Source organism: Nonomuraea sp. NPDC003754, from assembly GCF_053605785.1.
Map to the genome: position 1 here is coordinate 1 of NZ_JBSGJX010000052.1, position 56,524 is coordinate 56,524.

Annotated in this window: 53 protein-coding genes and 3 pseudogenes (1 of these 56 cut by a window edge); 34 read left to right on the forward strand and 22 right to left on the reverse strand. The window is 70.4% G+C overall.

The features are described from left to right. Positions 1–520: 520 nt before the first annotated feature. Positions 521–844 carry a divalent-cation tolerance protein CutA gene (cutA, locus tag ACWEVS_RS39995; RefSeq protein WP_452555994.1) on the reverse strand — a complete coding sequence of 108 codons (324 nt, stop codon included), beginning with the start codon at positions 842–844 and terminating at the stop codon, positions 521–523. Positions 845–950: 106 nt separating this feature from the next. Next, a complete protein-coding gene (locus ACWEVS_RS40000) occupies positions 951–1,298 on the reverse strand; it encodes a TrmH family RNA methyltransferase (RefSeq protein WP_452555996.1) in 348 nt (115 codons plus the stop codon). 451 nt (positions 1,299–1,749) lie between these two features. Between ACWEVS_RS40000 and ACWEVS_RS40005 the strand changes: the two genes are divergently transcribed. Next, complete coding sequence (locus tag ACWEVS_RS40005) at positions 1,750–2,190, forward strand: hypothetical protein (protein ID WP_449929844.1); 441 nt, start codon at positions 1,750–1,752, stop codon at positions 2,188–2,190. Positions 2,191–2,271: 81 nt separating this feature from the next. Here the strand turns inward: ACWEVS_RS40005 and ACWEVS_RS40010 are convergent, their stop codons facing one another. Then, the gene (locus tag ACWEVS_RS40010; RefSeq protein WP_452555998.1) at positions 2,272–2,442 is read right to left on the reverse strand and encodes a hypothetical protein; all 171 of its coding nucleotides are present in this window, start codon (positions 2,440–2,442) and stop codon (positions 2,272–2,274) included. A 322-nt stretch (positions 2,443–2,764) separates the two neighbouring features. Then, positions 2,765–3,697, reverse strand: a complete 933-nt coding sequence (locus tag ACWEVS_RS40015) for an AraC family transcriptional regulator (protein WP_449929840.1) — start codon at positions 3,695–3,697, stop codon at positions 2,765–2,767. Between the two features lie 90 nt (positions 3,698–3,787). On the opposite strand from ACWEVS_RS40015, the gene ACWEVS_RS40020 reads away from it, so the two are divergent. From ACWEVS_RS40020 to ACWEVS_RS40030, 3 genes are all read left to right on the forward strand, one after another. Further along, positions 3,788–5,407 (forward strand): alcohol dehydrogenase catalytic domain-containing protein, encoded by a 1,620-nt coding sequence (locus tag ACWEVS_RS40020; protein WP_449929838.1) that lies wholly within the window; start codon positions 3,788–3,790, stop codon positions 5,405–5,407. Then, on the forward strand, positions 5,404–5,961 hold the full coding sequence (locus tag ACWEVS_RS40025) for an NADPH-dependent FMN reductase (protein WP_449929836.1): 558 nt from the start codon (positions 5,404–5,406) through the stop codon (positions 5,959–5,961). Before ACWEVS_RS40020 ends, ACWEVS_RS40025 begins: the two co-directional genes overlap by 4 nt. A 327-nt stretch (positions 5,962–6,288) precedes the next feature. Next, positions 6,289–6,465, forward strand: coding sequence for a hypothetical protein (locus ACWEVS_RS40030; RefSeq protein WP_452556001.1), 177 nt, complete (start codon positions 6,289–6,291; stop codon positions 6,463–6,465). Positions 6,466–6,716: 251 nt separating this feature from the next. Here ACWEVS_RS40030 and ACWEVS_RS40035 read toward each other — a convergent pair whose 3' ends face one another. Then, on the reverse strand, positions 6,717–7,337 hold the full coding sequence (locus ACWEVS_RS40035) for a transposase (RefSeq protein WP_452556003.1): 621 nt from the start codon (positions 7,335–7,337) through the stop codon (positions 6,717–6,719). Positions 7,338–7,476: 139 nt separating this feature from the next. Continuing rightward, positions 7,477–8,166, reverse strand: a complete 690-nt coding sequence (locus ACWEVS_RS40040; protein WP_452556005.1) for a TetR/AcrR family transcriptional regulator C-terminal domain-containing protein — start codon at positions 8,164–8,166, stop codon at positions 7,477–7,479. A 135-nt stretch (positions 8,167–8,301) separates the two neighbouring features. On the opposite strand from ACWEVS_RS40040, the pseudogene ACWEVS_RS40045 reads away from it, so the two are divergent. From ACWEVS_RS40045 to ACWEVS_RS40055, 3 genes and pseudogenes are all read left to right on the forward strand, one after another. After that, positions 8,302–8,688 (forward strand): annotated as a pseudogene (locus ACWEVS_RS40045) (alcohol dehydrogenase catalytic domain-containing protein); the annotation flags it as partial. Positions 8,689–9,067: 379 nt separating this feature from the next. Continuing rightward, the gene (locus ACWEVS_RS40050; RefSeq protein ID WP_452556007.1) at positions 9,068–9,556 is read left to right on the forward strand and encodes a DUF6326 family protein; all 489 of its coding nucleotides are present in this window, start codon (positions 9,068–9,070) and stop codon (positions 9,554–9,556) included. Between the two features lie 446 nt (positions 9,557–10,002). Further along, a complete protein-coding gene (locus tag ACWEVS_RS40055) occupies positions 10,003–10,206 on the forward strand; it encodes a hypothetical protein (protein WP_354911487.1) in 204 nt (67 codons plus the stop codon). Between the two features lie 30 nt (positions 10,207–10,236). On the opposite strand, the gene ACWEVS_RS40060 is transcribed toward ACWEVS_RS40055, so the two are convergent. Then, positions 10,237–13,587, reverse strand: coding sequence for a S8 family serine peptidase (locus ACWEVS_RS40060; protein WP_452556009.1), 3,351 nt, complete (start codon positions 13,585–13,587; stop codon positions 10,237–10,239). A 475-nt stretch (positions 13,588–14,062) separates the two neighbouring features. On the opposite strand from ACWEVS_RS40060, the gene ACWEVS_RS40065 reads away from it, so the two are divergent. Continuing rightward, positions 14,063–15,034: an Acg family FMN-binding oxidoreductase gene (locus ACWEVS_RS40065; RefSeq protein ID WP_452556011.1), complete on the forward strand. Its 972-nt coding sequence runs from the start codon at positions 14,063–14,065 to the stop codon at positions 15,032–15,034. A 231-nt stretch (positions 15,035–15,265) separates the two neighbouring features. After that, the gene (locus ACWEVS_RS40070) at positions 15,266–15,676 is read left to right on the forward strand and encodes a hemerythrin domain-containing protein (protein WP_452419586.1); all 411 of its coding nucleotides are present in this window, start codon (positions 15,266–15,268) and stop codon (positions 15,674–15,676) included. Positions 15,677–15,719: 43 nt separating this feature from the next. On the opposite strand, the gene ACWEVS_RS40075 is transcribed toward ACWEVS_RS40070, so the two are convergent. Both ACWEVS_RS40075 and ACWEVS_RS40080 read right to left on the reverse strand, forming a co-directional pair. After that, on the reverse strand, positions 15,720–16,916 hold the full coding sequence (locus ACWEVS_RS40075) for an MFS transporter (protein WP_452556013.1): 1,197 nt from the start codon (positions 16,914–16,916) through the stop codon (positions 15,720–15,722). Beyond that, positions 16,913–17,419, reverse strand: a complete 507-nt coding sequence (locus tag ACWEVS_RS40080; RefSeq protein ID WP_449929814.1) for a hemerythrin domain-containing protein — start codon at positions 17,417–17,419, stop codon at positions 16,913–16,915. The genes ACWEVS_RS40075 and ACWEVS_RS40080 overlap by 4 nt, the downstream gene beginning before the upstream one ends. 389 nt (positions 17,420–17,808) lie before the next feature. On the opposite strand from ACWEVS_RS40080, the gene ACWEVS_RS40085 reads away from it, so the two are divergent. From ACWEVS_RS40085 to narI, 5 genes are all read left to right on the forward strand, one after another. Beyond that, the gene (locus ACWEVS_RS40085; RefSeq protein WP_452556016.1) at positions 17,809–20,439 is read left to right on the forward strand and encodes a multicopper oxidase domain-containing protein; all 2,631 of its coding nucleotides are present in this window, start codon (positions 17,809–17,811) and stop codon (positions 20,437–20,439) included. Positions 20,440–20,675: 236 nt separating this feature from the next. Continuing rightward, a complete protein-coding gene (locus ACWEVS_RS40090) occupies positions 20,676–24,305 on the forward strand; it encodes a nitrate reductase subunit alpha (protein WP_452419582.1) in 3,630 nt (1,209 codons plus the stop codon). Continuing rightward, positions 24,305–25,852, forward strand: coding sequence for a nitrate reductase subunit beta (narH, locus tag ACWEVS_RS40095; RefSeq protein ID WP_452556018.1), 1,548 nt, complete (start codon positions 24,305–24,307; stop codon positions 25,850–25,852). The genes ACWEVS_RS40090 and narH overlap by 1 nt, the downstream gene beginning before the upstream one ends. Continuing rightward, on the forward strand, positions 25,849–26,511 hold the full coding sequence (gene narJ, locus ACWEVS_RS40100; RefSeq protein ID WP_452556020.1) for a nitrate reductase molybdenum cofactor assembly chaperone: 663 nt from the start codon (positions 25,849–25,851) through the stop codon (positions 26,509–26,511). Before narH ends, narJ begins: the two co-directional genes overlap by 4 nt. Further along, a complete protein-coding gene (gene narI / locus ACWEVS_RS40105; RefSeq protein ID WP_452556022.1) occupies positions 26,508–27,197 on the forward strand; it encodes a respiratory nitrate reductase subunit gamma in 690 nt (229 codons plus the stop codon). The genes narJ and narI overlap by 4 nt, the downstream gene beginning before the upstream one ends. A gap of 340 nt (positions 27,198–27,537) precedes the next feature. Here narI and ACWEVS_RS40110 read toward each other — a convergent pair whose 3' ends face one another. The 3 genes from ACWEVS_RS40110 to ACWEVS_RS40120 form a co-directional block, all read right to left on the reverse strand. Next, positions 27,538–27,807, reverse strand: a complete 270-nt coding sequence (locus ACWEVS_RS40110) for a hypothetical protein (RefSeq protein WP_452556024.1) — start codon at positions 27,805–27,807, stop codon at positions 27,538–27,540. A gap of 280 nt (positions 27,808–28,087) precedes the next feature. Continuing rightward, on the reverse strand, positions 28,088–29,506 hold the full coding sequence (locus ACWEVS_RS40115; RefSeq protein WP_452419579.1) for a nitronate monooxygenase: 1,419 nt from the start codon (positions 29,504–29,506) through the stop codon (positions 28,088–28,090). Further along, positions 29,499–29,984 carry a hemerythrin domain-containing protein gene (locus ACWEVS_RS40120; protein WP_354911511.1) on the reverse strand — a complete coding sequence of 162 codons (486 nt, stop codon included), beginning with the start codon at positions 29,982–29,984 and terminating at the stop codon, positions 29,499–29,501. The genes ACWEVS_RS40115 and ACWEVS_RS40120 overlap by 8 nt, the downstream gene beginning before the upstream one ends. A 229-nt stretch (positions 29,985–30,213) precedes the next feature. Between ACWEVS_RS40120 and ACWEVS_RS40125 the strand changes: the two genes are divergently transcribed. The 4 genes from ACWEVS_RS40125 (at position 30,214) to ACWEVS_RS40140 (ending at position 32,205) form a co-directional block, all read left to right on the forward strand. Next, positions 30,214–30,537, forward strand: coding sequence for a helix-turn-helix transcriptional regulator (locus tag ACWEVS_RS40125; protein WP_452556026.1), 324 nt, complete (start codon positions 30,214–30,216; stop codon positions 30,535–30,537). 1 nt (position 30,538) lies between these two features. After that, the gene (locus ACWEVS_RS40130; RefSeq protein WP_452556028.1) at positions 30,539–31,048 is read left to right on the forward strand and encodes a hypothetical protein; all 510 of its coding nucleotides are present in this window, start codon (positions 30,539–30,541) and stop codon (positions 31,046–31,048) included. Between the two features lie 116 nt (positions 31,049–31,164). Then, positions 31,165–31,581: a TetR family transcriptional regulator C-terminal domain-containing protein gene (locus ACWEVS_RS40135; protein ID WP_449929796.1), complete on the forward strand. Its 417-nt coding sequence runs from the start codon at positions 31,165–31,167 to the stop codon at positions 31,579–31,581. A 147-nt stretch (positions 31,582–31,728) separates the two neighbouring features. After that, complete coding sequence (locus ACWEVS_RS40140; RefSeq protein ID WP_354911522.1) at positions 31,729–32,205, forward strand: COG4315 family predicted lipoprotein; 477 nt, start codon at positions 31,729–31,731, stop codon at positions 32,203–32,205. Between the two features lie 525 nt (positions 32,206–32,730). On the opposite strand, the gene ACWEVS_RS40145 is transcribed toward ACWEVS_RS40140, so the two are convergent. Continuing rightward, complete coding sequence (locus tag ACWEVS_RS40145; protein WP_452419573.1) at positions 32,731–33,384, reverse strand: hypothetical protein; 654 nt, start codon at positions 33,382–33,384, stop codon at positions 32,731–32,733. A 176-nt stretch (positions 33,385–33,560) separates the two neighbouring features. On the opposite strand from ACWEVS_RS40145, the gene ACWEVS_RS40150 reads away from it, so the two are divergent. The 6 genes from ACWEVS_RS40150 to ACWEVS_RS40175 all read left to right on the forward strand — a co-directional run bounded on the left by ACWEVS_RS40150 (position 33,561) and on the right by ACWEVS_RS40175 (position 38,693). Beyond that, positions 33,561–33,944 carry a hypothetical protein gene (locus tag ACWEVS_RS40150; RefSeq protein WP_449929793.1) on the forward strand — a complete coding sequence of 128 codons (384 nt, stop codon included), beginning with the start codon at positions 33,561–33,563 and terminating at the stop codon, positions 33,942–33,944. Continuing rightward, on the forward strand, positions 33,941–34,870 hold the full coding sequence (locus ACWEVS_RS40155) for an NAD-dependent epimerase/dehydratase family protein (protein WP_449929791.1): 930 nt from the start codon (positions 33,941–33,943) through the stop codon (positions 34,868–34,870). Before ACWEVS_RS40150 ends, ACWEVS_RS40155 begins: the two co-directional genes overlap by 4 nt. A gap of 112 nt (positions 34,871–34,982) precedes the next feature. After that, positions 34,983–35,573 (forward strand): hypothetical protein, encoded by a 591-nt coding sequence (locus ACWEVS_RS40160; RefSeq protein ID WP_452556031.1) that lies wholly within the window; start codon positions 34,983–34,985, stop codon positions 35,571–35,573. A 42-nt stretch (positions 35,574–35,615) separates the two neighbouring features. Further along, complete coding sequence (locus ACWEVS_RS40165) at positions 35,616–36,605, forward strand: GlxA family transcriptional regulator (protein WP_452556033.1); 990 nt, start codon at positions 35,616–35,618, stop codon at positions 36,603–36,605. A 541-nt stretch (positions 36,606–37,146) separates the two neighbouring features. Then, positions 37,147–37,899 (forward strand): hypothetical protein, encoded by a 753-nt coding sequence (locus ACWEVS_RS40170; RefSeq protein ID WP_452556035.1) that lies wholly within the window; start codon positions 37,147–37,149, stop codon positions 37,897–37,899. Positions 37,900–38,249: 350 nt separating this feature from the next. Then, the gene (locus ACWEVS_RS40175; protein WP_452419570.1) at positions 38,250–38,693 is read left to right on the forward strand and encodes a hypothetical protein; all 444 of its coding nucleotides are present in this window, start codon (positions 38,250–38,252) and stop codon (positions 38,691–38,693) included. Between the two features lie 330 nt (positions 38,694–39,023). On the opposite strand, the gene ACWEVS_RS40180 is transcribed toward ACWEVS_RS40175, so the two are convergent. From ACWEVS_RS40180 to ACWEVS_RS40205, 6 genes and pseudogenes are all read right to left on the reverse strand, one after another. Beyond that, the gene (locus ACWEVS_RS40180) at positions 39,024–39,632 is read right to left on the reverse strand and encodes a hypothetical protein (RefSeq protein WP_449929779.1); all 609 of its coding nucleotides are present in this window, start codon (positions 39,630–39,632) and stop codon (positions 39,024–39,026) included. A gap of 114 nt (positions 39,633–39,746) precedes the next feature. Further along, complete coding sequence (locus ACWEVS_RS40185; RefSeq protein WP_452556037.1) at positions 39,747–40,919, reverse strand: hypothetical protein; 1,173 nt, start codon at positions 40,917–40,919, stop codon at positions 39,747–39,749. Between the two features lie 54 nt (positions 40,920–40,973). Then, positions 40,974–41,932 (reverse strand): annotated as a pseudogene (locus ACWEVS_RS40190) (Tn3 family transposase). Further along, complete coding sequence (locus tag ACWEVS_RS40195) at positions 41,913–42,044, reverse strand: hypothetical protein (RefSeq protein ID WP_452556039.1); 132 nt, start codon at positions 42,042–42,044, stop codon at positions 41,913–41,915. The pseudogene ACWEVS_RS40190 and the gene ACWEVS_RS40195 overlap by 20 nt, the downstream one beginning before the upstream one ends. Before the next feature lie 714 nt (positions 42,045–42,758). Continuing rightward, positions 42,759–43,892 (reverse strand): sensor histidine kinase, encoded by a 1,134-nt coding sequence (locus ACWEVS_RS40200; RefSeq protein ID WP_452556041.1) that lies wholly within the window; start codon positions 43,890–43,892, stop codon positions 42,759–42,761. A gap of 11 nt (positions 43,893–43,903) precedes the next feature. After that, positions 43,904–44,578, reverse strand: a pseudogene (locus ACWEVS_RS40205) (response regulator transcription factor). 156 nt (positions 44,579–44,734) lie between these two features. Here ACWEVS_RS40205 and ACWEVS_RS40210 point away from each other — a divergent pair. Together ACWEVS_RS40210 and ACWEVS_RS40215 are read left to right on the forward strand one after the other, a co-directional pair. Continuing rightward, positions 44,735–46,600, forward strand: a complete 1,866-nt coding sequence (locus ACWEVS_RS40210) for an alpha/beta hydrolase (RefSeq protein WP_452556043.1) — start codon at positions 44,735–44,737, stop codon at positions 46,598–46,600. Between the two features lie 49 nt (positions 46,601–46,649). Continuing rightward, positions 46,650–47,630 (forward strand): tyrosine-type recombinase/integrase, encoded by a 981-nt coding sequence (locus ACWEVS_RS40215; RefSeq protein ID WP_452556045.1) that lies wholly within the window; start codon positions 46,650–46,652, stop codon positions 47,628–47,630. Positions 47,631–48,081: 451 nt separating this feature from the next. Here ACWEVS_RS40215 and ACWEVS_RS40220 read toward each other — a convergent pair whose 3' ends face one another. The 3 genes from ACWEVS_RS40220 to ACWEVS_RS40230 are packed head-to-tail and all read right to left on the reverse strand — an operon-like array spanning position 48,082 to position 49,617. Beyond that, complete coding sequence (locus tag ACWEVS_RS40220) at positions 48,082–48,900, reverse strand: CPBP family intramembrane glutamic endopeptidase (RefSeq protein WP_452556047.1); 819 nt, start codon at positions 48,898–48,900, stop codon at positions 48,082–48,084. A gap of 30 nt (positions 48,901–48,930) precedes the next feature. Beyond that, a complete protein-coding gene (locus ACWEVS_RS40225) occupies positions 48,931–49,350 on the reverse strand; it encodes a serine hydrolase domain-containing protein (RefSeq protein WP_452556049.1) in 420 nt (139 codons plus the stop codon). A gap of 42 nt (positions 49,351–49,392) precedes the next feature. Further along, positions 49,393–49,617: a response regulator transcription factor gene (locus ACWEVS_RS40230; protein ID WP_452556051.1), complete on the reverse strand. Its 225-nt coding sequence runs from the start codon at positions 49,615–49,617 to the stop codon at positions 49,393–49,395. 109 nt (positions 49,618–49,726) lie between these two features. Between ACWEVS_RS40230 and ACWEVS_RS40235 the strand changes: the two genes are divergently transcribed. The 8 genes from ACWEVS_RS40235 to ACWEVS_RS40270 form a co-directional block, all read left to right on the forward strand. Next, the gene (locus ACWEVS_RS40235; protein WP_452556053.1) at positions 49,727–51,859 is read left to right on the forward strand and encodes a peptidase domain-containing ABC transporter; all 2,133 of its coding nucleotides are present in this window, start codon (positions 49,727–49,729) and stop codon (positions 51,857–51,859) included. Between the two features lie 53 nt (positions 51,860–51,912). Beyond that, complete coding sequence (locus tag ACWEVS_RS40240; RefSeq protein ID WP_449931738.1) at positions 51,913–52,074, forward strand: hypothetical protein; 162 nt, start codon at positions 51,913–51,915, stop codon at positions 52,072–52,074. Positions 52,075–52,087: 13 nt separating this feature from the next. After that, entirely contained in the window at positions 52,088–52,246 is a 159-nt protein-coding gene (locus ACWEVS_RS40245) for a hypothetical protein (RefSeq protein WP_354911575.1), read from the forward strand. 79 nt (positions 52,247–52,325) lie between these two features. Further along, positions 52,326–53,309 carry an MvdC/MvdD family ATP grasp protein gene (locus ACWEVS_RS40250; protein ID WP_452556055.1) on the forward strand — a complete coding sequence of 328 codons (984 nt, stop codon included), beginning with the start codon at positions 52,326–52,328 and terminating at the stop codon, positions 53,307–53,309. After that, positions 53,306–54,418 carry a TIGR04500 family putative peptide maturation system protein gene (locus ACWEVS_RS40255; RefSeq protein ID WP_449931743.1) on the forward strand — a complete coding sequence of 371 codons (1,113 nt, stop codon included), beginning with the start codon at positions 53,306–53,308 and terminating at the stop codon, positions 54,416–54,418. The genes ACWEVS_RS40250 and ACWEVS_RS40255 overlap by 4 nt, the downstream gene beginning before the upstream one ends. Positions 54,419–54,725: 307 nt before the next feature. Further along, positions 54,726–55,481, forward strand: coding sequence for a hypothetical protein (locus ACWEVS_RS40260; protein ID WP_452556058.1), 756 nt, complete (start codon positions 54,726–54,728; stop codon positions 55,479–55,481). Positions 55,482–55,652: 171 nt separating this feature from the next. Then, a complete protein-coding gene (locus ACWEVS_RS40265) occupies positions 55,653–56,003 on the forward strand; it encodes a DUF1330 domain-containing protein (protein ID WP_452556060.1) in 351 nt (116 codons plus the stop codon). Positions 56,004–56,195: 192 nt separating this feature from the next. Continuing rightward, on the forward strand, positions 56,196–56,524 hold the 5' portion of the coding sequence (locus ACWEVS_RS40270; RefSeq protein ID WP_452556062.1) for a hypothetical protein. Its footprint extends 133 nt past the window's final position; only the first 329 of its 462 coding nucleotides appear in the window; it begins with the start codon at positions 56,196–56,198; the stop codon falls past the right edge of the window.

Consider the following 56,524-nt stretch of genomic DNA (forward strand, 5'->3'; position numbering starts at 1 on the left):
GTCCAACGCTGTGCTCCCCGCGCACGCGGGGATGGTCCCGTCACGAGAGGTAGGACACCATGTCCAACGCTGTGCTCCCCGCGCACGCGGGGATGGTCCCGGCCCCAGGCTCCCCGCGCGGGAGGTGGCGCGGTGCTCCCCGCGCACGCGGGGATGGTCCCGGCTCGGCGCGCTCGACCGAGGTCAGCTCGACGTGCTCCCCGCGCACGCGGGGATGGTCCCAGCTCTACCTCGCCGCCGCGCGTATCGCTCCTGTGCTCCCCGCGCACGCGGGGATGGTCCTGGCGATCCTCGACCAAGTGCACGCCTTCCAGCCGTGCTCCTCACGCAGCGGGGAAAGACTCGGACCTGGGCCGTACCTGTATTCCACGGACGGGTGCACTCTGTGCACGCGAGGACGGTCTCCGGTTCGTCACGATCGCCGCCGTACGAGGGCGGTGCTTGTCCCGGACGCGGAATCGCCCCAGAGCGCTGGACGGGCGTTGTTCGCCCGCGCATAACGCATTCCTCGACGTGCTGATCATGGTGGAGCGTCGGTACTTCGTGTCTCCTCGCTGATCCAGCGCAAGTATTCGGCACTGCCGGCGACGACCTCTGTCGCGATGATCTCGGGCGTCACATAGGAATGGTTCGCCTTGATGTGCCTCTCCACCTCAGCGAATAGAGCCGTGGTGGTCTTCACCAGGAGCTGCCATTCCTCGGCCTCGTGCATGGACCCCTGCCACCAGTACACCGATCTGATCGGGCCCAGGATCTGCACGCCAGCAGCGAGGCGCTCGACTGTAAGGCCACGCGCCAGCGCCAGCGCCTCCTCTGGTCGCGAGACGGTGGTCAGAACCTGCACGTGCCCCATCACACGAACCTCCCCAAACGCCCATGTCCCGCACTAGCGGCTTACGTGCCGCCGCTCACGACAGGGATGATCACATACCTCTATATACAGGGCGTAGCTACGGCTGCTGCCGACCTGGACGGATGGAGGTGCCGCGCATGAGGCCGTGGCAGGCGATCGCGGCGGCGGCCACCACGTTGAGCGAGTCCACCCCCGCCTCCATCGCGGCCGGGCTCATCGGGATGCACACCTGCTCGTCGGCCTCCCGCAACCAGCGCGAGGACAGCCCGTCCCCCTCCGACCCGAGCAGCAGCGCCACCCGATCACCCATCTCGACAGTATCTATAGGCGTGACGCTCTGATCAGGGGTCAACGCCAGCATCTGGTACCCCGCCGCGCGGATCTCCTCCAACCCCTCGTACCAGTTGTCCATCCGCGCGTAGGGGATCGCGAAGACGGCGCCCATCGACACCTTGACCGGCCTTCTCTATAGAGGGTCAGCACAACGGGGCGAGGGGATGATCGCGTCTATCCCCAGAGCAGCGGCGCACCGGAAGATGGCCCGACGTTTCCATGATCACCAAATCTTCCAGGACCAGGATGCGGGACGGGTGTTGTTTGGAGACCTCGACGTTTGGCATGCGGCGACCAGGTCGACATCGGGCCGGCTGCCGCGCCTCGCTGCACGACCGGCCGCCGCGCGCCTCGCTCCACGACACCCAAGGCGATCGGACCAGGAAGCGGGGGCGCCCCAGTCGAGGTCACGCTGCCGCATGGCAGCATTCTTATGAAGATCGGCATTCCTGTTACTCGCGGTGGGCGCCGCCGTGGAGCAGGCTGGCGGCAGCGCCTGACCCCGATGGCGAGGGTCCATGTCCGACGAACGAAGAGGAAGGACCCTCATGCCTTTCGCGCCCGTGCGTACACGTGCCGCTGTCTGCGTTCTGCTGCTGATGCTCTCGCTGAGCTCCTGCCGGGAAGAACCTGAGCGGCGGACCGCGCCGGCCTCCCCCACCACCGACCTCGCCGTCTCCACGTCGCCGGCACCCAGGAAGAGCGTGCCGGAGCGCGGGCCCGTGCTGGCGGGGCCGGGCACCGTGTGCGGTGAGATCCAGCCGCCCAACGGCGGCCCGATGGCCGCGGTCGCGATTCTCGAAGGACGCGCCGACTGCCGGGCGGCCGTTCGGACCTTCCGTTCCTATTACCAAGCCGACACTCCCAAGCAGGGCAGTGCGGGGGTGGCGACCGTCGGCGGGTGGCGTTGCGCCAGCAACTCCGCCGCCCAGGCGAACACCACCGGGCGGCTTTCCTCCTGCCGGAAGGCCGCCGCCACCATCGTGGCGGACGTCATCCCCTGACCGCCGCAGGTCCACGATCCGCCGATCATCCTGACAGGGCTGTCCCGGGCGGGCCACGGCCGGCGGCCCGCCGTACGGGGGCTACGGTTCGCCCTGTGGCGGAGCCGCCCTGGGTGGCCGCTCCGGGCCCTGTTCCGGCGTGGACGTTGCGCGGAAGCCGAAGACGGCCGCCTCCAGCGCGGCCATGGCCAGCAGGAAGGCCAGGCCCCCGACCGGGAGCGCCACCAGGATGACGAACGCCATGGTGAGCATGCGCCCATCCCCCTCAGGCCTGCCTCTCCGCAGTCGTCGCTCTACCCGAACAAATCCGCATCAAAGGGACATCTATGTAGATAACCCCTCTTGTTCGCGGAGATATCTGCGGAGGAGCGCCCAGCAGCAGACAGGGCGGCCGACGTCAGCCGCCGGCGAGCGGGTCGCGAGCCCGTCGCCGACGAGCGGGCGGCCGGGCGGACGGCCCCCAAGGCCGCCCTCCTGCGGCCGTGGCCGTAGGAGGGTGGAAGGGCAGGTCGACCGGCTCCCGCGGCCACGCTGGGCGTCTCGCCGAGCGGCGGCTTCGTCAGGGCATCCGGGGTTACGCCGCCGGGCAGCCCTGGCGGCGGTATTTGCCTGGGGCCGTGCCGTACTCGCGTTTGAAGGCGTTGGCGAAGGCGAACTCCGAGCCGTAGCCGACCGTGGCGGCGATCTCGCTCAGCGCGGCGTCGGAGTCGCGGAGCATGCGCGCGGCCGTGCCCAGCCGCCACCAGGTCAGGTAGGTCAGCGGCGGCTGCCCGACGAGCTGGGTGAACCGGCGGGAGAACGCCGCGCGGGACAGCCCGGCACGGCGGCCCAGCGACTCGACCGTCCAGGGGTGGGCGGGGTCGCGGTGGATGCCGTCGAGTGCGGTGCTGATGGCGGGGTCGGCCAGCGCGGCGGCCCAGCTGTCGACCTTGCAGTGCTCCGTCGAGGCGTCGAGCCAGGCGCGCAGGATGTACAGCAGCAGCATGTCCAGCAGTGCCGACACCACCGTGTCCGCGCCGGGCCGCGGGTCGTCGATCTCCTTGCCGAGCAGTTCGACGGCGGCGCGCAGCTCGGTGTTGTGCCCCACCCTGGCAGGCAGGTGGATCATCTCGGGCAGCCCTCTGAGCAGCGGATGCGCGCGGCTGGAATCGAGCTGGTAGCCGCCGCAGAGCGTGACGGTGACGGGCCCCGTGCCCTCCATGGAGGCGGACGCGAACAGCTCGGCCTCCCCGTACGGGTCGCAGTCGGGTTCGGCGATCGGGCTGGTGGGCGAGTCGGCCAGCGCGTAGCCGTGCCCGTGCGGGAAGAACAGCACGTCGCCCGTGCCCACGGGGATCGGTTCGTCCTCAGGCGGGACGGCCCAGCACGACCCCTGCAGCACCACCTGGAAGCCCGCCGAGCCCGGGGCTGACGGGAACCGGAGACCCCAGGGCGCCGACCATTCGACCCGGGCCGATCGCGGCCGGCCCATCCGCATCGAGGCGATCACGTCGCTCAGCACGTCCACGGAACGAAGTCTAGCTAGGAAGACGATGGCGTATGAATCGGAGATGGAAACGTATTGGCTGTCTTCCACCGGCCTCCTACGGTTGACGGCATGACAAGAGTCCTGGTCAGCGGGGCGACCGGCACGATCGGCCGCCCGCTGGTGACCCAACTGGAACACGCGGGCGCCGACGTCCGCACGGTGACGAGGCAGTTGACCGACCCGGCCGCGCTCCGGGCGGCTCTCGACGGCGTGGACGCGGTCTTCCTGCTGTGGCCGTTCGCCTCGGCCGAGGGCGCCCGCGAGGTGCTGGAGCTGATCGGGGCCCGGCGGGTGGTCTACCTGTCCTCGGCCGCCGCCCGCCCGCACGAGGTCGAGATCGAGCGCCTGATCGCCGGGACGGCGCGGGAGTGGACGGTGCTGCGCCCCCACGCGTTCGCGGCCAACACCCTGCGGTGGGCCGAGCAGGTCCGCGCGGGCGTCGTGCGGCAGCCGTACGGCGAGGCGACCCTTGCCCCGATCCACGAGCGGGACGTCGCTGCCGTCGCGGTGCGCGCGCTGCTCGATCAGGGGCACCACGGCGCGGTCTACACGCTGACCGGACCCAGGCCGCTGACCCGGCGCGAGCAGGCGAGCACGATCGGCGCGGCGATCGGCCGGCCGCTGCGCTGGGAGGAGGAGCCTCCGGAGGAGTCCAGGCAGCGGCTGCTCGGCCTGGGCCTGCCGCCGGCGGCCGTGGACGAGATGCTGCGCGGTCTGGCCGAGCCTGGCCCGACCACCAGGACCTTCCAGGAGATCACCGGAGCGCCCGCGAGCACGTTCGAGGCGTGGGCGAGCGAGCACGCCGCCGGCTTCCTCGGCACCATGCGGGCCGCCCGCATCCACGAGTACGGCGACGCCTCGGTGATCTCGCTGGACGAGGTGCCGGTGCCGAGGCCCGGGCCGGACGAGGTGCTCATCAGGGTGGCCGCGACCTCGTTCAACCCGTCGGAGGTCGGCCTGCGCATGGGCCTGTTGCGGGGCGTGTTCCCCGTCACGCTGCCGTACACGCTCGGCTTGGACGTCGCGGGCACCGTGGTCACCGGGGCGGGTGACTTCGCGCCCGGCGATCGGGTGATCGGGCTCATCGACGGGGCGGCGGCGGAGTACGCGGTCGCGCCGGCCGGCCTGCTGGCCAGAGCGCCGGAGCGGATTCCGCTGGCGGACGCGGCGGCCGTCCCGGTGGCCGGGCTCACCGCGTGGCAGGCGGTCTTCGAGCACGCCCGCATCGGTCCCGGCAGCCGGGTGCTGATCAACGGGGCCGGTGGCGGTGTCGGGTTGTTCGCGGTCCAGCTGGCCAAGCACGCGGGGGCGCACGTGGTGGCGACGGCGAGCCCGCGCAGCGCCGCGGCCGTACGCGCGCTGGGCGCCGACGAGGTCGTCGACTACACCAGCACCGGCCTGCCGGGCGGCAGCGACGTGCTGATCAACCTGGTGCCGGGGGTGCCCGCGTCGGTGACCGGGCTGGCCAGGCGGTTCGTCTCGATCACCGAGCCGATCGAGCATCCGCGTGCCGTCCGGTTCGTGGCCCGCAACGACCCGGGCCAGCTGGCCGAGCTGGTGGCGCTGATCGACAAGGGCGTGGTGAAGGTCGAGGCGGACGCGCGCCCGCTGGAGTCCCTGCCGGACGTGCACCGTGCCGCCGAGCGCGGCGCTGTTCGCGGAAAAGTCATCCTGAAGGTAGAGAAATGATCAGAATTGGCATCATTGTCGGCAGCACGCGGCCGGGACGCAACGGCGAGGCCGTCGCCCGATGGGTCCACGACCACGCGGTCAGGCGCGGCGACGCGCACTACGAGCTGGTCGACCTGAAGGACTACGACCTGCCCCACCTCGACGAGCCGCTCGCCGCTGCCACCGGTGTCTACGAGCACCCGCACACCAAGGCCTGGTCCGGCACCATCGCCGGCCTCGACGGCTTCGTCTTCGTGACACCCGAGTACAACCACTCCACCAGCGGCGCGCTCAAGACCGCCATCGACTTCCTGTTCGCCGAGTGGCACGACAAGGCCGCGGGCGTGGTCGGCTACGGCGTCAGCGGTGGTGTCCGGGCGGCCGAGCACCTGCGGCAGGTGCTCGGCCAGGTCAAGGTGGCCGATGTGCAGGCGGCCGTGGAACTGCACCTGCACGCCGACTTCCAGGACTTCACCACCTTCAAGCCCGCCGCGCACCAGGACGACATGCTGAGCAAGCTGCTCGACCAGGTGGTCTCGTGGAGCACGGCGCTGCGACCACTCAGAGCGTGAGGTGCCGCGTCACTGCCGCCGGTGGCGAACGGCCTCAGCCGAGGCTGACGTGTTCGTGACAGAACCGCCTGCTTCCTTGACCAGGAGGCGGGCGGCTCCCCATGTGCGTGACCGTCGCCATTCCCGGCGAATACTCGCGCATGTGATACGTCAAACAAAGGTCTGCGCATGCCCCTTTATCGGAAATCCACAGCGGTCGCGGAATAGGGGCCTCGACCACATGGTTGCAACGCTTATCACGAAATAACCGGATTCATCACACAATTCCGGTACACCAGCCCGGGTCTCACACCCAGGGCACAATTGATTCGACATGGAGTGATCTCGATGACCAGCCTGAAGCACGTTCTCGCAGCCGGAACAGTAGCGATGTTCGCCCTCGCCGCACCCGTGACGCTGGCCGCCCAGCCCGCCAGTGCCGCCACCGTGCCCGCTCACGTGGTCCAGCTCGACGGCGGCGGCAGCGCCAACGGCGCAGCCAATGGCAGCAGCGGCATCCACTGACAAAGGATGAACATTCGCAACCCAAGAAACAATTACCGAAAAGGTGAAAACCCGCCGGCAGAGAAACGCAGAGGCGTCGGAGGCCATGCCTCCGACGCCTCTTCGCATTCCTGTCGCCGGCGGTCGACATCATCCGCGAGTGACGCAGGAAAACGGGCCCCGAGGAATCGGGGCTCTTCGCATGGAATCATGCGGCCACCAGGGCCCTTCGCCGACGATCGCGGGTGCATGAACCTTGATGTCAGAGTGCGTTACGTGAGCTGACGCCCTTTTCTGATTCCGTAGGTCTGCTCGACGACCCATCGTTTCGGCTGGGGCACGAAGCCTTTGTCGGCGGGGTTGCGTTCGACGATGTCCACGGCGATCCCCAGGCTGGCGCCATGGGCGACGACCGTGTTCTTGAACCCTTGGTCGACCAGCGCTTCGGTCACGCTGCCCTCGGTGACGACGGCGGACTGGTCCAGCAGGGCGATCCCGGCCGTGTTCTCGTGGGCTGAGGCCGCGAGCACGACGACCGCGATGACCAGGCCCAGCACGTCTACGGCCAGGCCTCGCTTGCGTCCCGGCACCTTCTTGGCGACGTCCCGGCCGGTCGCGGCGGCGGGGACGCCAGCCGCGACGTGGACGCTTTGGGTGTCCAGTACGACCAGGCTCGGGTCGGCTGATCGACCCTTCTTCTCGCGCAGGTGCCGGCGCAGCAGGTCATGGATCGTCTTTTCGGTGCCGTCGTCGCGCCATTTGGCGAAGTAGTAGTACGTCGCGCCCTTGGGCGACAGATCGTGCGGGATCCCTGGTAGCGGATCGCGTTGACGATCTCCCGCAGCGCGTAGTTGCCTTCGAGGCCGCTGACCGAGGGGTGCGCGGCCTTCCATGCCGTGAGGACCGGTTCGATCAACACCCACTGAGCGTCGGTTAAGTCGCTCGGGTACGGCTTGCGCTCAGTCACCGCGCCATCCCAGCACAACTGGACCCGCAGGTAACACTACAAATCCACACGATCACATAACGACATCACGGATGGAGGCTCACGTGAGGCACTCTCAGGGGCTCGAGGGCGGCTAGGACGAGGTCGAGGCCGAAGGTGAACTCCTCCGCCGGGTCGTAGCCGGCAGCGGCGAGCACCGCGGCGGACTCGTTGAGGTAGGGGAACTCGTCAGGAGGAAGCTGGGGCAGGAAGACGTCCTCGGCCATGTCCGCGAACTCATCGGCGGTGTCGAACGGCAGGCTGGCTTCCTGCAGGGCGAAACCGTAGACGTAGCTGTCGAGCAACCAGTTGGCGTGCGTCGCCATCAAGACCGGGAAGCCGGCCCTCCGCAGGCAGGCGGTGACCGCTTCGCGGTGGCGGAGGTTCGCGGGCCCCGGCGATGTCCGCGACTCCATCAGGCCGATCGCCCACGGGTGGCGTGCGAGAACCTGTCGGGCGGATACCGCCCGCCGTCGCATCGCTGACTGCCAGTCGGTCTCTTCAGGCGGGAGCTCGATCTCCTCGAACACGACGTCGATCATGGCGTCCAGCAACTCCTCCTTGCTCGCCACGTAGTAGTAGAGCGACATCGCGCCCGCGCCGAGCGCGCGAGCCAGCCGGCGCATGCTCAGCTCGCCGACCCCCTCGCGGTCGGCGAGCCGGACCGCCTCGACCACCACCCGCTTCTTGCTCAGCCCCGCATCTGACGCGACCTGGCGTCGTTCCCTTGCAGACAACGGGTCTCCTCGCTCCCTCGAATGGCTTGACAATCGTTCAGCGTACGGTCATGGTACAGCGTACTACTCGTAGTACAGCGTACGACGTACGATGTACGAACCAGCGAGAGTCGTAGCTCGGACGTGAGGAGGCTTATGTGGGAATCGAACAGCGATCGAATACCGGAGCACGCCTGGTGCCGGGGGCGAGTCCGGCCGGGGCGACGACGATGCGGGCCGCCCTCAGTGCTCGAGTCGTCCGAGGTCGGGCTACCGCTGCCCGATCGAGGCGATGTGCTCGTTCAGGTGGGCGCGGCCGCGGTACATCCTGGGGACTACTTCGTCATGACCGGTGAGCCGTACGTGGTGCGCTTGGCGTTCAGGCTCCGCCGGCCGCGCCACGGCATCCCTGGCAGGGACCTCGCTGGCGTGGCGACAGCGGTCGGGAAGGATGTCACCGCTCTCCGCCCCGGCGACGAGGTGTTCGGCCAGAGCACCGCTGGAACGCTCGCGGAGTCCGCCTGCGTCCCGGCGGACAACCTCTTGTCCGTGCCCGCCAACCTGTCGGCCGTGGACGCGCCAGCGGTGCCCACCTCGGCCACGGCGGCGTTGCGGGCATTGCGCAAGATCGCGAACGTTCGACCGGGCCAGACGGTGCTGGTCACGGGCACGTCGGGCGGCGTGGGCTCCTTCGCCGTACAGATCGCCAAGGCGTTTGGCGCCGAGGAGACGGGTGTGTGCAGCACCCGCAACGTCGACGAAGCAGCCGACGCCCTCCGCTACGTCGCGGCCGGCCACACCCGGAAAGGTCGTCGTCACCGTCTGACGACCGGACCGACGAGAACGACCCAACCCGTGCGTATGCACGCCCCAACCTGCCGCCACTCCGGCGGACGGACCGCTCCTCTCGGAAGAAGAACCGATGACCATCCGAACGAACACCCCGAACCTGCTCGACAACCCGCCGATCCCCGTGCAGGCCAAGCTCGCCGCCGCATGGACCAGCTTCATGTTCCTCTACATCTACATCGACTACTTCCACCTCTACAAGCCTGGCACCGTCGACGACATCCTGGCTGGCGTCGTCTTTGAGTTCGACATCAGCCCGATGTTGTTGACCATTTTCACCGCGTCCGTGGCGATCCCGATCCTGATGGTGATGCTCTCCATGACGCTGCCCGCCCGGGTGAACCGCGCCACGAACCTCGTCGTTGCATTGCTCTACATCCCCTTCTCGGTGTTCAACGCGGTAGGGGAGTCCTGGGACTGGGCCCCCTTCTACGGCCTCTCCATCGGAATCGAGGTGCTGCTCCTGGCCTTCATCCTGCGCTCCGCCTGGGCATGGCCTCGAACCCCCGCCGTCCCAGCCGGTCCCGCGACGACCGACCTTCGACAGGACCTTCGACAGTAGGTATCCGTGTAAGGCCCTACGGCGTGAAGCCCGCCGCCGCGGACACCGGGCCGACCGTGACCAGCTCAGTCGCGGTATACGCAGAGAACCTGCTCACGAGCGGTCCGGTGTCCGCGCCAGCCACCCTTGGTTCCGCCTGTCAGGACCGTCTGTGCGGTGGGCTGGAGGCGGGCGAAACGCCGGCCTCCAGCCCGCGGGCTCGCTCGAAGGCTGACACGCGGAATCCCCCGCCCGCCGTTCTCCGGCGGGCGGGGGCTCACATGTCGGGACACCGTCGACGCGACCCTGCCCGGCTTCCCCGGCCGTCACGGGCGACGCATCGCCCCTCTCCCGTGTCTCGGGCGGGCTTGACGTGAGGAACGCCGGCTGCCGATTCTGGCTGTCATGAACCGTTCGGCGCGCCGCCGGTTCGTCGCCCGTGGGATCGCCCCAGCCGGGCACGAGCCATGAAGGTCTCCTACATCGTGGCGATCGCCGTGCCCGTCGAGGAGTTCCGTGAGGCTCTGGCAGACGTGGCCGGTGCCCGGTTGTCGCGGGAGCTCCGTCCAGGCCAGGTGGTCGTCGTGTGTGACGGGCCCGAGGTCGAACTGGCCGGCGTGCGCGGGGTGACCTGGGTCCGCAGAGAACGGCCCGAGCACCTCGACAGGTGAGGGGCCCGGCGGGCCGGGCCCCTCGGCAGGCTACTGCACGGTTATCTTGTCCACCTCGACGGTGATGCCCTTGACCTGCGGCGTGGACGTGGCGGTGGTGACCGAGCCGAGACCCGTCGCCACCCCCTTGATCCGCATCGTGTAGGTCAGCACCCCGCCGGGCGCGCCTGGCGTGCTGGTCACGCGCAGGTCGGTGGTAGGCGGTCCGGTGATCTGGCCGCCCGCCGTGCCTTCGTCGTTCTCGGCGCCGACGGTCAGGCCGGTGCCGGCCGGCGGTTCGCCGGGCAGGTTGGCGGGATCGTAGGTGTAGGAGATGTCCTCGGCCCCGTTGAGGCCGATCCACTGCTGGAAGACCTTCAGGCTGGTGGTGCCGAAAGCGTTGACCCGCCACTCCAGCACGAGCCACCGGTTGACACCGTCGCTGAGCGTCGCGGCGTAGACCCCGGGCGTGCCGGAGCCGTCGAGGTCCGTCCAGTAGCTCGCCAGGACGTTGTTCGGGCGGGCGGGGTCGGGCAGGGTCTGCGGCTGGAAGGTGACGTCCTCTCCGCTGGTGGTGCCGCCGACCACGCTGTAGCCGTTGGAGGTGATGCCGATGCGGTTGTAGGTCTTACCGGCGAAGACGAACGCCGGCACGGTGAAGTTCAGCGCCTGCTCGTCCCCGATCGGGCTGGGCGTGATGCCGAAGGCATCCAGCGGCAGGTAGCCGGCCGGGCTGGCGCCGGGCGCGATGGCGGGCTTGTCGGGCTGGCGGGCGGCCAGCGTCTGCTTGGCCGTGGCGATCTGGGCGCCGATCTTGGTGGCGCCGGTGACGGAGTTGAGGCGCAGCTTGCTGTCGAGCGTGCTGAGCGCGGTCACCTCGGCGTCGGCCAGGGTGTTGTTCTGGACGGTGACGGTGCAGACGGACTCGCCGGTGTCACGGGGAATCGCGGCCGGCGCGCAGGTCTGGTCGATCGGGACGGCGCCCTCCTTGCGGACGAAGGCCACCGGAAGGTGCAGATCCCGCTTGCCACCGACCTGCTTGAGGTTGACCTGGCCGAAATACTGTCCGTCCGGCAGTTCGGGCGCGGTGATCACCACGCTGATCCTGGCGCTCTTGCCCGGCTTCACGGAGATCAGCGGCGGCACGACCACGATCTTGGCGCCATCGACCGTGGTGCCGCTCGCGGTGTAGGTGAGCGTCTCGTTCGTGACGTTGGTGAGCGTGCGCTTGGCAGTGATGACGCCGGGCATGACCGGCGCATTGACCGAGGGCAGGTTGAGGTCGATGCGGTTGAGCGTGTCGGTCTGCGCGGCAAGGAAGTTGGCCGCGCTCTCGTCCATGGTCAGGCCGGGGTCACCGGCGCGGGTGAGGTCGATACGGCCGCCGCCGAAGTCGAACGGGTCCGCGGGGGTGGTCCGGTCCTGCTTGGTGACCTTGGTGGTCGCGGTGCTCTCCAGCGCCGACTTGACCTGTCCTGGCGTCCAGTCGGGGTGCAGGGCGAACACCAGCGCCGCCGAGCCCGCCACGTGCGGCGACGACATGGACGTGCCGGCGATCGCCTGGTAGAGGTTGCCCGGCGGTCCCTCCAGCGGGCTCTCGGGGGTGGGTGTGGTGCCGGCCAGGATGTGCAGGCCGGGCGCGGTCACGTCAGGCTTGAGGAAGTCGCCGCCGGGACCGCGCGAGGAGAACGTGGTCATCGCATCGCCCTGCCAGGTCGCCTTGGTGCCCTGAGTGAACGAGGCGGTGGCGCCGGGGTTGGCGGCCAGGAAGGCGCGCAGCGCGTCGCCGTCGGGCTTGTCCAGGTGGACCGTCGGGATCCAGTGGTTGTCGGTCATGATGTCGAGCGGGCTGGAGTTGTACAGCAGCATGCCGGCCGCGCCGCCCTGCTTGACGTTGAAGCTCTTCAGCACCCGGTTGGGGCCGCGCTCGCAGGCGACGATCTTCCCGGCGAACAGGCCCGCGGGAGCCGGCGTCGTGCACAACGCGTTGGAGTACGGCGGAGCCGACGCCAGTACCACCGGCAGCGGCGCGTCGACGCCGCCCGTGACAGAGGCGCCCTTGACCGTGGCCGTCACGCCGCCCGCACCGCGCAGCGTGACCGTGGACTGGAAGGTACGGCTCTGCGTGGAGGCGGCCACCGTGGTGACCCAGGGGCTGAGGTGGTTGACCGTGCCCGCACCGGGCCCGTCGTTGCCCGCCGAGGCCGACACCAGCACACCGGCCGCGTAGGCGTCCAGGAAGGCCAGCTCCACCGGATCGCTGTAGGGGTCGGTGCCGCCGGAGATGGAGAAGTTGATCACGCGGACGCCGTCCAGGATCGCCCGGCCGACGGCCTGCGCGGAGTCGGACGGGAAGCAGCCCTCCGCGCCGCACACCTTGTAGACCGAGACCTGCGCGGCGGGCGCGATGCCGTGGATCGGTCCGCGGCTGATGCCCAGCGGGTTGGCGTCGGCCACCGGGCCGCCGGCCGAGGTGGTCGCGGTGTGCGTGCCGTGGCCGTTGGAGTCACGGGCCGAGTCAGGGTAGACCTCACCGCCGAAGACCGCGTTGTACGTGTCCAGGTACGGCGCGCCGCCGATCAGCTTGTTGTTGCAGGCGAACACGTCGGGAGCCGGGGTGAGCGGGTTGTCGCCGAAGTCGCACACGCGGGGCGTGCCGTCCTTGGTCGGGCCCGGCGCGGGCAGGCCGCCGGGGTCGGCGAACTGCGGATGCTCGGGCCAGGCCCCCGAGTCCAGGATGCCGACGTTGACGCCCTTGCCGGAGGCGGCGCTGCCGCCGAGCTTGCTGTAGATCGCGGGCGCGCCGATGAAGGCGGGGCTGGAGTCGGTCAGCAGCTGCTCGGCCTTGTCGGCCTGGACGGCGGCCACACCGGGCAGCTTGACAAGAGTCTTGGCCTGGTCGGCCGGCAGCCGCAGCGCGATGCCGCCGTAGACGACCCGCAGTTTCTGGCCGACCTTCGCGGCGGGCAGCGTACGGCCCAGCGCCTCAAGGAACTCGCTCTCCACCTGCTCGATGTGCTTGCCGTACTTCTGGGCGTCGGCGCTGCGCACGTCCAGGGATCTGCCGGTCACCGCAGGGCTGGTACCGGGCAGGCCCTTCAGCCCGCCCTGGTAGGCGGCCAGCGAGTCGTAGTCCAGCTTGACCACGACGTTGACGGTGTCGTGCGTGGTGGCGCTGAGCACGGCCGCGTCGCTCCTGGCCAGCTTGCCGGTGGCCGACTTGGCGCCGTCCACCAGCTCGCCGCCCGTCACGGGGGTCGCCGTCCATTTCGCCTTGTCGGCGGGGGTGGGGGTGGGGGTGGGACCGGCGAGGGCGGGCGGAGCCGCGGACGCGACCAGGGCTAACGCGGCCGCCGAGGTGATCAGGAGCCTGATCGAGGGTAATTGGGGGTTGCTCGGCACTGAGAATCCTCCCTAGGGACTGCATGGACACCAGGAAGGCTCGTCACCCACCGCCGGGCAGGCCGGAGGGACCTCGACGACCCTCCCCGGCGGGTGAAACGTGAACGGGCACCCGGTCAGGGCACCCGATCATGACTCGGAGACTAATTCGAAGTCGGGATTTGGCCTATAGGGGGAAATTGCCAATCTTGCGCGGCATGTCTGGCAGCTATCGTCACCGACCCCCGGGCACGGTGTGGCGCGCGGCGCGCCTCGCCGACGAGCAGACGGGCGCGCCGCGACCTGGCCGGACCGCCGTCGCCGCCTGCTGGTGACGAACGGTCATGGTTTTCGGGACCAAAGACCTTCGCCGAGCCAAGGACGGAGCGCAAGGCTCGAACCGTCGCGCCCGAGCATGCCTTCCCCGCCCGCGTCAGGCGTGGCCCTTCAGAAGCAGATGGCGTGGGCGCACCTGGGACGCAACGTGAGGAGCAGCATGACCGAGCCCTTCGACACCCGCTCGGGCGTGCGCCGGGTGATCGAGGCCGCCATCGCCGCGCCCTCGGTGCACAACACCCAGCCGTGGCTGTTCTACCACCTCAAGGACAGTGTTTCCGTGTACGCCGACCTCCGCCGCCGGCTGAAGGTCGTCGATCCCCTCGGGCGCTGCCTGGTCATGAGCTGCGGAGCGGCGTTGTTCAACATGAGGCTGTCCATCCGGATGAGCGGGTGCGAGGCTCGCGTCCTGCCGTTGCCCGCGCCGCGTTCGGCGCCCGATCTCCTGGCTGTCGTCCGTACCGCCCCGGGGGAGCCGCCGTCGGCCGAGGAGCGACGGCTGCATGCCGCGATCCCCTGTCGGCGCACCAACCGTTTTCCCTTCGGCGATCGCTCGCTGCCTCCTCACGTCGTCGCCGATCTCGTCGCCGCTGTCCGCCAGGAGGGGGCGAGTCTCGTCATGCTGCGCGGCGGGGCGGCCCGTCGCGTTCTTGACATGATCGCCGCCGCCGATCGGGCGCTGTCCAGCGATGACGCGTACCGTGGCGAGCTGTCCCGCTGGACGGGCGACGGCCCGCGCGCGGACGGCGTTCCGAGCCACGCCTTCGGCCCGCGTCCGAGAGACAGCGGGTTCCCCATGCGTGACTTCAGCCTCGGGACCCGGCTGGAGGTGGCCGCCTACGAAGGCGATCCGCAGATCGCCGCCCTGTTGACCGGCGACGACGGCCCGCGCGACTGGCTGGCCGCGGGGCAGGCCCTGCAGCGGCTCCTGCTCACCGCCACCGCCCACGGGGTGTCGGCGTCGCTGTTCAGCCAACCGCTGGATCTCGGCGACGACCGGGACGGCGGGCTGCGGGCCGGGACGCCGGGCCAGGTGCAGATGCTCCTGAGGCTGGGATACGGTCCACCGGTCCCGGCCGTGACGCGCCGTCCCCTCCACGAAGTCCTCGACGCACGGCCGTGGCGCCCCTGACGCGGCACCGTCCGCCATGGCAGTCCGTGATCCGTCGCAGCGAAGGCGGTGACCGCCTGGCCGGTGCCGGGATCTCCTGTCCCGACCACCCGGCGATTTCACGAGGGCCGAACGACCCTTCGGAACGGGTCTGTCGGCCCTGCCCGCACGCTGTATGGGCGGGCATCCTTGGCCACAAACCACACGATGAGGTCAGAGATGTGCAATTACTGCGGATGTCGGGAGTTCCCGTTGATCGGGCAGCTCACCAGGGAGCACGTGGAGATCCAGGAGATCGCCGGCGCTCTGCGCAGGTCGATCAAGGACGGCCGCCACGACGAGTCCCTGGCGCTGCTGGACGCCCTGCTCGCCCGATTGGTTCCGCACACCGCCACCGAAGAGAGCGGGCTTTTCGCGGAGCTGCGAGCGGATGGGACGCTCGCCGGCGAGGTGGACCGCCTGTGCGCCGAGCACGCCGACATCCATGAGGCGCTCCTCGGCGTGAACCGGGCGGTCCCGGACTGGGCGCTGGTCCTCGCCGCCGTCCAGCGGCTGCACCGGCACATCGACAAGGAGGAGCACGGCCTGTTCCCCGCTGCCGCGATCATGCTCCCCCTTCCCGCCTGGGACAGGATCACCCCTGAACAGCTCGTTCCCGAATGACCGGCGAGGACAGGCAACGGGCACGAGCCCGTCCGCGGACCGTTCAGGCGCGCCGGCGGAGGACGAACCAGCAGTAGACGAACGCCCCGCAGGCCATGGTCGCCAGCAGCATCAGCCCGATGGCGTAGGAGCCGGTGGACTGGAAGATCAGGCCCATCACGATGGGCGGGAGGAAGCCGCCCAGACCGCCCGCGGCGCCCACCACTCCCGTGGCGCTGCCCACCATGGACCCGGGGACGCCACGGCCGAGCAGCGCGAAGACGGCGCCGTTGCCCAGGCCCAGCGCGGCGGCCATGACGAGGAATCCCGGTGTGGCCACGACCATGACGGGGGCGAAGGAGACCACGATGGCGCAGCCGACCACGGTGGCCAGCACCGCCGACAGCACCTTCTCGCCGCCCATCCGGTCGGACAGCCAGCCGCCCACCGGGCGGGCGAGCGTGGCGAGCAGCACGAAACCGGCCGCCCTGGCGGCGGCGTCGGCGGTGGTCAGCCCGTACTCGGCCTTCAGGTAGAGCGGCAGGTAGACGCCGAAGGCGACGAAACCGCCGAAGGTCAGCGCGTACATGGCGGCCAGTTCCCGGGTGATGCGCAGCCTGGCCGCCGTCACGAACCTGGTCAGGAACGGCTCGGCGGCGGGCCGGGTTCCGGGCGCGTCGCGGCCCATCACCAGGAAGGCCACACCGACGGCGACCATGGCCACCGCGACCACGAAGAAGGGGGCCGGCCGGCCGTACTGAGCCGCGATCCACGGCGTCGCGAACCCGGAGATCGCGGTCCCGATGTTGCCCATGCCGAAGATGCCCAGGGCCAGGCCGCGCCGCTCGGGCGGGAACCACCCGCTGACGAACGGCACGCCGATGGCGAAGGTGGCGCCGGTCAGGCCCAGGACGAGCCCTCCGGCGAGCAGGGTGGGATAGCTGGAGGCGAAGGCGAGGAATATCACGGGGACCACGCCGAGGAGGCTGGCCACGGCGAACATCAGCCGCCCGCCGTACCGGTCGGTCAGGGCGCCCAGCACGATCCGGCCCAGCGAGCCGATGACGACAGGGACCGCCACCAGGATGGAGACCTCCAGCGGGGTCAGGCCCAGCAGTTCCTTGTACACCGGCCCCAGCGGGCTGAGCAGCGCCCACGCCCAGAAGTTCACCGCGAAGCCGGCGGTGGCCAGCAGGAGCGCCGTCGTCCTGCCGCTCGTGGCGGCCGTCGACGCGCCTGCGGGTGCCTGCACGGTTGTCATATCGTTCCTCCTGTGTCGCGCGCCCGGACCGTGCCCGCCCAGGTCAGAAGATCGAGGTTCTTCTCCAGGGCGGCGTCGCGGGCGGCGAGAACGTCGATCACCTGGTCGCATGACAGCGTCTCGGCCATGAGCGACAGCCCGTCACATTCGCCGACGTGCGACAGGACGCGCCGGGCGAGCTCGATGCCGCGCTCGGCCCGCAGCGGGTCGATCCGCGTGCGGTCGGCCAGTTCCAGCAGCCGGCGCACATCGCGGATGACGGCGTCGTGCTCGGCGAAGAGCCGGTCCACGTGTTCCTCGCCGACGACCGGCATCAGCCGCGGGAGGAGCGATTCCTCCTCGTAGCGGAAGTGCGGGCCGATGACGGCCGTCAGAGCCGCGACCGCACGCCGTGCGCGCGTCGTGTCGTGGGCGTCGAATGCGGCCATCAGCTCGAGGAGGTGGTCACGCGCGTCGCGGTGCTCCTCACGGAACGTCTCGGCGAAGTCGTCACACACAGCCACCACGGAACCCCTTCCCGTTCATGGCCGCCTGCCCTTGCGGCCGCCTCTGTCGAGAGCACACACATTGCACGCGAAGGACGTCGCACCGGCCTAGGGACCAAGGTCCCTGTTCGCCGGACCGAGCGTCCCTCGAGAAACGGCGGGGAACTCAGGAGGGACTTTGGTCCCGCGCTTCGTGGACTTTCGCCCGCCCTCCGGCCCAGCGCCGTTGCCTAGCCTGACGACGACCGTTGGACGAGGCCGGCATGGTTCCGGCTTGCCGCGCCGCGACCGCGGCGCGTCCGGCCTGCCCGAAGCGGTCCGGCGTGCTGCCGCGCGCAGGTGCCGCCGTTCGCCGGATACGTCGTGCCTCTCGTCGCGTCCTGGGCTCGGAGCGAAGGGAAGCCGGCATGCCACCCGTCGAGGTGATGATCGGTAAGAGGACGGACGGCGCGCCGCCGCGGCCGCGCGCGTCCTGGCATCTGCGGGCGAACGCGGTCGTGGTGGCCTGGTTGGGCTTGACCGTGGCCGCCGCCCTGGCCCAGCCGCAGCTGCCCGCGCCGCGCTGGCTGGTCATCCACCTCTTCCTGCTGGGCGCGGTCAGCACAGCGATCCTCATCTGGAGCGAGCACTTCGCCGCGGCGATCCTCCGCGCCCCGGCGCCGGGCCGGCGCGGCAGCCTCATCCGGCTGGGCACGCTGAACGCCGCCACCGTGGCGGTCCTGGCCGGCGTGTCCGTCGGACCGTGGCCGGTGGCAGCGGCCGGGGCCGTGGCGGTCGTGGCGGTGGTCGTCTGGCACGCGATGGTGCTGGCCGGGATGACCAGGCGGGCGCTGCCGGGGCAGCTCGGCCACATCATCGGCTGGTATCTGGCCGCCATGGGCGCTCTGGCGGTGGGCGGAACGCTGGGCGGCCTGCTGGCCGCCCACGTCGGGCACGGCGTACTCCACGAGCGGCTGCACGCCGCCCACGCGCAGATGAACCTGCTCGGCTGGGTGGCTCTCACGGTGCTCGGCACACTGTTCATGCTGTGGCCGACGCTCCTGCGCACCCGCCTGTCCGTGCTGACGCGGTGCTGCTCGCGCATCGCCCTGTGGCTGGCCGTCGCGGGTCTGGCGCTGACGTTGTCGGGCCTGCTGCTGGGGCTGCGGTGGGTGGCCGTGGCGGGACTGGCGGTGTATCTCGCCGCCGTGGGTGTCGCGCTCACCCCTCTGGCCGAGACGGTACGGCGGCGCCGCCCGCACACGGGGGCGGCCTGGACGGTGGGCGCGGGGGTGGCCTGGTTCGGCGTCGCACTGGTCGTCGACCTCGTCCTCGTCGTCATGCACGGTCCCGACGATCTCGCGCCCGCGCTGGAGCCGCTGCTGCCGCTGATGCTCGCCGGCTTCCTGCCGCAGGTGCTGCTCGGCTCACTGATGCACCTGCTGCCGGCCGTGCTCGGGGGCGGGCCGGTCCGCTTCAAGGAGAACGCCGACCTGTTGGCCTGGGGCTGGCGGTACCGGCTGGTCTCCGCCACCCTCGGCGTGGCGCTGTTGGCTCTGCCGGTTCCCGCCTTCTTCGACGTGGCGGGCTGGGCCCTCGTCCTCGCGCCCGTCGCCGCGTTCGTCATGCTGGCCGTGACGGGGTTCGTGCGGGCGCGCCACCGGGAGGGGCGAAGCCGGGCCACGCCGCTGGGCGTGGCCGTCGGCTGCCTGCTGACGGCGGCGGCCGTGGCGGTGGCGATGTCAGGAGGCGCCACCACGCCCCAGCGCCAGGTCGCTCCCGGGGCCGCGCGGACGGTGGAGGTGACGTTGTCGGGCATGCGGGTGCGGCCGGCCGTCATCACCGCCGCCCCGGGCACGGTGCTGACGCTGCGTGTCACCAACGCCGACGCCCAGCGCCATGACCTGCGGCTGTCCACGGGTGAGAGCACGCCGATGCTCCGGCGGGGACAGACCGCCGTGCTCCGGCTGACCCCGCTGGCGGCGAGGGTGGAGGGCTGGTGCACCGTCGCCGGGCATCGGGCGGCGGGCATGACCATGCGCATCGAGCCGACCCCCGATGTGGCCGGCGGACCGGGCGGCCAAGGCCGCGCCGGACCCGACGGCACCGGGCACGACGGCACCGGGCACCAGCAGGCCACCGGGCAGCCAGGTGGCGGGCAGTCAGGTGGCAGGCAGGGCGCGGCTTCCCTGGATCCGGCCGCGCCGACGTCGCAGGGCTGGAAGCCGTACGACGCCGTGTTGCCGCCCGCGCGGGGCGGAAGGGAGCACCAGGTCGAGATCCGGGTGAAGGAGACCGATCTGGAGGTCGCGCCGGGCGTGCGCCGCAGGATGTGGACGTTCAACGGCACGGTTCCCGGCCCGGTGCTGCGCGGCAGGGTCGGCGACACCTTCGTCGTCACGTTCGTCAACGACGGGCTCATCGGACACGGGATCGACTTCCATCCCGGGGCACTGGCTCCCGACGGACCGATGCGCACCATCGAGCCGGGAGAGCGGCTGACCTACCGCTTCCGTGCCGACCGGGCGGGCGCCTGGCTGTACCACTGCTCCACCATGCCGATGAGCCAGCACATCGCCCACGGCATGTACGGCGCCGTCATCATCGACCCGCCGGGCCTGCCGCGGGTCGACCGGGAGTTCCTGTTCGTCCAGGGCGAGCTGTACCTCGGCCGGCCCGGAGACGCAGCCGAGGCGGCCAAGATCCGGGACGTGCGGCCCGACGGCTGGATGTTCAACGGCACCGCCGCCGGATACGACCACGCCCCCGTCAAGGCCAGAGCCGGGGAGCGGGTGCGGGTCTGGGTGGTGGCGGCGGGCCCGACTTCCGGAACCGCTTTCCACGTGGTGGGCGTGCCGTTCGACACGGTCTACAAGGAGGGCGCCTACCTGCTGCGCAAGGGCGACCCTGGCGGGGCCCAGGTGCTGGACCTGGCGCCGGCGCAGGGCGGCTTCGCCGAGTGGGTGTTCCCGGAGCCGGGCCACTATCCCTTCGTGGACCACGGGATGGTGCGGGCCGAGGCCGGCGCTCACGGGATCTTCTCGGTGGGCGCACGGTGACCCGGTGGCCGGTCGCCCGCCGGCCACGTGATCCGTGGCCCGTCAGGTGATATTCCGCACCACCGCCGCCAGCTCGACCCGCGTCAGGCCGATCGGACGTGCGGAAAGGGACTTTGGTCCCTGCCGTCACGTCCTCGACCACCGGAACCCTTGAGCATGCCTGTTGCTCTTCGCGATGAGGATGATCCATGACCACAAAGCCCGATGGCCTACCTCGTATCGGCAGCGTCCCCGGCATGGGACCGTTGCTCGCCGCCCGCACGTTCTTCACCAAGGCCGAGGTGTCGGCCGACGGGCGCACCCTGCACCAGATAGACCCCAGCGCGTGGGACCGCTTCTACCGCGACCGCTGGGCCCACGACAAGGTGGTGCGGTCCACGCATGGCGTGAACTGCACCGGCTCGTGCTCGTGGAACGTGTTCGTCAAGGACGGGTTGATCACCTGGGAGCACCAGGCGACCGACTACCCGTCGGTGGGGCCGGACTCGCCGGAGTACGAGCCGCGCGGTTGCCCCCGTGGCGCGTCGTTCTCCTGGTACACCTATTCGCCCTCGCGCGTGCGCTACCCCTACGTGCGCGGGGTGCTGCTGGAGATGTGGCGCGAGGCCAAGGCCAGGCTCGGCGACCCCGTGCTGGCGTGGGCCGAGCTGACCGGCGACCCGGACCGGGCGCGCGCCTACAAGCGGGCCAGAGGCAAGGGCGGCTTCATCCGCTCCACCTGGGACGAGGTGCTCGAGCTGATGGCCGCCGCGCACGTGCACACCATCAAGGAGTACGGCCCCGACCGCGTGGCCGGCTTCTCGCCGATCCCGGCCATGTCCATGGCGTCGTTCGCGGCCGGCACGCGGTTCCTGTCCATGATCGGCGGGACGCTGCTGTCGTTCTACGACTGGTACGCCGACCTGCCCATCGCCTCCCCGCAGGTCTGGGGCGACCAGACAGACGTTCCCGAAGCCGCGGACTGGTGGAACACCCGCTACCTGATCATGTGGGGGTCCAACATCCCGGTCACCCGCACCCCGGACGCCCACTTCATGACAGAGGCGCGCTATCAGGGCACGAAGGTGGTCGCAGTCAGTCCCGACTACGCCGACAACGTCAAGTTCGCCGACGACTGGCTGGCCCCGCACCCCGGCACCGACGGGGCGCTGGCCATGGCCATGGGGCACGTGGTGCTGACCGAGTTCTTCCGTGACCGGCAGGTGCCGTACTTCACCGACTACGTCCGCAAGTACACCGACCTGCCGTTCCTGGTGACGCTGGAGCGCCGCGGCCACGCGTACGTGCCGCGCCGCTTCCTCACCGCCGCCGACCTGGGCGAGCAGAGCGAGAACGCCGAGTTCAAGACCGTCTTCCTCGACGACGAGACCGGTGAGACCGTCGTGCCGAACGGCTCGCTGGGCTTCCGGTGGGGCCAGGAGGGCGAGGGCCGCTGGAACCTCGGCCTGGACGGCAAGCAGCCGGTGTTGAGCCTGATCGATCGCAGCACCCAGGCGGTGCCGGTGGACCTGCCCCGCTTCGACGAGGGCGCCACCGAGGGCGGCTCGGTGATGCGCCGCGGCGTGCCGGCGACCGAGGTCGGCGGCCTGCTGGTCACCACCGTCTTCGACCTGCTCATGGCCCAGTACGGCGTGGCGCGCGACCTGCCGGGCGAGTGGCCGGAGTCCTACGAGGACGCGGCCCAGCCGTACACTCCCGCCTGGGCGGAGGAGATCACCTCGGTCCCCGCCGCCACGATCGCCAGGATCGCCAGGGAGTTCGCCCGCAACGCCGAGCGCACGGACGGCCGGTCCATGATCGCGATGGGCGCGGGGACCAACCACTGGTTCCACTCCGACCAGATCTACCGGTCCTTCCTCACGCTGGTCCTGCTGACCGGCTGCCAGGGAGTCAACGGCGGCGGCTGGGCGCACTACGTCGGCCAGGAGAAGGTGCGCCCGGTGACGGGCTTCCAGCACCTGGCCTTCGCCTTCGACTGGCAGCGGCCGACCCGGCACATGGCCGGCACGGCGTTCTGGTACCTGGCCACCGACCAGTGGCGCTACGAGCGCATCAAGGCCGACGAGCTGGCCAGCCCGCTGGGGTCGGGGATGTTCGCCGGCAGGTCCTTCGCCGACTGCAACGCCCAGGCGGCGCGGCTGGGCTGGCTGCCCTCGCACCCCACGTTCAACCGCAACCCGCTCGAGCTGGCCGACGAGGCCGCGGCGGCCGGTCTGCCGGTGGCCGAGTACGTGGTCAACGAGCTGAAGGCGGGCCGGCTGCGGTTCGCCGCCGAGGACCCGGATGATCCGGCCAACTTCCCGCGCGTGCTGACGGTGTGGCGGGCCAACCTGCTCGGCTCCTCGGGCAAGGGCAACGAGTACTTCCTGCGGCACCTGCTCGGCACCGACGCCGAGACCCGCAACGAGGAGACCCCGGAGGGCCTGCGGCCCGCCGAGGTGACCTGGCGGCAGGAGGCCACCGAGGGCAAGCTCGACCTGCTCACCACGATCGACTTCCGGATGACCTCGACCGCGCTGTTCGCGGACGTGGTGCTGCCCGCGGCGACGTGGTACGAGAAGCACGACCTGTCCACCACGGACATGCACCCCTTCATCCACGCCTTCAACCCCGCGATCGCGCCGCCGTGGCAGACCCGCAGCGACTACGACGCCTTCCTGACGCTGGCCGACCGCTTCTCCGAGCTGGCCGCCGGGCACCTCGGGCGGCGCACCGACGTGCTTGCCGTACCCCTGACGCACGACACCCCGGACGAGCTGGCCCAGCCGGGCGGGCGGGTGCGTGACTGGAAGTACGGCGAGTGCGAGCCGGTCCCCGGGCGGACGATGCCGAAGATCGTCACGGTCGAGCGCGACTACGCGGCCGTGGCCCAGCGGGTGCGGTCCGTGGGGCCGCTGTTCGCCGAGCTGGGCCTGACGACCAAGGGCATCACCTACCGGGTCGACCCCGAACTGACCTACCTGCGCAGCCAGAACGGCGTCACCCCGGAGGGGCGGATCTCACTGGCCACGGCCGAGCGGCTGTGCGAGGCGATCCTCGCCCTGTCGGGCACCACCAACGGCCGGCTCGCCACGCAGGGCTTCGAGACGCTGGAGCGGCGCACCGGCACGCGGCTGGCCGACCTGGCGGCCGAGCACGAGGGCAAGCGGATCACCTTCGCCGACACCCGGTCGCGCCCGCAGCCGGTCATCACCTCCCCCGAATGGTCGGGTTCGGAGACCGGCGGGCGCCGCTACTCGGCCTTCGTCGTCAACGTCGAGCGCGACAAGCCCTGGCACACCCTCACCGGACGTCAGCAGTTCTTCCTCGACCACGACTGGATCACCGAGCTGGGCGAGCAGCTGCCCGCCTACCGCCCGCCGCTCAACATGCACCGCCACTACGGCGAGCAGGGCGACGGCGGCGCGGCCGAGGTCACCGTCCGCTACCTGACCCCGCACTCCAAGTGGTCCATCCACTCCGAATACCAGGACAACGCCTACATGCTGGCGCTCTCGCGCGGCGGGCCCACCATCTGGATGAGCGTGGCCGACGCCGCGGCGATCGGCGTCGCGGACAACGACTGGATCGAGGCCTACAACCGCAACGGCGTGGTCGTCGCCCGCGCCGTCGTCTCCCACCGCATGCCCACCGGGACCGTGTACATGTACCACGCCAAGGACCGCAACGTGAACGTGCCGCTGACGGAGAAGTCGGGACGGCGCGGCGGCGTCCACAACTCGCTGACCCGCCTGCTGCTCAAGCCCAGCCACCTCATCGGCGGCTACGCCCAGTTCACCTACGCCTTCAACTACTACGGCCCGACCGGCAACCAGCGTGACGAGATCACGGTGATCCGCCGCCGCGGCCAGGAGGTGACCTACTGATGCGCGTCCTCGCCCAGGTGGCCATGGTGATGAACCTGGACAAGTGCATCGGCTGCCACACCTGCTCCGTCACCTGCAAGCAGACCTGGACCAACCGCGACGGCGTGGAGTACGTCTGGTTCAACAACGTCGAGACCAAGCCCGGCGTCGGCTACCCCAAGCGGTACGAGGACCAGGACCGCTGGAAGGGCGGCTGGCGGCTCGACCGCCGCGGACGGCTCGAACTGCGCGCCGGCGGCCGGATCAGGCGGCTCGTCAACCTGTTCGCCAACCCCGACCTGCCGAGCCTGGACGACTACTACGAGCCGGCCACCTACGACTACGACACCCTCGTCAACGCCCCCGCCGGGCCGCACACCCCGGTGATCCGCCCCAAGTCCGCCGTCACCGGGCAGGACATGGCCATCACGTGGGGCGCCAACTGGGAGGACGACCTCGGCGGGGCCCCCGAGCACGCCCCGGCCGACCCCAACCTCGCCGCCATGACCGAGCGGGTGAAGATGGAGTTCGACAGGACCTTCATGTTCCACCTGCCGCGCATCTGCGAGCACTGCCTGAATCCGGCCTGCGTGTCCGCCTGCCCGTCGGGCGCGATGTACAAGCGGGAGGAGGACGGCATCGTCCTGGTGGACCAGGACCGCTGCCGCGGCTGGCGCATGTGCGTCTCGTCCTGCCCCTACAAGAAGGTCTACGTCAACCACAAGACCGGCAAGGCCGAGAAGTGCACCTTCTGCTTCCCCCGGATCGAGGCCGGCCAGCCGACCGTGTGCGCCGAGACCTGCGTCGGACGGCTGCGCTACATCGGCCTGATCCTCTACGACGCCGACGCCGTCCTGGAGGCGGCCGGCGTCCCCGACCCAAAGGACCTGCTGGAGGCCCAGCGCCGGGTCTTCCTCGACCCCCACGACCCCGACGTGATCGCGGCCGCCCGGGCCTCGGGGATGAGCGAGGACTGGATCGCCGCCGCGCAGCGCTCGCCCATCTACGAGCTGGCCATGCGGTACCGCGTGGCGCTGCCCCTCCACCCGGAGTACCGGACGCTGCCCATGGTCTGGTACATCCCGCCGCTGTCGCCCGTGCTCGACGCCGTGACCGGGTTGGGAGCCGACGCCGACGACCCCGACAACGTCTTCCACGCCATCACCGACCTGCGCATCCCCCTGGAGTACCTGGCCGGCCTGTTCTCCGCCGGGGACACCGAGGTCGTGGCCGGGGTGCTGATGAAGCTGTCGGCCATGCGCGCCTACATGCGCGACCGCACCCTCGACGGCACCGTCGCCACCGACCTGCTGGAGGCCACCGGCATGACCGCGGCCGAGATGGAGGAGATGTACCGGCTGCTGGCCATCGCCAAGTACGACGATCGCTACGTGGTGCCCGCCGCCCACCGCGAGGACGCCGCCGCCCTGTCGGCCCAGGCCGACGGCTGCAGCCTCGACGTCGAGGGCGGGCCTGGCATGAACGACTTCCACCCCACCGGCGTGACCGGCCGCCGCTCCGACGGGCGCATGGCGCTCAAGCTCTTCGTCAGGAAGGAACCCACGTGAAACTGCTGTCACGCCGCCCGGCGCCGGTCGCTCAGGACCGCGCGACGCTGCTGCGGCTGGTCTCGCTGCTCCTGCAGTACCCCGACGAGCAGTTGCTCGCCGCCCGCGCCGACCTGCGGCAGGCCGTCGCCGCGCTCCCGCCCTCCCCCTCACGCGAGGCGCTCGCCGAGTTCACGACCTGGTACGGCGAGGCCGACCCGGCAGCCCTGGCACGCGCCTACGTCGAGACCTTCGACCTGCGCCGCAGGTCCAGCCTCTACCTCACCTACTACCTGCACGGCGACACCCGCCGCCGCGGCATGGCCCTGCTGACGCTCAAGCAGCGCTACCGCGTCTCCGGGCTCACCCCGCCCGACGACGAGCTGCCCGACTTCCTACCCCTGGTGTGCGAGTTCGCCGCCCTGGCCGGACCCTCGACCGGTGAAGCGCCGCTGCGCCAGCACCGCAAGGGCCTCGAGCTGATCCGCACGGCGCTGCACGAGGCGGCTTCGCCGTACGCGCTGGTGATGGACGCGCTCTGCGCGGCCCTGCCCGGCCTGACGGCGGCCGAGCGGTCCGCCGTCGCCGACCTCGCCCTGGCCGGACCGCCCGACGAGGAGGTCGGCCTGGCCCCCTTCGCCCCACCCGAGTACCTCACCGGAACGGAGGTGCGGCCGTGAGCGTCGCGCTCTGGGTCGTCATCCCCTACGTCGCCATCACGGTCTTCGTCGTCGGCCACGTCTGGCGCTGGCGCACCGACCAGTTCGGCTGGACCACCCGCACCACCCAGGTGCTGGAGAGCAGGTTGTTGCGGCTCGGCTCGCCGCTGTTCCACCTCGGCATGTTCGCCGTCATCGGCGGGCACGTCATGGGCCTGCTGGTGCCCAAGAGCTGGACCGAGGCGGTCGGCGTCTCCGAGCATCTCTACCACGTGGTGTCGATCGCCGCGGGGACGGTCGCCGGGGTGATGGTCATGGCGGGCCTGGGCCTGCTGCTGGCGCGCCGGTTCGTGAACCCCCGGGTACGGCGCACCACCACGCGGATGGACAAGGCCATGTTCGCCGCGTTCGCGGTGGTCATCGTGCTGGGCATGGCCGAGACGGTGGGGCGCAACCTGCTCGGCGGCGGGTACGACTACCGCGCCACCGTGGCCGTGTGGTTCAGGGGCATCCTGACGTTCCGGCCCGACTCGGAGATCATGGCCGGCGTGCCGTTGGTGTACCAGCTGCACGCCCTGGCCGCGTGGGTGTTCATCGCGATGTGGCCGTTCACCCGGCTGGTGCACGTGTGGTCGGCGCCCGTGGCCTATCTGTGGCGGCCGTACGTCGTCTATCGCCGCCGCCTGACCAGGCCCGCGCGGTCGTAGGTCCGCTTCAGGCTCTCGTCAGAGAGACCTGCCGGCGCAGGAGGGTGCCGCCGTCCTGGCGTGGTTCGACGGTGAAGCGCCCTCCCAGCCGCTCGGCCCGGTCCCGCAGATTCCGCAGGCCGCTCCACCGCCCCTTCCAGGCGCAGGCCCGGACGGTGTCGTCCGGTGCCGGACAGGGTGGGTGCTCTGGATCGGCTCCGACCGGCCGTCGAGACGCTCCCCGGGGGGAAGCCGGAGGAGCCGGGATGCCGGCCGGCTGGGCAGCGGCCGAGGTGAACGACGAAACGCCCGCCCAGGCTGGATCAGCCGTCGGGGCGGGCATCCGGCCGCATCGGGTCCGTCAACCGTGATGTCGCAGATCGTCCTGGTAGGGGAAGCTGCCCGGCTGGTAGGAGCACCACGGCTCCTCGCCGAACACGTCACCTCCCGACGCGTAGGCGCGTGACCGGGAACCGCCGCAGATCAGCCTGAACTCGCAGGCACCACAGCGTCCCGTCAGCCGGCTCGGATCGCGCAGCGCGAGGAAGAGCGGCGACGTCCGGTAGATGTCGGCCGGCGGCCGCTCCCGCACGTCGCCCGCCGTCAGGGGAAGGAAACCCGACGGATGCACGGTCCCGGTGTGGGAGACGAACACGAAGCCGCGACCGGCGTCGACGTCGATCGGCGGACGGCGGACACGCCGCTCCCCGATGAGCCCGACCCTTCCCGCCGAGCTGCGCAGGCCGACATCGTGCGGAGGAACACGCCGTCGTAGCCGCGGAAGTCGTCGTGCCGCCGCGGTGTGGCGCCGTCGAGGCTGAGCGAGATCGCCGCGGCACCCGCGTGATGGAGCCGGGCCAGGTTCCCGGCCGTCAGCGCGGGCGTGGCCGAAGGGGAGACGGCGGGGGCCGTCATGCCGGCACTCCCAGCAGGATGCGGTCCACCACGTCCGCGGCCGAATGATCCGCGGGCAGGCCGTCCAGGAAGCCGACGTCCTGGCCGAGGGTCACCAGCGCGGGCTCGACGTAGCCGTCGGCGCGCTGCTGGCCCAGGCCGATGGCGGCCAGCAGGCCGTTGCACAGGCACCGCCGGTCGGCCGCCTCCTGCTCAGGCCGTCCCTTGCGGACGTAGGTCTCGACCGGCTCGGCCGGGCAGCGGTAGCCGACGGCGCCATCGGGCCTGGTGTACGGCACGCGGAGGTAGCCCAGGTCGCACAGCCGCGGCCGGGCGGCATGGACGTCCGGGTCGGACAGGGTGCCCGGCAGGTCGGCGACCTTGAACGGGAAGCCGGTCGGCGAGGCTCTTGGGTCGTTGCGCACCGTCAGGTCGCCCTCGGCGATGCGGCGCAGCAGCAGGCGCCGCAGGTTCGGGTCGAGGCCCGACTCGCGGCAGAGCGCGAAGGCCGAACCCACCTGGACCCCGGCGGCTCCCGCCGCCCGCGCCCGCGCCAGCCCGTCCGGCGTGCCGTACCCGCCGGCCAGCCAGAACGGCAGGCCCAGCGCGGCGACCTTGGCGGTGTCGGCCTCGTCGCGCGGGCCGTACACGGGCTCGCCGGCCGCGTCGAGCCGCATCGGCCCTCGGGGTGGCGCGCTGTGCCCGCCCGCCACGGCCGACTCCAGCACGAAGCCGTCCGGCCGGGTCCGCGGTGACCGCGCCAGGTAGGCGGCCAGGACGTGCGAGGAGACGATCGCGAGCAGCCGGGGACGCCGGAGCGCGGGAAGGCCGCGGCCGAGCAGCCGTTCCGGGTCGAGACCCACCGAGTGCCGCGTGTCCTCCGCGCCCGCCACGGTCACCGAGATCCCGGCCGGCCGATGTGCCGCGAGAGCGTCGAGGAGACCCGGGATCTCCGCGGGAATCCCCGCGCCCATCAGGACGTGGTCCACACCGGCGAGCATCGCGCCGTAGACGGCCGCGGGCGTGGCCAGCTGGATCTTCTCCAGGTAGTTGATCCCGACCTGACCGTCGTGCCCCTCCTTGGCCAGCAGGACCTCCACGTAGTTCGCCACCACGGTCAGCTCGTCCCGCGACCGGTTGCCGCGCAGCCCGAGCCGCGGGATGGGCCGGTACGGCACGCCGGCGCCCGAACCGCCCGGGACGAAGTAGCGGCCGAGGACCCGATCGGCGATCTCGGGCACCGGGAACGCGGCCAGCGCCCGACGCACGTGGCCGCCCGGGTCACCGAGCTGCAACCGCCTGGCCAGCGTGGCGTCCAGGGCGGTCCCCGAGACCACACCCAGCTGCCCGGTCCGCGCCACGGCCCGGGCCAGCCGCCATCCGGACACGCCGACGCCCATCCCGCCCTGGATGAGGACCGGCCGCGGCTCAGACACGCCGACCCCGCACCTGGTCCGCCCACGCCAGCACGTCGAGGTCGCGTTCGACCACGGCGTCACGGGACGCCAGGATGTGCACCACGTCGTCCTCCGGCATGACCTCCGCCATGAGCGCCAGCCCGTCGGAGTCGCTGACGTGCCGCAGCAGCGCCCGCGTGAGCCTGATGCCCCGCTCGGTGTCCAGTTCGGCGGCTCGGGACACGTCGTTCAGCTCGCGTAGCTCCCGGATGGCGCCGTCGTGGTCGGTGAACAGCTTGGCCACGTGCTCCCGGCCGACGATGGGGACCAGGCCCGGATACATGGCCTCCTCCTCGTAGCGGAAGGACGGCCCCGCCGCGGCCGACACGCACGACACCAAGGTCCTGACCCGAGCCGCGTCCCCGGACCGGAAGGCGTCCACCAGCGACAGCAACAGATCGCGGAGCCGGCGGTGCTCGGCGCGGAAACTATGGGTGAAGTAATCGGTGATCGACACGGTGTCGCCCTTCGAATCTCCAGGCAGTGGACGGTTCCTGAGTCCACCACCGGTGCAGTCGACACTCCAGGGACAAAGGTCCCTAATCATCCGGGTCCGGGGTCCTTGACGGCCGACGCTGACGAGATCGAGGCGACGGTCCTGTCGGTGATCGAGGACGGCCCCGGCACCGGGAAGAGCGGAGCCCGGCCACGTCCACATCCCCCACGCGGGAAATAGAGTGGCGATCATGCAGCCTCTGTCGAGGATCACACCGGCTACCGCGGACGTGGTCGAGGCCCTGATGGCCGACCTGGACGCACGCTGGGGGCTGGAGATCACCAAGGCGTCAGGTCGGGCCCCGGGCACCGTCTACCTCGTACTCGACCGGCTGGAGCGCAGCGGATGGGTGGTCTCCACCTGGGAGCCGGACTCCGAGCGGGAAGGGCCCCGCCGGCGCCTCTACCGGCTGACGGGGGACGCCCTGCCCGCCGCGCGTCGCGTCGTCGCCACGTACGCGACCGCGCGCCGGCCGATCGGCCAGAGCTTGCCTCAGCCGCAGCCGGGCGTCTGAGGTGGACGCGCTGAGCCGGGGCATCATCGTCACAGCCGCGGCCATCCTGCCCGGGAAGGCGCGGCGCGAGCGCTACCTCGAGCAGTGGCTCGCCGACGGTGAGGGGGCGGCGGAGCTGGGGATCAGCGCACTGTCCGTGGCGTTCGGGGCCGTCAAGGCCGCGGTGGCGATGAACCTGACCCGCCGCTCGGCCGTGGCGCTCGGACTCGCGGCCGTCCTGGTCGTCGGCGGGATCCGGCTGACGATGACCACGTCCAGATGGGTGCCCGGCGCCGCCATGGCCATGGCGGGCGTGGCGTTGCCGTTCCTGTTGCTGATCATCCGCAGGTTCACCGACCGCGACACGCTCGCAGACTGGGAGGACGCCCTGGCGGCCAGGCAGGCGCGCCTGTCGAAGCGGGCGTCCCCAGGCGCCGAGCCGGCCAGGAGACGGCTGTTCGCGCTGTTCCTGGGCGCCGCCCTGGTGGCCCTGTTCGTCCTGCTGCTCTACGTCATGGTCAGACGAACGTGACGGGACGCCTGGCCCTCGCCGACGCCGGCTCGACGCTGCCGTCACCTTGACGGACCTGCGCTCGTCCGACCCTGCGGTGGCGTCGCTGGAACGCATCCGATCACGCGAGTGCGACCATGGACACACCTGTTCCGCAGGCGTTCGACGCGGTCCTGTGCACCCCCACCGCGACAACGGACGACACCACCCGCGCGTTCCTGTACGGCGGGCTGAGCGCCCTGATCCCGACCGATGAGGAGGGCCGCCGGATCGTGCTGGCCTATCAGGCGCACTACGTCCTCACGCTCACGCAGCCCGAACTCGCGCCGGAGGGGCTGACCTACGCCAACGCGCTCCGGGACTTCGTGGCGGAACGGATCCGGCAGGCCCACGAGGCGGGCCAGGTCACCGCGGGCGAGGATCCGCACACGGCGGCCGCCATCCTCCTGGCGCTGATCACCGGACTGCAGTCCAGCGTGCTGGCCGGGCAGTACGCCGGTCAGACGGCCGTGGACCTGCTCACCGCCCATCTCGACCGGCTCTTCTCCCGGTGAGACCGGCACGTCTCACCCCGCTCCATGGCCGTCGCCAGGCGCGGCACCGCCCGCCCGCGGCGTTGACCATTCCCGCGCCAGAGCTTTACGGCTGCCCGCCGGAGCCGTCCGGCTGAACCGGCGGGCGACCGGTTACGTTGTGCTTCCATGAGGAAACTACTCGTGCCGGCTGCCGCCCTCCTCGTGATCGCGGGCTGCGGCGGCACAGCCGAGCAACGCACCTCCGAGCAGGTCGCGGTCCACCCGGCCGTGGCCACGCCGATGCAACCGGCCGCGGTCCGCGTCGCGTCGTCGAGCATCGGCAAGATCCTTGTCGATGACAAGGGCATGACGCTCTACATGTTCGAGAAGGACAAGGACGGCAAGCCCACCTGCTACGACGCGTGCGCCAAGGAGTGGCCGCCCTACCTGACCAAGGGCGAGCCCAAGGCCGCGGAAGGCGCCAAGGCCGACCTGCTCAAGACCGCCGACCGTACCGACGACGGCACCCAGGTCGTCTACGGCAAGTGGCCGCTCTACCGCTACCACGACGACAAGAAGCCCGGCGACGTGTACGGGCACGACAAGGAGGCGTTCGGCGCCGAGTGGTACGCCCTCAACGCCAAGGGCGAGAAGGCGCACTGACCGCACGCCGATGACGGGGCGCTGCCGGCCCGCGCCGCGGTCCACGACGGCCTCGCTCAGGCCGACCCTGATGCCGACCCGCTCGATCCGTCACCGATGTGGCTGAACTCGAGCCGGTTGTCGTGCAGACCGAACGTCGTCCGGACGCTCGTCGCGACAAGGACGCCCGCGGCCGAGCGCCGCCGGCTTCCCGCCGGGACTCGCCGGCCGTTCGCGCCGACGTGCGGAAGGGCGCCGCCGGGCCGCAGGTGGGGTCCTGCCAGAGGGGACGGCACACGCCGCTCTCGCAGGGGGACGCGGGCATCGACACCGACCCGCTGCCGGCGTACGGCAGAGCAGCCGTCCCCGGGCTCGTCATCGGCTAGGCCGGGCTCGGCCGGACCGCCTGCGCGACGCGATGTCCCAGCTGCGCGTAGCGGTCCAACCGCATGGGCTCGGGTGCCGGGAAGCGGCGCCGTCCCGGTAAGAGTCAGGGGGCTTGGGCGACGCGCGACCGGCGACTCCGCGGCCTGGAGGAGGCCGGCCTCACCCGCCCGAGCGCGCCCGGGAGCCGGTGGAGGCGGCCCTCCGCTTGGCGGAACCCCGCGCGGCGGTGGTCTTCGCCGTGCTCGCCTTCGCCACCTCGGCCTTCTCCCTGTCCGACATCCCTGTGTCGGCCTTTCCTGTGTCCGACTTCGCGATATCGGCCTTGCCTGTGTCGGCCTTCGCCGTCGTGGCCTTCGCCGTGGTGGTCTTCGGTGCTGCGGTCTTCGGCACCGTGGTCTTCGGTGCTGCGGTCCTCGGCACGGTGGTCTTCGGCGCGGTGGTGTCGGCGGTGCTCGTCGCGGTGGGCGGCAACGCCTTCACCTCGCGGTCCCGCTCCTCGCGCCTGCGCTGCGCGATCATCGTTCCGGCGCCGATCGCGGCCGCCACCGGCCACTCGAGCACGCCGAACGCCGCGAGCGCGCCCAGCGCGCCGTAGTAGGCGATGCGCTCGGGCGGAGGCAGGAACGTCCGGGCGACATCCACGGCATGACCGACCTCCTGGCGGCTGGGCAGCTCCAGATGCGGCAGCTCGATGTGCGGCATGGCCGGCATCCGCAGCGCCGGCCGGCGGACCTGGATGGTGACCAGCGGCAGGTCGAGCGTGAGCTCGCCGGACGGGCGCGCCTCAGACGGGCGAGTCTGGGTATCGGTCATGATTCCTCCCCGCATTGTCATGGCGTCTCCCCCACCCCGACCCGTGCCCAGTTTGTGCATAGATATCCGTTCAGCGCAGGTCCTGGTGATCTGTGATCCACATCACCGGCATGTCGTGTCACAGCCGCTCTCGTCCGGCCCGTCCTGTTCGTGGAAGCCCAACGAGAGGAACCATCGTGCGAGATCTCTTCATCAGGATCGCCATCGTCGTCTCGGCGGCGACGATGCTCGTCACCGGCATATGGATGCGCATCGACCCGGCCGGTTTCGCCGCCTGGGCCAACTGGCCCAACCACGTGCACTTCCTGCATGACGCCGGGGTGTTCCAGATGGGCATCGGCGTCATGATGCTCGCCGCCCTGTGGTGGCGGGACGTCATCGCCGTGGTGCTCACCGGGTTCGTCGTCGCCAACTCCTTCCACGCCGTCAACCACGCGCTGGACCTGAAGCTCGGCGGTGGCCGTCCCTCCGACTGGTGGGTCCTGGCGCTCTTCTCGGCCCTGGCCGGGATCGCGCTCGTCGCGCGCCTGCGCGCGCTGCGCAAGGGGGGTCAGGCATGAGAGTGCTGCTCGCCGGCGCCACCGGCACCCTCGGCACCGCGCTGGTCGCCCAGCTTCGCGAGGCCGGCCACGACGTGCTCGGCATCACCAGGTCCGCCCGCGGCGCGACCAGGCTCGTCGCCGCCGGAGCCACGCCCGTCGTGGCCGACCTGATGGACGGCGACGCGCTCCTGGCCGCGGTCGGCGGGCTGCGGGCCGACGCGGTCATCCACCAGGCCACGGCCATCACCGGCATGCCGATGTTCCACCGGAACCTGCACGCCACCGACCGGCTGCGCGACCAGGGCACGGCCCACCTGCTGCGGGCCGCCCGGAAGGTCGGCGCGCACCGTTTCGTCACCCAGTCGTTCTTCCTCGGGTACGGCTACCGCGACCACGGCGAGGAGCCCGTCACCGAGGACCGCCCGTTCGCCGAGCCCGGCCAGGGCAGGGGCTTCGACGTGCACATGCGCTCGATGCGCGCCAACGAGGAACAGACCTTCTCCACCCCGGGCATCGAGGGCGTGGCGCTGCGCTACGGCATGTTCTACGGCCCGGAGGTCTCCACCTGGACGCTCATGGACATGGCCAGGAAGCGCCTGCTGCCGGCCGTCCGCCCCGCGGGGGTCGTCTCGCTGATCCACATCGGGGACGCGGCCTCGGCCGCCGTCGCCGCGCTGGAGCGGGGTACGGCGGGCCGGCCGTACAACATCGCCGATGACGAGCCGGTGGCCTTCGACACGTATGTCGGCGCGCTGGCCGAGGTCGCGGGCGCGGCGGCGCCGATGCGGCTGCCCGCGTGGATGCTGAGGGCGACCCCTTACATGCACGCGCTGATGGCCGGCACCCGCATCAGGATCTCCTCGGAGCGGGCCAAGCGTGAGCTGGGGTGGACGCCCGCCTACCCGACCTACCGCGAGGGACTGCCGACCTGCCGTAGGCCGTGACACGGACCCCGGCAGGAAGGTTCCCCTGCCGGAAAGACCGGCATCCCAGGTTTTCGGACATCTGCTCGTCCGGATCGGCGGCCGGGGCCGCGCGCCGGGGCACCGTGGACCCATGAATCGTCCTGCTCCGGTATCAGCCGGCAACGGCACGCACCCGCTGTCCCGTCCCGGCCAGATGGGGAGGGCCCTGGCCGCGCGCTGGCCGACCTGGTTCGCCCTGGCCTTCGCCGCCGTGAACCTCGCCGACCTGAAGGACGGCCGCGAGCTCGCCGTGGTCGTCCTGCTGTCGGCGATGGTCTACCAGGCCTGCGCGCTGGCCGGCAGGCGCGGCGTCGCGTGGCCGGCTCTCGGCGTGCTGGTCGCGGTCCTGTTCGGGTTCCGGGTCCTCGACGTCGATCCGTGGCCGGTGCTGGTCAGCACCGCGCTCGTACTCGTCGTGGGGTCCCTGCTGGCCGGCCGGTTCCGCGGCGCGCCGCCCTCCGGATGGCAGGTGCCGGCCATGCTCGCCTTCGGCGCGCTGGCGGTGACGGCCGAATACGTGGTGCCGGGCTCGGCGGGATACCTGGTGGCCGGCGCCCTGATCGCGCACGCCGTATGGGACTGGCACCACTGGCGGGCGAACGCCGTCGTGAGCAGGTCACTCGCCGAGTGGTGCGGCGTGCTCGACCTCACGCTGGGCGTGGGCATCCTGATCCTCCTGTGAGGGTGATGCCGGAAGGCCGGCGAGGCGCCCTAGGGTGATCTCATGCGGGAACGTCCGATGGCGGTGGTGGCCTACGAGGATGCCGAGTTGCTCGACATCGCCTGCGTCACCACCACGTTGGCGATGGCGAACGTGATCGGCTCGTTACGGGAGCCGTACCGGACGGTGGTGGTCAGCCCGGGCGCCCGTCCCGTCGACTGCGCCACGGGCTTGACGCTGAACGCCCAGCAGGCACTGGAGAAGGTGACCGGGCCGCTCGACACGCTGTTCGTCTCCGGCGGCTGGGGGCACACCCGCGCCGCCGCGAACCCGGTGATCGTGGGCCACGTGCGCCGGTTGGCGGGCGTGAGCCGGCGCACCGCTTCGGTCTGCACCGGCGCGAGCATCCTGGCGGCCGCCGGGCTGCTGGACGGCAAGCGCGTCACCACGCACTGGCGTTTCGCGCGCGACCTCGCCGAGCGCAGCCCGAAGGCCGTCGTGGACCCCGCGCCGATCTACATCAGGGACGGCACCGTGGCCACGTCGGCGGGCATCACCAGCGCGCTGGACCTGACGCTGGCGCTGGTCGAGGAGGATCACGGGGCCGGCCTGGCCCGGCTGCTGGCCCGTGAGCTGGTGACCTACCTGCAGCGGCCGGGCAACCAGGCGCAGATGAGCATCTTCACCGAGGCGCCGCCGCCCGACCACGACGTGGTCAGGCGGGTCGTCGACCACGTGCACGCCGACCTGGGCGGCGATCTCAGCACGGCCGCGCTGGCGGCCGTCGCGAACGTCGGCGTGCGGCATCTGACGCGCCTGTTCATGGAGCACCTGGGCCAGGCGCCCGGGCAGTTCGTCCGCCGTGCCAGGATCGAGGCGGCGGCCCACCTCCTGGCCGAGACGTCGCTGCCGATGCCGGTCGTGGCCGCACGGTGTGGATTCGGCTCGGCGGAGTCGCTGCGTCAGGCCTTCGTCGGCCGGTACGGCATCCCGCCCTCGCACTATCGGACGGCCCATTCACGCAGCCTGACGGGCCGGCACACCCCGTCCTGAGCATCGCCGATACGGCAGGCGCGCTCACCCGTCCCACAGGCGGGCCCGCACCCGCTCCAGGTGGTCCGGCCAGCACGGGGATCAGGTTGAACAGCAGAGCTGTCTCGCCCATCGGCAACACGGCGACGGCCTGGTTGAACAGCAGCCTCGGAAAGCCCAGCAGAAATCCGCCGGCAACGGCGGCCGGCCAGCCACCAGGCCCGACTTCTGAGTCGCCTGCCTGGACAGGGTTTAGGGAACGAAGAAGACCTCGGTCGACATCGAACCGGCATCCAGAGGGCGTTCTTCGACATGGACGACCACACCGACCAGAAGGAGCTCGACCGCCGTTACTTCCTGCAGAGAGTCTGCCTGGCAGGCGCCTCGAACAAGGCGCTCGGCCGCCCGCTGAAGACGAGTCCGAAGGGCGACGAACGCCGCTGGTTCGAGCGAGGGGCCAGGCAGGCGGCCCCGGCGCCTGCAACACCTGGACGGTGCCCAGCTCGAAGGTCTCCTCATCTGTGTAGACCGTGCCAAGCTTTCCCCCCTAACATCCCGCTTCATGATGATCCGCGTGCTGGCTGCCACGGCGGCCGGACTGATGGCGTTCTCCGGTGCGGCAGCCGCCTACCCGGTCAAGGGCGTCCCCGAGCTGACCCACAACGCCCTGTACAAGAAGGGCAAGCTCCCCAAGATCAGCTGCAAGCTGAGCAAAGGCACGACGAAGTCCTCGACCACCAAATATCTGAACACCCTCGTCGGCTGCCTGAACGACGCCTGGGGGCCGTTCATCCCCGACTTCAAGCCGGTCAAGACCGATATCAAGGCCACTCACGACAAGGGCTCCTGCTACAACGGCATAGAGATCACCGGCTCGTTCGTCACCAGCTGCTACACCCAGCTCCAGATTCAGCTCGGCGCCGACTGGATCAGCGCCAAGGACGACCTGCCGATCCTCACTCAGGTCGCCCAGGCCTGGAGCGGCGTGGTCATGGGCCAGACGGGCATCGGTGCGGCCTACTGGGGCATGCCGAACGACGCCGATGAGAAGCAGCTGGAGGAGCAGGGGCGTCGCTTCGACATGCAGCGGCTGTGCCTGTCCGGCGTGACGCTCAAGGCCCTGGGCGGAAAGTCGAAGAACTGGAAGGCCACGCTGAAGGCCGAGGAGCCCACGCCGGAGGATAAGGACTGGCGCGACCGCTTCAACAAGGACAAGCTCAGCGCCAACGACCTCTACTGGTTCACGCAGGGCTACACCAAGGGCACTCCGGGCGCGTGCAACACCTGGAAGGCGCCGGAGTCCAAGGTCGCGTGACGAACTCCTCCAACGCCTTATCGTAGGCGGCGGGATTCACATTCCCTGACCCACGTGCCCTCCGCCGCAGGTCTGGACGAGGGTGACGAGATCGGGCCGGGCTCTGGCGCTGGCCCGATCGGCACCCCCGTGTCGTCCGTGTCAGCAAATATCAGGATCGGTGGTTTGAAGGCCGAGGCGTGCCGTACATGGTTGAGCTCGTCGAAGGACAGCCCGGTCCGGCGCTCGCGCTGTTGTTTTGATTTGGCGGGCAGGCATTGGCGGAGTCGTCCATACAGTGACGCCTTGGCCTCATCACCGTAGTCGTCTGCACATCCGGCTTTAGGCGGTCCGGCGCCCTGCCCGCCGAGTTGCAGCGGCGCAGGATCACCAGCGAGCCGGTCACGGCGGACGGCCTGACCGCCCCGGCGAGCGCGGTCCGCTCCGGCACGTCGACCTGCACCTGGTCGCCCTTCGGCTGGACGCTCTGGCACGACGACGGCGTGCCAGGCCTGCCGGCCAAGTCGTACAGCACGTTCGACTTCGGCGGCTTCAAACAGAGCATCGCCGAGAGCTACGTCGCCAACTGCACCCCGCAGAGCTCGTCGAGCAACCTCTGGGCCCGGCACCGGATCTACTACAGGAACATCCTCGGCAACTTCGTGAAGCACTTCGAGGGCCTGGTGCCGCCGGGGCACCACCAGGCCGTGGTGAAGTCGGGCGCGATCAAGCGGCACCGCACGGTCTCCTACGACGACGCCTGGAACGCCGACCCGTCCTGCGGCGGCGGCACCTGCGTCTACACCCGTGAGTGACGTTTCCGCAGCTAGAAGCTCGGCGGCCGCTTCTCGCGCAGCGCGCGCACGCCCTCCTGCACGTCAGGCCCGGAGAACCCGAGGAACGGGAGCGGTTCTGGGCGCGGACCTTCGTGCTGGGCGCTCATGCCTGCTGGGCGCGCTGGTGGCGGCCGCCGCTTACGGTCAGATGAGCGGCCCCTGGCCGACGTTCATCATCGGCGTGGGCGCGCCCTCCGGATGTCTTCTCCACCATGATTGGCACCTTGCGGGCGCCTAGCAAGGCACGGCCACAGGTTTTGGCTCTGGCGCAAAGCCCGTCGGAAGCGGTGCGGTGGCCACGGCAGCGGGTCAGCTCACCCCGCCCACGATGGCCTTGCCCTCTCGTGCCGCCGCCGCGTAGAACGGCCCGAGGTCCTCGAACCCCTCATAAGCGCCGTCCGCCGCGTCCCGTCGAGCGGCGCCGAATCCCCATCCCTCGCCCATCAGGCCCTGCGCGATCGCCGTCACCTGGCCGGGATCGAGGACGAACGCCGGGCCGTAGTCGAACTCGTAGCCCTCCACGTCGTTCTCACCGGTCTCGCCGGTCGCCGCCGCGAGCCAGGGATAACACTCCCGCCACTGCGCACTCTCATGCTCGGCCTCGGCTCTGCTCTGTGCGACGGCATCGAGGGTTCGGTAGTCATCTCCGAACATATCGGCTTCATGATGGAAGCCGACGGGCGCCTGCCCGTCGTCGAAGAAGATCGCGCCGATCAGGTCGGGGTTCGCCCGAACGGATTCCAGCAGCTCGACATCGATCTTCGCCAGGTGCAACCACATCGACACGATCATGAATGATAGCGCAGGCGGGAGTGACGTTATGCCGGGCTGGCGTGGGCCGTGCTCGTCGGTATGCACCCAGGTGCGGGTGTAGCGCAGCCGCATGGCGAACGGCGTGCCCGCGAACGTACCTTCCAACGCATCGTTGTGCGGGAGTGCGCCCGGCTACCGTGATCGGTATGGGCTCTCCTCAGCCGTCAGACTGGGGATTTCGCTGTCCGTGGCGGCTGACCCTGCTCGAGAGGACTGCGTTCAGGGGAAGAGATTCGGCCAGTTGTCGCCGCGAGCCCGTACGTCCGCGGCCACCGCTTTCACCGACCGACCGTCGGTGTCAACGCGCAGATCACCTGCCCCGGCGCTGTCGAGCACCTTGGCCTCGAACGCCGCTCGTTCGGCGATACGGTGCAGGGTGTCCGAGTTCAGCCCTTTCAGCTCATCACCCGGTAGGGCCGGCCCGCCTCCCCGGCCACGCTGCGCGACGCGCTCAGCCAGCGTTTCTGGCCCCGCATGCAAGCGGCACACGGTCAAGGCGGTTCCGGGCAGCGACTCGGCGTAGCCGCGGACAATGTCGTCGGAGTCGGCTTCCCCGGAGACGATCAGGCACTGGGCACCCGCCGCACGATATCCCGCCCAGATGGCCGCAAGGTTGCGGGCCTTGAGGCGATGGCTGTCCACGTCGTCGTCCGCGACGGGACGCAGCGCCCCGATCTGCTTCACATCGACATAGGCGGCACGCACGCCGGTCCGGTAGACCTGCATGAAAATCTCGTAGCCGACCGTCGACTTCCCAACCGCCGTAGCACCGCACAGCCACAGCACGGGTACCGGCACGGAAACGGGTGCGGCATCCACCGAGGTCGGGGGGTGCTGCGGGTCGACGACACTGTGGAACGTCGCGGCGGGGAGGATACCCGGCCATCCCCCCACACGCTCACAGACCAGCCGGGCCGCCTCTGACACCACTAAGCCGCCCGTATCCACGCACACGTCGGCGTAGTCGCTGCGTTCCAGGGTTTCCGCTTCAACGACCGCCTCCTCTACCAGATCCGGACGCCATCCCCGCGCGAGGAACCGTTCCTTGAGCTCAGCGCTATCGACGCGCAGTCGGCACACGGTGAACGTGGCCTCAGGAAGAAGGACGGTGTACTCACGAACCTCCTCGGGAGTGTCAACGAAGCCCGCAAGGACCAGACATTGCACCCCTTCCTGCCGGAAGTTCGGCCACATCGCAGCCAGATTCCGCGCGCGCAGGCGATGCGTCACGCCCTCTGGCATGGGGTAGCACAGACTGATCTGGTCAGCGTCGACAAACGCCGTCTTGACGCCGGCACGACTCAGCTGCGCAAACACCTCCCAGCCAACCGTGGACTTCCCGACTCCCGTAGGCCCCGACAGCCAGAGCAGCGGCAGAGAAACGTTGCTCATCCGCGCGACACTAGCGGGCCCCCGGTGGGTCGAGCGAGTGCATTTTTGCCGCTGTCAGGGGGCGGGTGAAGCTCCGAACAGGACACGCGGTTCCAGGTCCAGCCGGTTGGCGGGTGCCTGGTCGGCGGGCTGAGGTTGAGGGTCCGATTGCCGAACCGGCGGATGGTGTGGGTGATGTAGAGCGAGATGGTGGCCAGGTCGTCCAGGTCGACGGGGTGGCCTTCGGCGGCCAGGGCGTTGGCGGCGTCGGTGAGGTCGCAGGCGTTGGAGTATTGGAGTAGATGACGCAGTTGGCGAGCAGCTCGTGAACTTGACGACCTTCTCGTGGTGGTCGGGGTCGTTGTGGCTGATCAGCTTGCCGCCGAACATCAGCCAGTCGGCGAAACCGTGGAAGGCCTCGGTGCGGTTGGTGATGGCGGTGATCTGCTCGCGCAGGGCCGGCTCGGACAGGTAGCGCAGCAGGGTGATGGTGCGGATGGCGCGGCCGAGCTCGCGGAAGGCGCGATACAGGCGGTTCTTGCGGGAGTGGTCGCCCAGGCGGCGCAGAAGCGTCACCGATGACAGCTTGTTCTCGCGGATCGAGATCGCGGTTCGCAGCAGGTCGCTCCAGTGGGTCTCGGCCAGCTTCCAGTCGACCGCCTCCGCCCCGAACAGGGAGTCGATGTGCTGGTAGTGGACCTGCTCATCCGGCTGGTAGAAGACCAGGTCATGCCAGTTGCGGATGCTTGGCAGCAGGTCGAACCCGAGCAGGGCGCCGAGACCGAAGGGACAGTGGCGGGCTGGATGTCGGAGGCGTTCTTCAGCAGCCCATCGATCAAGTAGACCGCCTGCCGCACCCCGCAGGCGATGAAGCGGGAGAACAGCGCGATGTAGGTGTTGGAGACGAGCCGGTAGGCGATGCCGCCATGGCCGCCGTAGCGGATGGAGGTCTCGGCCAGCAGGTTGTCCTCCCAGGTGCCGATCTGGGAGCCGTCGGCCGCGACCGTCTTCCCGTCACCCCAGCTTCGCGTCACCCCGGACGCCGGCGACGTCGAGCTGGTTGAGGGCGTTGATGACATCGACCGACGCGGCGTCGATTTTGCTGGCGGTGGTGTGCTTGTTGCCCGCCAGGCTCAGCTCGTGCACGCTGACCTGGCCCCGCATGTGCGCGGCGACCTGGGTGGGGCCAACAGGGTGCCGTGGGAGAAGGCGGTCAGCACATAGCGGCCCGTCGCGTCGCGGATCTTGGGATCAGAGCCCGAAGCCGGTCCGAAGTGGCGGTGCCATCTCAGCAGGTAGGCGGTGCGCGTGAGGATGTCCAGCAGCGCTCGCTGAGGCAGGCGCTCGTGGATCGCCGCGAACCACCCCCGCCGCGCGATGCCAAGGCCACAACCACGCCGAACTCGCGCCCGAGGCAGGCGACGGGCTCGGCTACCGCTACGACTTCGGTGACTGCTGGGAGAAGAGCATGCTCATGCGGCGGTGCTCGGGCTGATCGACGGCTTCCGGTCGAGCCGGTCATGACCAGATCGACCGGACCCGGTCGACGCTGATCACTGCCGTGGGCGGCGGCGCCACCGGCGGCCAGCCTGCCGTCCGCCACCTGCCGCGCGGGGCGACCTCGGCCAGGGGCGCGCGATGAGCATCGAGCCGGCGGAGACGCTCCAGAGCATCGCCCCGCCTCCGACCCCGCGCGGCAGGCGAGCCGGACGCCCTCACCACGTCCGGGATCATCCTGCTCGACCGGCCGCGAGCCGCGCCGGACGACGGCGACGAGGACGCGACGACGTGAAATCTTGGAAGGGTTTCTTATTGGGGCCGTCAGGCTACGCGGTTGCAGAGTTCTCTCGGCTAATCCGGTTATGTGGCCGTACGTGACCAGGTTTGCGGTACCTGACTGTTTGGCGGTATGTGGTGGTGGGGGGTAGGCAGTTGGACGACGATACGGAGTCCGCCCGCAGGGCGCGGGACGATGGTGAGGGATCCGTCGTGTGCTTGGGTGATGCTCTTGACGATCGCCAGGCCGAGGCCGACGCCTGCGTGGTCGTTGCGTATTCGTTCGGTGCCGCGCTGAAACGGTTCGGTGAGTGTCGAGACCAGCCGCGGGGAGAGTTTCTCGCCAGTGTTCTCGACAGTGAGTACCACGGTCTCGGGGCGGACGCTGGTCTTGACCCAAACAGTGCCCTGTTCGGGCAGGTTGTGCACGATGGCGTTGTGCACAAGGTTCGTCGTCATCTGCAGCAGGAGCGCCTGCGACCCGACAGCCGGGGTGATGTCACCGGAGGTATCGATGGTGACACCGCGTTTCTCGGCGAGCGGGAGCAGTGTTTCGGTGGCCTCTTCCACGAGTAGGGACAGGTCGACAGGTTCTCGGGTGAAGGACCTCTGGCCGGCGCGGCTGAGCGCGAGTAGCGCCTCAGTGAGGTCGATCGCTCGAGCGTTGACGGCGTGAAGGCGGTCGACGAGTTCGCCATGGTCGTGTGTCGGATCATTGCGGGCGACATCGAGAAGTGACTGCGAGATCGCCAGCGGGGTGCGCAGTTCGTGCGAGGCGTTGGCGGCGAATCTCCGCTGTTCGGCGACGTGTGCTTCAAGCCGTACGAGCATGGCGTCGAAGGCGTCGGCGAGTTCGCGGAACTCGTCTTTGCGGCCTTCCAACTGGATCCGGTGGGAAAGTGACCCGTTCGCGGCCATGCGTGTAGCGTCCGTGATGCGGGCCAGGGGAGCGAGCATCCGGCCGGCGAGAATCCATCCTCCCAGGAGACCGAATACCAGCAGGAACGCCGACATGATGGCCGCGACCGGAGTGAACGAACGCAGGATGGCGGAGCGGTCGATCATCAAGTCACCGGTGGTGTAGATCGCATCATCGGGTAGGCCTCGCAGGAAGTAGACCCACACGGCGGCGAGCAGCAAGACGCCAGCGAGCATGAGGAAGCCGGCGTAGCTGAGGGTGAGTTTGAGGCGAACGCTCAACCCAGGCGCTCTGTCCACGGTCTCCTCCCTCACGTCCGGGTGTCTGGTTGAGTGCCGATGCGATACCCGGCGCCGCCGACGGCGGCGATGATCCCCGGTTCGCCGAGCCGTTTGCGCCGTGCCGAGACGGTGATGCGGACGGCGTTGGTGAAGGGGTCGGCGTTCTCATCCCACGCTCGCTCCAAGAGTCCTTCGGCGCTCACGACACCGCCTTCGGCCGCGACGAGGACTTCGAGCACGGCGAACTGCTTCCGGGTGAGCGCGACGTAACGGCCGTCGCGGTAGACCTCGCGGCGAACGGATCCAGCCGCAAGCCGGCGATCTCTCGCCCGGGTGGCCTGTTGTGGGCGTGCCTGTGGTCGAGCCCTCTGAGACGGAGCACGAGTTCTTTGATCGCGAAGGGCTTGGTGAGGTAGTCGTCGGCGCCGATCGAACCCGGAGGCCTTGTCGTCGAGCCGGTCGGCAGCGGTGAGCATGAGGATGGGCATGCCGCTGCCGGAGGCGACGATGCGTTCGGCGATCTCGTCGTGGGAGGGGCCGGGGATGTCGCGGTCGAGGACGGCGATGTCGTAGGCGTTGATGCTCAGCAGTTCCAGAGCGGTGTGACCGTCACCGGCGAGGTCGGCGGCGATCGCTTCCAGACGTAGGCCATCGCGGATGACTTCTGCCAGGAAGGGCTCGTCCTCGACGATCAACACGCGCATGCCCCCGAGGCTACGAGCCGACGCATATCGTCGGCATATCGAAAACCGCATACGCGCTGGCAACACCCACGCTGGCTCAACTTATGACATGAACCACAGCGAACCAGCACGAACATCGCCCCGTCGGACTCCCGGAGTCCTGTGGGCGGAGGCCACATGCGTGTACTGAGGACGATTCTGGTCGGCTTGGTGGCGCTGGTCGCCGCCGCGCCGCCGCCGGCCGCCACGGCGGCGGCCGACGGCGGCCGGCACGAATGCGCCACCGCGACCAGCCGGTGCATCGGCACCCTGACCGTCCCCCTGAACTGGCAGGATCCGCACTCGGAGAAGATCACCATCAGGTTCGGGTACATCCCGCGGGCCGACCGATCGCGCCCAGCCCGCACCTCGATCCTGGCGATGCCCGGCGGTCCGGCCCCGCTCGGCCCCAACGCCGAGCGCGTCGACGCCTTCCGGAAGGTCTTCCAGCCTCTGCTGGACCACTCGGACATGATGATCGTGGAGTTCCGCGGGTTGGGCGAATCCGCGCCGCTGCGGTGCAAGGCGCTGCAGCAGGGGAAGCCGGAGTCGGTCGGCCAGTGCGCGCGCGAGCTCGGCGACAGGGCCCAGTTCTTCAGCAGCGACCAGTACGTCGCCGATGTGGAGGCGGTGCGCGCGGCTTTGGGCCTGTCCAAGGTCACCGTCGTGGGATCGTCCTGGGGCGCGCTGAGCGGACAGGCCTACACGACCCGCTACCCGGACCGGGTACGCGCCCTGTACATCGAGAGCATGATCGGCCCAATCGACCAGGCCGGCCGGTGGCAGCTCGGCGAGTCGGAAGGCAAGGAGATCCAGGAAGCCATCGACCACTACGCTCGCGCCTGCCGGCGATCGTCGGCCTGCCGCCGAACCGCCGGCGGCGACCCGCAGGCACGCTGGGAAGCGGTGGTGCGGAAGACGCGCGCCGAAGGCGACAGCGCGCTGACCCCGCAGCGACTGCTCGGGGCGCTGCGGTCGACCTCTGATCCAGCCCTCGCCACCGACGCGACCGCGGCCACCGCCGCATACCTGGACGGCGACCCGGCCCCGCTGCGCCGCGTGCTCGACCGGGCCGCCCCGCTGGCCGGCAACAAAGGCGCAGGATCCAAAGCGCCGTCCAAGGAGTCACCGGACAGGGCCGGTACGACGGCGTACCTGTGTTCCGACCCGCGCTGGCCGTACGACCGCACCGCCGACGAGGCGACCCGGCGCCGCCAGTTGGAGACCTGGCATGCCGAGCGCAACCGGTACGCGCCATTCACCCTCGCCGAGGCAGGCAGCGGTGCAGACTTCTGCGCAGGCTGGCCTACCCCGCGAGAGAACAACGCGATCGTGCCGCACCGGCCGGCGGTGCCGATGCTGGCCGTCGCCGGCGAGTTCGACCCGAAGGCGATCATGGGTGCACGCACCGCGGCGCGGGCATTCCCCCGCGGCCAGGCGGTCACCGTCCAGGCCGGGTACCACAACCCCGCGGTCGAGGGCCGTGGGCCGGGTGGCGAGTGCGCGCGACAGATCATGCACCGGTTCATCCAGAACCCGGGGCGGGTGTCCGACACGTCGTGCACGATGGCCAACTACCAGGCACACGGTCACTTCCCTGCGACCGCGGCAGCAGTACCGCCCGCCCGCGGCGGCGGGCTCGACACTCCGCAGCGCACACTCGTGGCGGCTGCGTTCGCCACCGCCGCCGACACGGTAGCTATGCACAACCCGCATCGCGCCTCGCGGCCGGACACCGAGCCCGGGCTGCGCGGCGGGAAGGTCACCAACGGTACAGACGGCACGATCACCTTGGACAAGGTCCGCTACGTCGTCGACCTCGCCGCCACCGGCACCGCCAAGGTCGCCGGCGACAAAGCCACCGCCAACCTCACCGTCACCGGCCCCGACGGCGCGACCCACAAGGTCACGCTGCAGTGGAAGGCCTTCACCGCTACTGACACCACCCCCGTCACCGGCTCCCTCGACGGCCGGCCGTTCCGGGTAAACGTCCCCGGATACTGATCCACCCCACCCCTGGGGCGCTCGCGCCCCGAGCGCCCCAGGGGTCCCGATGGCGGCACAACCAGCCGCCGAGGCACCGGGGCTCCACGGAGGGACGTCGGTGGGCCAGGACGGCTACATCCGCGACGTCTCCTGGTGGCTGTGGTGGATCCAGGCCCGCGGCCTGGACCTGCGCGACGTCTCCTTCATCGAGGCCGACACCTACGCCGCCGCCATGCGGCACTCCGGCCTGGCCGCCGGCACCCGGCGCCGCCGCCTGTCGGCCTGCTCCAGCTGGTACGCCTACCTGCAACGGGCCGACGCCGCGGCGCGCAACCCGTTCCATCGCATGGAGCTGCCCAAACGCGCCGGCAAGCGCAGCCGCTACCTCACCGAAGCCCAGCTGGACGACCTGGTCGTCCACGCGGTCGCGCACGAATCCGCCCGCACCGCCGCCGTCGTCGCGGTGCTCAAGGCCACCGGCTGCCGCATCGGCGAGCTGACCGGCGCCCAGCTGGACGGCCTGGGCCACGCCGGCGACAACCGGATCCTCACCCTGCCCGCCAAGGGCGGCCGCCCGCACCGGGTCGTCCTCGACGACCACGCCACCGGCCCCCTGCTCGACGCCTACCTGGCCGAGCGGGGCGCGGCACCCGGCCCGCTGTTCATCACCCGCACCGGCGCCCGGCTGCACCGCTCCTACGTGCTGGACCAGCTGCAACGGCTCGCCGGCGCCGTCGGCATCCCCGACCCGCACACGCTCACCCCGCACGCCATCCGGCACAGCATGGCCACCGCGCTGCTGCACGCCGGCGAACCGCTCGACGTGGTCCAAGCCCTGCTCGGCCACGCCGACCCGCGCACCACCCAGGCCTACCTGCACGTCGACCAACTGAACCGCAGCCCCGCCCACCGCGCCGGCCGGCGCCTGGCCGCCGTCGCCCGCCGCCTCCGGCCGCGCACCGAACCGGGTCCCCAGCCCGCCGCCAGCCAGGAAGAGCACAACGTGACGTCACTGCACCGCTCAACGGCCGACGCCGTGGGTCGTTGATGGCTCGCTACCCGGGGTCTCGGTAGCAATGGCAAAAGATCCAACGGATATACCCCTGACCTGCGACGACGATTCAAGGACAGGCGGGGACGGCCAGCGGCGAGAGCCGCCGCGCGGCGGTGATCGCCGACTTGGCCGGAGGAGGGTTTCGGCCAAGGATCGTAGCGGGAGATCTTGGTCCGAATCCGTACAGGACTCGACTTCAAGGCGCTGACCAGGGGTGATGTGCTCCTCGAGACCGGACAGAGTCCGAGTTCTGTCCGGTCGGGCACCATCCTCGGGTTCACGCTCGCTGAGGAACCTTCACCGGACGCGCCCTGCTCCGCATGATCATCGCCTCACGATCTTCCGCTACCCGGCCCGCGCAGCCCGACCTCGCGAAAATCGAGGACGAGGCTCTGGCTTGGGCTTGCGCAACGGGATAACGGCCAAACTCGAGCAAGGAATCAACCTAACCCTCAAAAGACCCGCGGACGAGCTGCGCCCGGCTCGGGCGCATCAGCCACACGGCGGCGGCGAGCGTGAGCACCCAGCCGATCACTTCGATGAGCAGGTGATCCGTTGCATCGGGGACGGATTGCAGCAGGTATACCCGGACGCTGTTGATCGCTCCGTGCGTCAAAACCGCGGGCCAGACACTCCCCGACTGCCAGCGAAGTGCGAGCAACAGCGGCGCCCATGGCAGCATGCCCGCGTAGTAGATAACGATGTCCCAGGGTGGTCGATCACCGATGACGGCGAGGACCGGCAGGTGCCAGACGATCCAGACCAGACCGCTGACAAGGGCCAGCGGCCAGAATCCCCATGACGCGGCGCGCGTCGCCAGCCAGCCGCGCCAGCCGAACTCTTCGCCGATGGCGAAGACCGACTGCATGAGGAAGACCGGGACGATCCACATGGTCGCCGTGAAGATCTGGTCAAGCGGGTTGAGCTGCCAGATCCCCAATGCCAGTGCGATGGCGGTTTGGATCGCGGCGATCGCGGCGATGAGGCCGATGCCGATGCTGGCCCACTTGGGTGTGCCGCGCCACCTGGTGGCGAACGTCTCTCGGAACGTTCCGGGTCGTCGGGCAAGCCACATGATGATCGCTGCGAGCAGCGGGGTCTGTTGCATGATCGGAGTGATCAGGTTGTAGAAGTCCGTCGGGACGAGCCGGAAGACCATCGGAACGGACAGCGCGAAACACAGCAGGACGGCGATCGCGAAGAACCACGTGACATCGGTAATAGTTGATCTGGCAGAACTGGAGCGCGTGGGGGACGCAGTCATGATGACCTCGTTTCGTGCGGGCGCGAGGGTCTAGCGCGATGAGCGTACGGTGATCTTGGTGTCGCGCGGATCGGCCATCTTGAACTCGGGGAGAACCTTGACGACCGGGTCGTCCACGGAGAATCGGTCCGTCAGCAGCATGATCGCCGTCGCCGTCATCGACTTGCTCAAGGACGCGATACGGAACGGCGTCCGGGGCGTCACCGCGTTGTCGTCCCCATCCCGGCCGCGGACGATCGTCTCGACGGACGACCCGTCGATCACGGCAGCTGCGACGCCCGGCGTGCCGTAGACGGAGCGGTAGTCGTCGATCAGCTCCTGGTCACCGGCATGGGCCGGTGCCGTCCAGCCGAGCAGCACGGCGAGCACGAAAAGGGAGATCACCAGCGGAAGGCGCAGACGTGGAAAGGACACGACATCGAACCTAGGCCGGACGTCACCGGCAGACATCACCCCAAGGTGTGAGACGGCACCACCCGGCAGGATGGAATCTCAGTCAGGCAGGTCGTTGCGACCCACGAGCCCGTTCTCGTAGGCGTGGATCACCGCGTGCACGCGGTCGCGCAGGTCCAGTTTCTGTAGGACGGCCCGGACGTGCGACCTCACCGTGTTCTCGCTCAGCACCAGTTCCGCGCAGATCTCGCCGTTGGACCTGCCGCGGGCGAGCAGGCCGAAGATCTCGACCTCGCGCGGGGTGAGGCCGTCCAGGGCCGCCATCCTCGACGAGGCGGCTGGGCCGGCGTCCGGACCCGGATGAAGGCCGCTTGGAAGGCGTTCCAAGCGGTTACAACCCGGTTCAAAGGGGCGTGGCGAAGACTGCCGCTCCATGCGTGTTCCCGTTGTACTCCAGCACAGCATGGTCGAATGCGGCGCCGCGTGCCTGGCGATGGTCCTCGGCTCGTACGGGCGCCGCGTCCCGCTGCCCGCGCTCTCCGCCGAGTTGAGCGCGGGCAGGGACGGCGCGAGCGCGCTGGCCCTGGTGCGCGTCGCCCGCGCGCACGGACTCGACACCCGCGCGCTCGCGCTGCCGGCCGCCCAGGTGCCGCGGATCGTGCTCCCGGCCGTCGCGCACTGGCAAGGCAGGCACTTCGTGGTCGTGGAGCGTGTGGCCGGCGACCTGGTCACGATCGTCGATCCCGGTCGTGGGCGGGTCAGGGTGACCGGCGAGGAGTTCGCCCGCGACTACAGCGGCGTGATGCTCACCTTCACCCCGGGGAACGGCTTCGTACGCGGGCGCTTCGGCGATCGGCGGCCCTGGTGGGCGCGTTACGCCCGGTTCAGCGTGCTGGACCATCGCGCTCTCGTGGCCGTCCTGGTGCTGCTCAGCCTGCTCCTGCAGGGGTTCGGCCTGGTGCTGCCCGCGCTCACGGAGTACGTGGTCGACCGGGTCCTCGGCGCCGGCGAGATGGGCGCGCTGCCGCTGGTGGGGGCGGCCGCGGCCGGGGCCGCGCTCGCCCATCTCGCGGTGGGCGGGCTGAGGTCGTGGGCGCTGGTCGTGCTGCGGGCGCGGGCGGACACGGCGTTGTTCGACGGTCTGGCCAGGCGGCTGCTCGCCCTGCCGTTCCGGTTCTTCGCCCATCGGGGGTCCGCCGATCTGGTCTCGCGGATCAACTCGGCCGGCGTGCTGCGCGAGGTGCTCACCGGGCAGGTGCTGTCGGTCCTGCTCGACGCACCGCTCGCGGCCGGCTACCTGATCGCGGTCACCGTACGGTCGCCGCTGCTCGGCTCGGCCCTCCTCGTCCTGGTCGCGGCGCAGGTGGTGGTGCTGCTCGGCACCCGGCGGCGGATCCGCGAGCTGGCGCACCGCGAGCAGGAGGCGCGCAACGAGGCGCAGGGCCTGCTGGTCGAGGCCGTCAGAGGCGTCGAGACGGTCAAGTCGGCCGGGGCGGAGACCCAGATCCTGGAACGCTGGACAGGACTGCTGACCGCCCAGGCCGAGCGGGCGCGACGCAGCTCGTCGGCGCAGGGGCTTCAGGACAGCCTGCTCGCGGCGCTGGCGTTCGCCGCGCCGCTGGTGCTGCTGTGGGCGGGCGCGTGGCAGGCCACGCAGGGCCGGCTCACTCCCGGCGCGCTGATGGGCACGCTGGCCCTGGCCGCCGCCGCCCTCGCGCCGCTGACCTCGCTGACCAGGAGCCTGCGCGGCCTGCAGACCGCCCGTGCGCAGGCGGAACGGCTGGCCGACATCTGGGCGGCCGCGCCGGAGCCCCTGTCGCCGCCCCCTCCCCCCGTCAGCAGCCCGCGGACCTGGATCGAGCTGGCCGGAGTCGGCTTCCGTTACGCGCAGGAGAGCCACTGGATCGTGCGCGGGGTCGATCTGCGCATCGCCCCCGGCCAGAAGGTCGCTCTCGTCGGCAGGTCGGGGTCGGGCAAGACCACGCTGGCGCGCCTGCTGCTCGGCCTGGTCCACCCCGTCGAAGGCCGGATCAGGTACACCGGTACGGTGCGGCCCAGGTTCGGCGTGGTCACGCAGGAGCCGGCGCTGTTCACCGGTTCGATCGCCGACAACATCCGCCTGGGCAACCCGGACGCCGGCCAGGACGAGGTGGTCCAGGCGGCGAGGCTGGCGTGCGTGCACGACGACATCGCCGCCATGCCGCTCGGCTACCACACGCCGCTCACCGAGGGCGGTGGGCTGTCCGGCGGGCAGCGCCAGCGCATCGCCCTGGCCAGGGCCATCCTCGGCCGGCCTGAGATCCTGCTTCTCGACGAGGCCACCAGCCACCTCGACACCAGGACCGAGGCAGCGCTGAGCGCGAACCTCGGCACCCTTCCGCAGACCAGGATCGTGATCGCCCACCGCCTGAGCACGATCAGGGACGCCGACCTGATCGTGGTGCTCGACGGAGGCCGGATCGTCGAGGGCGGCACCCATGACCGGCTGGTGGCGGCCGGCGGCCTGTACGCGTCCTTGATACGCGCCCAGCTGGCCGACAACGCCTCTCAAGCCGGTTCAAGGTGATCACAAGTCAGGCTCGGCAGGCTGCTCCACGACACCAGAAGGGAGGGAAGCGCATGAACGTCATGCCGCGTACCGAACTCGGGGACATCACTCCCATCGGCGCCGAACTCGACGAGAGCACACTCGGCGCCATCAGCGGCGGAATGTACGACGAGGAGCAGTGCAAGCGCCTGTCGGTGTTCGACCCGCCGGGCATCTGCCAGCACGACTACTGAGAAGGAGGGTTGCGTGAACGTCATGCCGCGTACCGAACTGGGGGACATCACCCCCATCGGCGCCGAACTCGACGAGAGCACGCTCGGCGGCATCAACGGCGGTCAGGACCCCGTCTGGGGTGACGTCATGATGTGCTACTTCGACCCGCCGGGCTGGTGCGGGATGGACTGATCCCGCGATCACCCGACCGCTGTCCCCGCCCCCACGGGGACAGCGGTCCCTATTCCTTCCGCACACTTCGAGGAGTTCCGTGTCCCGCCCCCATGTCCTCATCCTCACCTGCGACGGTGACACCCACGCCGACCGGGTCAGGGAGCTGCTGGCCCGGCGCGGGGTCCGTACCGGTGTCTTCGACAACGGGGACCATCCCGCCCGGGCGCAGATCGAGCTGGCCTACGACGGCGGCGGGGCCACCAGGCGGCTGCTGCACACCCCGTCGGGCACGCTCGACCTGGACTCGGTGACCGCCGTGTGGTGGCGGCGCCCCCGTCCGCCGTCGCCGCACCCGGCGATCACCGATCCCGCCGTGGCCGGCCACACCGTACGGGAGTCGGCCGCCGTGCTCGCCGGCCTGTGGGAGTTCCTGCCGTGCCGTGCCGTTCCCGGCAGGGAGTCGGCGATCACGCGTGCCAGGCACAAGCCGTCCCAGCTCACGCTGGCCGCCGGACTCGGGTTCGAGATCCCGGAGACGCTGGTCACGGGCTCGGCACAGGCTCTTTGGGACTTCCACAACCGGCATGACGGGAACGTCATCACCAAGCCACTGGGGCAGCCGTGGGTGGAGGACCTCGCCGCGGGGCACACGGTGGTGCGCAAGTGCGAGTTCGTCTCGGGCCGGGACGTGGCCTATGCGGCGGGGCTGCGGTTCTGCCCTGTCATCACGCAGACGTACGTGCCCAAGCGGGTGGAGCTGCGGGTCACGGTCGTCGGGCGGGCGGTGTTCGCGGCCGAGATCCACTCCCAGGACAGCAACCGGGCCGGCACCGACTGGCGGAACTACGACCTCGGCGCCACCAGGCACGCCGTCCACCGGCTGCCCGGCGAGGTCGCCGACCGCTGCGTGGCGCTGACCGAACGCCTCGGCCTCGTCTACGGCGCCATCGACCTGATCCTCACCCCGGACGGCCGGTACGTGTTCCTGGAGATCAACCCCAACGGCCAGTGGTTGTGGATCGAGGACCTGACCGGCCTGCCGATCAGTCAGGCGCTCTGCGACCTGCTGGCCGGGCCATGACATCCAACGAGAGGACTGACGTGAACCTGCTCGCCGACGCGCTGGAATGGCTTCGCGGCCTGGACGGCGTACCGCCGCAGGACGCCCGTGAGCGGCTGGGGTCGCTGCGCGCCCGCCATCCCGGGACGCCGATGCGGCTGCTGTGGCAGCGCGAGGAGGCCACCGGCGACTTCCACTACGACCTGCTGTTCCCCGCGTTCGGCGAGACCGCGCCCGGGGAGAGTGCGTGCGGCGAGACCGTGTCGCTGTCCGTGGCGCCCGACCGCGCGATCCCGTGGCCCCTTCGCGGAGGTCAGCGGTCGGGCAACCATGTCCTGCTGCGCGTCAACGGCGCCGAGGTCACGTGGGAGGAGGCCGTCTCGGCGCTCGACGTGTTGTGGGAGGACGGCCGGCTGGCCCGCCGGCTGGTCGACGCCGTCCTCGTCGACCACGTCCTGGCCGCCAGGGACACGGAGCTGCCCCCCGACCGGCTCCAGCACGCGATGGACGCCTTCCGCAGGGCCCGCGGCCTGCTCACCGGCGAGGCGACGCGCCGCTGGATGACCGAGCGCGGCCTGAGCCACGCCAGGCTGGAGCAGATCGTGGCAGGTGAGGCCGCGGTGGCCGAGCTGCGGCGCGACGTGGTCGCGGATCTGGTCGAGGAGCACTTCGCCGCCCATCGTGCGGACTTCGACCGGCTGCGTCTGGTCCGGCTGCGTTACGCCGCCGCCGATGGTGCGCGGGAGGCCGCCGCTCGGCTGCGCGACGGCGCCGACCCGCTCGCGGCGGCGATGGAGGGCGTGCTCGCGGGCGTGGCCACGTGCCGGATGGAGGCCAACCACAGGGACGAGCTCGTCATGTTGTTCGGCTCGGCCGCCGAGCGGGCCGGCGCCGGGGACGTACTCGGGCCCGCGCGGCTGCCGGACGGCGGGTTCTGCGTGGCGCGGGTGCTGGCCGTGGAGCCCGCCGCGCTGGACGAGCTCACCCGCCTGCTCGTCGAACGGCGGATCTTCGACGAGTGGCTCGCCGACCGGCGGCGGGAGGCCCACCTGGAGTGGTTCTGGGGCAGCAGGGCCCGCACCGACGCGGCCACCGCCGAACTCACCGGCCGGGGCCCCGCCGCTTCGTGAAGCATCGCTTGGCCTGCCCACCCGCCTGGAGAAATCCGCACCAGGCCAGGCGGGCCACGGTCGTACGCACATGCCTGGTGAACCAGGGGATGCCCGTCGGGGTGGACCTGGCTCTCGCCGCGGCACACGCCGACGAACCGAACGACCTCGCCGGAGCACGCTGGGTTTGGACGGAGCTGAAGCGGTGTTGAAACGTCGCGCCCTGACCGCCAACGGTCATCTCGACGCTCACTGGAGCTACCACACCGCGACGTCCGACCTATGAAATGTGCTGATTCTATGCCGCTGCCCGATCTAGGGTGCGGGCATGTCGTACGTGCTGCGCGGTGTTGTCGGTGACTTCGACCATCTCCGGTTCCTGTCGGATGATGTGCCGCGGGCTGTGGTGGTGCCGCTTCGGCAACGCTTGGGGCTGCTGCCGGTTACCGACGGGGTTTTCAACGAGCTGACCGACGTACGGCGGGAGGCCGGGCCGTTCACGTGTATGTCCCCGGCGTTCGCCGAGAGGCTGGAGGACTGGTCACGCGGCGGTCGCGTCGCCTACGTGGAGGCGGACTTCTGGGGTGGTGACGGCAGCCAGACCGCTGCCCTGTGGGAGAACGGCCGTCAGACCTGGGGTCCCGAGCACGCCTGGATCCCTGCGACTGCGGGACCGTGCGAGGACTGGCCGATCAACGCCATGCTCGCGCGCCTCGGAGCGGTCGGAACGGCTGCGCTGGACCTCTTCGACGCGGTCGGCTTCGGGCAGGAGCGCGACATGGAGGGGTGGCGCTGGGCGGGCGTGCGTGCCCTGGACGCCGCCGACTACGACGCCTGGGAGGCGGCGCGCCGTGCGAAGGAGGAGGCCGATACCCGCGCCGCCGCCGAACGTGACAGGTACGTCAGGCGTGACGATGTCCCCGTCGTACTCGACGGCAGGGCGGTGATGGAGGTGCTCGGCATCCCGTCGTCCCCGCTGGTGGGGGCCGCGATCCGGCATCTTCAGGAGGTTCACCTGGAACGCGGCTCCCTTACCCCCGACGAGGCCGCCACCGAGCTTCGCCGCTGGGCCCAGAGCCTGTGAAGTGCTCGATGAGGTCAGAGCAGCCGGGTGTTGACACCGCGGTGAACGCAGTGGCGAATGCCACAAGTCGGCCTGCGGCGCCAGATCGCCTACCTGCCAGGTAATCGCCCTGCCTACGAAGGGGGTGGCAGGATCGGCCGCGCACCGAACAAACCCCACCGGGAGGACACCATGCCGGCCTACGTCATCGCCCACCTGCAGGAGGCAGCCCCGCACCCGGAGATCGCCGAGTACATCGAACGACTCCCCGCCACCTTCGAGCCGTACGGCGGCCGGTACCTCGTCCACGCCACCCAGCACGAGGTGAAGGAGGGCAACTGGCCCGGACATGTCGTGATGCTCGGGTTCCCAGGGATCGCCGAGGCGCGAGCGTGGTGGGATTCTCCCGCGTATCGGGAGATCGCGCCGCTGCGCTCGCGGCACATCGAGACCGACCTCATCCTGGTCGATGGCGTGCCTGAGAACTACATCCCGACGGCGGCCGTCACCGCCATACGGGAGACGGCGGCCATGGCCGTGTAGGTCAGCGTCTGGAATGACAGCTGTCTTTACCTCCGCCACTGACCCCCGAACGACTTACCGGCGGGACCACTTACAACCTCGTGCATGGTTAGCCGTGGCCTGCGGCGTGAGTGATCGTTGATCTACGTGTGGCGAGAATCGTCAGGCGTTCGATCGTGGTGAACGACAGGCGCCCATGGCGTCACCCACGATGTGCTGGGTTGCTGGTTCGGCGTTGATCGCTCCACCATCACCCGCGCCATCGGGCAGATCCGCCCGCTGCTTGCCCAGCGCGGATGCCGCATCGCCCCCGGCCACAGACTCACCACGTTGGCCGAGGTGATCGCTTACCTGAGTGACAGCGGGCAGAGCGCCATCTTGGACGCGACTGAGATCCGCGTGCGCCGCCCGGCGGCCGGTACCGCGGACCGTGCTCGTTTCGTCTCGGGCAAAGAGCCGGATCAACGCGATGAAGGCGATGGTGCTCACCGATGCCCATGGCGCGGTGCTCTACTGCGGTCAGGTACGTCCCGGATCGGTCG

What these genes read in the sequence shown, in the direction of transcription:
- ACWEVS_RS40210 (WP_452556043.1), top strand. Translation starts at nt 44,735, where the DNA reads ATGCGTGTACTGAGGACGATTCTGGTCGGCTTGGTGGCGCTGGTCGCC.
- ACWEVS_RS40075 (WP_452556013.1), bottom strand. Translation starts at nt 16,916, where the DNA reads ATGACAACCGTGCAGGCACCCGCAGGCGCGTCGACGGCCGCCACGAGC.
- ACWEVS_RS40085 (WP_452556016.1), top strand. Translation starts at nt 17,809, where the DNA reads ATGCCACCCGTCGAGGTGATGATCGGTAAGAGGACGGACGGCGCGCCG.
- ACWEVS_RS40230 (WP_452556051.1), bottom strand. Translation starts at nt 49,617, where the DNA reads ATGGCGGCCCTGGACGGCCTCACCCCGCGCGAGGTCGAGATCTTCGGC.
- ACWEVS_RS40000 (WP_452555996.1), bottom strand. Translation starts at nt 1,298, where the DNA reads ATGGGCGCCGTCTTCGCGATCCCCTACGCGCGGATGGACAACTGGTAC.
- ACWEVS_RS40030 (WP_452556001.1), top strand. Translation starts at nt 6,289, where the DNA reads ATGACCAGCCTGAAGCACGTTCTCGCAGCCGGAACAGTAGCGATGTTC.
- ACWEVS_RS40145 (WP_452419573.1), bottom strand. Translation starts at nt 33,384, where the DNA reads ATGACCGATACCCAGACTCGCCCGTCTGAGGCGCGCCCGTCCGGCGAG.
- ACWEVS_RS40215 (WP_452556045.1), top strand. Translation starts at nt 46,650, where the DNA reads ATGGCGGCACAACCAGCCGCCGAGGCACCGGGGCTCCACGGAGGGACG.
- narH (WP_452556018.1), top strand. Translation starts at nt 24,305, where the DNA reads ATGCGCGTCCTCGCCCAGGTGGCCATGGTGATGAACCTGGACAAGTGC.
- ACWEVS_RS40020 (WP_449929838.1), top strand. Translation starts at nt 3,788, where the DNA reads ATGACAAGAGTCCTGGTCAGCGGGGCGACCGGCACGATCGGCCGCCCG.
- ACWEVS_RS40185 (WP_452556037.1), bottom strand. Translation starts at nt 40,919, where the DNA reads ATGAGCAACGTTTCTCTGCCGCTGCTCTGGCTGTCGGGGCCTACGGGA.
- ACWEVS_RS40135 (WP_449929796.1), top strand. Translation starts at nt 31,165, where the DNA reads ATGGACACACCTGTTCCGCAGGCGTTCGACGCGGTCCTGTGCACCCCC.
- ACWEVS_RS40165 (WP_452556033.1), top strand. Translation starts at nt 35,616, where the DNA reads ATGCGGGAACGTCCGATGGCGGTGGTGGCCTACGAGGATGCCGAGTTG.
- ACWEVS_RS40170 (WP_452556035.1), top strand. Translation starts at nt 37,147, where the DNA reads ATGATGATCCGCGTGCTGGCTGCCACGGCGGCCGGACTGATGGCGTTC.
- ACWEVS_RS40255 (WP_449931743.1), top strand. Translation starts at nt 53,306, where the DNA reads ATGACATCCAACGAGAGGACTGACGTGAACCTGCTCGCCGACGCGCTG.
- ACWEVS_RS40125 (WP_452556026.1), top strand. Translation starts at nt 30,214, where the DNA reads ATGCAGCCTCTGTCGAGGATCACACCGGCTACCGCGGACGTGGTCGAG.
- ACWEVS_RS40160 (WP_452556031.1), top strand. Translation starts at nt 34,983, where the DNA reads ATGAATCGTCCTGCTCCGGTATCAGCCGGCAACGGCACGCACCCGCTG.
- ACWEVS_RS40010 (WP_452555998.1), bottom strand. Translation starts at nt 2,442, where the DNA reads ATGCTCACCATGGCGTTCGTCATCCTGGTGGCGCTCCCGGTCGGGGGC.
- ACWEVS_RS40050 (WP_452556007.1), top strand. Translation starts at nt 9,068, where the DNA reads ATGACCATCCGAACGAACACCCCGAACCTGCTCGACAACCCGCCGATC.
- ACWEVS_RS40240 (WP_449931738.1), top strand. Translation starts at nt 51,913, where the DNA reads ATGAACGTCATGCCGCGTACCGAACTCGGGGACATCACTCCCATCGGC.
- ACWEVS_RS40035 (WP_452556003.1), bottom strand. Translation starts at nt 7,337, where the DNA reads ATGGAAGGCCGCGCACCCCTCGGTCAGCGGCCTCGAAGGCAACTACGC.
- ACWEVS_RS40055 (WP_354911487.1), top strand. Translation starts at nt 10,003, where the DNA reads ATGAAGGTCTCCTACATCGTGGCGATCGCCGTGCCCGTCGAGGAGTTC.
- ACWEVS_RS40155 (WP_449929791.1), top strand. Translation starts at nt 33,941, where the DNA reads ATGAGAGTGCTGCTCGCCGGCGCCACCGGCACCCTCGGCACCGCGCTG.
- ACWEVS_RS40140 (WP_354911522.1), top strand. Translation starts at nt 31,729, where the DNA reads ATGAGGAAACTACTCGTGCCGGCTGCCGCCCTCCTCGTGATCGCGGGC.
- ACWEVS_RS40225 (WP_452556049.1), bottom strand. Translation starts at nt 49,350, where the DNA reads ATGTCTGCCGGTGACGTCCGGCCTAGGTTCGATGTCGTGTCCTTTCCA.
- ACWEVS_RS40025 (WP_449929836.1), top strand. Translation starts at nt 5,404, where the DNA reads ATGATCAGAATTGGCATCATTGTCGGCAGCACGCGGCCGGGACGCAAC.
- ACWEVS_RS40065 (WP_452556011.1), top strand. Translation starts at nt 14,063, where the DNA reads ATGACCGAGCCCTTCGACACCCGCTCGGGCGTGCGCCGGGTGATCGAG.
- ACWEVS_RS40265 (WP_452556060.1), top strand. Translation starts at nt 55,653, where the DNA reads ATGCCGGCCTACGTCATCGCCCACCTGCAGGAGGCAGCCCCGCACCCG.
- ACWEVS_RS40090 (WP_452419582.1), top strand. Translation starts at nt 20,676, where the DNA reads ATGGGACCGTTGCTCGCCGCCCGCACGTTCTTCACCAAGGCCGAGGTG.
- ACWEVS_RS40260 (WP_452556058.1), top strand. Translation starts at nt 54,726, where the DNA reads ATGTCGTACGTGCTGCGCGGTGTTGTCGGTGACTTCGACCATCTCCGG.
- ACWEVS_RS40220 (WP_452556047.1), bottom strand. Translation starts at nt 48,900, where the DNA reads ATGACTGCGTCCCCCACGCGCTCCAGTTCTGCCAGATCAACTATTACC.
- ACWEVS_RS40235 (WP_452556053.1), top strand. Translation starts at nt 49,727, where the DNA reads ATGCGTGTTCCCGTTGTACTCCAGCACAGCATGGTCGAATGCGGCGCC.